This window comes from Stenotrophomonas sp. Steno-Z10-BAI (genome assembly GCF_056393115.1).
Genome location: NZ_JBWJOZ010000004.1, coordinates 221,318 through 275,760, shown reverse-complemented (window position 1 = coordinate 275,760; position 54,443 = coordinate 221,318). Strand labels below are relative to the sequence as shown.

Genomic DNA, 54,443 nt, shown 5'->3' with positions numbered 1-54,443 from the left:
GCTGGAAGAAGCCGAAGGCGCGGTCAACCAGCTGCAGTCCGGCCCGCGCGGCTGGCTGCGCTTCACCGTGCCCTACTCGATCGGCATCACCTGGATCGCGCCGCTGCTCGGCCAGTTCCATGCGCAGTACCCGGAAATCCAGCTGGACATGCATCTGGGCAACGAGAAGCTCGACCTGATTGCCGGTGAAGCGGATCTGGCGCTGCGCGTGGGCACCCTGCCCGACTCCAACCTGGTGGCGCGCAAGCTTGGCAGCCTGCGCACGCAGGTGTTTGCCAGCCCGGCCTACATCGAACGCTATGGCGAGCCGCTGCACCCGGATGAACTGCAGTTCCACCGCATCCTGGCGATGCGCAAGGCCCGCAACCTCAACAACAACCGCTTCTTCTGGCAGCTGGGCGAGAACGGTGGCGAGCTGCTCGATTTCCCGGTGAATCCGCTGCTGGTGGCCAATGATCCGTCCGCATTGAACGGCGCACTGGTGTGCGGCGAAGGGTTGCTGTTGACCGGTGACGTGATGGCCAAGCCGTTCGTCGAATCGGGGATGGTGCGCCGCGTGCTGGCCGGCTGGACCGGGCCGGAAGTGGACTTCAACGCGGTGTTCGCCGGCGGCCGGCTGGTCTCGCCGAAGGTGCGCGCGTTCGTCGATTTCCTGGTCGAGAAGATGAACTTCGACGCAAACTACATGCTGGCCCAGTGCCCGGCCGCGAAGCTGGCCAAGCAGCAGCAGACGCAGGTGGAAACCGAGCTGCAGGCGGCCGGGAAGCGGATTCTGGAGACGGTGACCGCGGGGTGATGCTGCTTCATCAGCGCAGTGCCGTATGAACGACAACGCCGCTCTTGGGCGGCGTTGTCGTTTGGGCGGTGCGGTCGTGTGGGTGTGCGAGCGGACGGAGTTGTTCCGGGCGTACCGGCCAGCGGCCGGTACCTACAGAAAATGCCGCCTGTAAGGGCGGCATTTTCGTGTTGCGAACCTGGGCTCGCAACACGCAATAACAGCGCGCTGGCGCGCTGTTATTGCTGCAAGGGAATCACACGGATCTCGACGCGGCGGTTCTGCGCGCGGCCGGCATCGGTGTTGTTGTCGGCAATCGGGTAGGCCTTGCCGGCACCGAGGGTTTCGATGCGGGCACGCTGCACACCCTGGCCGGCCAGATAGGCGGCGACCGAGTCGGCGCGTTCCTTGGAGAGGCGGTTGTTGACTGCGTCGCTGCCGATGCTGTCGGTGTGGCCGACCACTTCGATCATGGTCTGGTTGTACTCGGCCAGCGTGCTGGCCACGCCGTTGAGCGAGCTGTAGAACTGCGGCTTCAGCGTGGACTTGCCGAAATCGAAGGTGATGCCGTCCGGCAGGTTCAGGACCAGGTTGTCGCCATTACGGGAGACGTCGATACCGGTGTTGGCGGTACGTTCGCGCAGCGCGCGTTCCTGACGGTCCTGGTACTGGCCGACGGCCGCGCCGCTGAGTGCGCCGATACCGGCACCGATCATGGCGTGCTGGCGGCGCTCGGTGGCGCTGTTGCCGCTGAGCAGGCCGGCGGCGACGCCGACCGCGGTGCCGATCAACGCGTTGCGGCCGGTGCGGTTCTGCTGTTCAACGGGGTTGCCGTACTGGTCACTCTGCACGTAGGAGCCACCGGTGGCGCAGGCCGTCAGGGCGGCAGCAGTCATCAGGGCCAGGGCCACGTTGCGGGTTGCGGGTCGAATCATGAGGTTTCTCCTTGGTTACCGGACGGCGCCGGCGTGCGGGCCGTGAAGAGCATAAACAGCCCAACGCGATGCCGGCATGATGAATGGCACGCCCGGCAGCTCCCTGTTCAGGTAAACGGTTACGGCGAAAGCGACCTTTCCGGGACGCCGGTCACGCCCCGCCGGTATGCCGATACGCTGCCAACGCGGCATCCCGACCCTCGCTCAGATCCACCAGTGGCAATGCCGGGTAGCCCGGCGCGAGCTCGGCCAGCAGCTGCGGCGATTGCCACGGTGCGAAGCGGGCCTTCAACGGAAGCGCTTCCAGTTCCGGCACCCAACGAGTGATGTAACGTGCCTGCGGGTCGAACTTCTGCGACTGTGTGACCGGGTTGAAAATCCGGAAGTACGGCGCGGCATCCGCACCGGTGCCGGCGACCCATTGCCAGCCCATGGTGTTGTTGGCCAGGTCTGCATCGACCAGTGTGTCCCAGAACCAGCGCGCACCTGCGCGCCAATGCTGGCGCATGTGCTTGCACAGATAGCTGGCGACGATCATGCGCACGCGGTTGTGCATGTAACCGGTCGCCCACAGCTCACGCAGGCCGGCATCGACGATCGGGATGCCGGTGCGCCCCTGCTGCCACGCCTGCAATGCCGCCGGGTCCGGCGTGGCCCACTGGAACTGATCGAAGCGCGGGTTGAGGTTGTGGTCCGGGGTCTGCGGAAAGTGATGCAGCAGGTGGTAGGAGAACTCACGCCAACCCAGCTCGCGGATGTAGCCATCGATATCCGCATCGCGGCTGGCGCTGCGCTCGCCCTGCAGGCGACGCGCGATCTGCCACGGCGCGATCTCGCCGAAATGCAGGTGCGGCGACAACAGCGAGGTGCCGACCCGGTCCGGCAGATCACGCTGCTGGCGATAGCCGTTGAGGGCACCATCGATGAAAACGGTCAGCGCCTCGTGCGCGCCCGCCTCGCCGGGCTGCCAATGCGTCCAGAACTGCTGGTCCCACGCAATGGAGGGCGCAAGGTCGAGCGCGTCGAGACTCTCGCCGCTGGCGCTGTGCGCGGGCAGCCGCTCGGGCAAGCGAGTCGGGGCCGGCAACTGCAGACGGGTCAGCGCATTGCGCCAGAACGGGGTGAACACCTTGTACGGGCCGCCCTGCTGGGTCGCCACATCCCACGGCTCGAACATCAGGCTGCCGTTATGGCTTTCGGCCTCGATGCCCTGCTCGCGCAGTTCCCGTTTGATCTTCGCATCGCGCGGCTGCGTGGCCGGCTCGTACTTGCGGTTCCAGTACACCGCGCCCGCACCGGTCTGCTCGATCAGCTGCTGCAGCTGTGCCTGACTGTCGCCTTGGCGCAGCACCAGCGACGAGCCACGCGCACGCAGGTCCGCGTCGAGCGCGACCAACGAGCGGTGCAACCAGGTGTTCGACGCGCCACCGGGCGCCCAGTCGCCTTCTTCGTGTGGCGCATGGATGTAGACCGGTACCGGCACATGGCCGGCATCCAGAGCGGCCTGCAGGGCCGGGTTGTCCTGCAACCGCAGGTCACGGCGAAACCACACCAACGCTACCGACACGAGACTACCCCGGAAGATTCGACAGGCAATGATAGCCAGTGCAGGTGAAGGAGAGGCAGCGATCGCGCGTGGATGGCCCGCACTGTTCCACATCGCCGCGCTTGACCTCAATCACGCTTGAGGTTCTATCGTGGCATCCCCGTGCTGCGTGCCGGCACCGCCCCCACCTGCTCTTCCGGAGATATCCATGGCCTACACCCTCCCCGCCCTGCCCTACGCCTACGACGCACTCGAACCGCACTTCGATGCACGCACGATGGAAATCCATCATGCCAAGCACCACCAGACCTACATCACCAATCTCAATGCGGCACTCGCCGATGCCGGCATCGAAAGCACCGACATCGATGCACTGATCGCCGATATCGGGTCCCTGCCCGAGGGGGTGCGCAACGCCGTCCGCAACAACGGCGGCGGACATGCCAACCACAGCCTGTTCTGGACCGTCCTGACGCCGGACAGCGGCCAACCGGACAATGTGGTTGCCGCCGCCATCGAGCGTGACCTCGGCGGCCACGGCGCGTTCAAGGAGGCCTTCACCAAGGCCGCGCAGACCCGCTTCGGCAGTGGCTGGGCGTGGTTGACGTTGAACCGGGACGGCAAGCTTGCGGTGGAGAGCAGCCCGAACCAGGACAACCCGTTGATGGGCGAGTTCGCCGGCCTCTCCGGTGGCACGCCGATCCTGGGGCTGGATGTATGGGAACACGCGTACTACCTCAACTACCAGAACCGGCGCCCGGACTACATCGCCGCCTTCTTCGAGCTGATCGACTGGACTGAGGTCGCGCGCCGTTACCAGGCCGCCGGCGGGCGTTGATGGGCGCCGGTATTGCACGGTAGAGACATCGATGGATATCCCCGCACTGCAACGTCTGCTCGAACGTGGTCGCGACAGCGCCCTGCTCCGCTTCGGCCTGGGCAAGGCCCTGCTCGATGCGGGCGACACCGCGGAGGCGGTCATCCATCTGCAGCGCTGTGTCGCTCAGGACCCGCGCTACTCGGCGGGCTGGAAATGGTTGGGCAAGGCGCATCTGGCTGCCGGCGATACCGACGCGGCGGCACAGGCGTGGCAGGAAGGCAGTACTGTGGCCGGGACCAACGGCGACAAACAGGCGGTCAAGGAGATGGCCGTGTTCCTGCGGCGGCTGCACAAGGCGACTGCGGGCCGGGCGTGATCGCCCGGCATCGCACGTGGCTGATCAATCGCCCTTCGCGCGCCGCTGCTGCGCATCGAAGCGCTGCATGGAGGCACGAATCAGCGCCTTGGCCTCGGCGGCATTGCCCCAGCCATTGAGCTGGACCGGATTGCGGCCGGCCGGCAGGTCTTTGTAGACCCGGAAGAAAGCTTCGATGCGCTGCCGCTCGATCAGCGGCAGATCGTCCAGATCGCGGATGCTGGCGTAGGTCGGGTCGATCTTGTCGGTCGGCACGCCGATGACCTTTTCGTCCTGCTCGCCGTCATCGACCATCTTCAGGAAACCGATCGGACGGAACCGCACGATCACGCCGGGATGCAGCGGCTCACGGGTCAGCACCAGCGCATCCAGCGGGTCGTTGTCGCCCGCCAACGTGCGCGGCATCGAGCCGTAGTTGGCCGGGTACGCCACCGGCATCGACTGGAAGCGATCCACATGCACCAGACCGTCGTCCTTGATCTCGTACTTGGTGAAGCTGCCGGCCGGGATCTCCACGGCCAGATTCACCTCCTCCGGAGCATTCTTCGGCTGCGCGGCAAGGAACGGGTGCTGCACCGCGTTGCCGGCCACGCTGGCACCGGCGAGCAGCAGCAGCGAGGTGGCCAAGGCGGCCCGCGCGATGGAACGGCGATGGATCATCTCGATCTCCACGGAAGGCCGGGCACGCCGCAGCGGCCCGGCCGGTCGGTCATTCCCAGCAACGGTCGGCGCGGCCCTTCAGGGTCTGGGCGCGCGTGCAGTCACGGGGGGCGATGCGTCCCTGCGTCAGTTCGGCCTTCTGTTTGCGGCCATCGGCGCCACGTGTCAACTCGAAGCCGTCGTACAGGCGGCCGGTGACGGTGCGTGCCTCGTAGCGCAGGTGGCTCGGATCAATCTTCAAGACCTGGAACAGCTGCGTGTCCTCACCCACCGGCGCCATGGTGGCACGGGCTTCGTCCGAGAGCCGGTACTGCTTCGGCCCGGCCACGGTGACCACGAACTGCGGCGTCGCACCCTTCCCTTCGCCACGGCGGCCGTAGGTGTGGTCGTGGCCCTGCAGGACCAGATCGACCTGGTGGCGCCGCACCACGGGCAGCAGCACATCGCGCAGTTCGGCGTTCTCGCGGCCTTCGCGCGGGGAATAGAACGGCTGATGCAGCAGCACGATGCTCCACGGGTGCGGATTGTCGGCCAGCACCGTGTCCAGCCAGGCGGCCTGCGCCTTGGCGGTGCCCAGATCGAGCGCGGAGGTGCCGTCGAGTACGGCGATGCGCACGCCCTGGTAATCGAACCAGTAGGTACTGGTGTCGGCGGCGTCCACGCCGTTGCGTGGCAATGCGAACGTCACCGGCCAGTGACGGCCGAGCACGCGGCGCTCCTGCGGCGTGTCTTCGAATTCCTCGACGTACTCATGGTTGCCGATTGCCGGGGCGACCGCGGTTTCCTGCGGCAGCCAGCCGGCGGCGGCGAACCACTCGCCCCACTCGCTGTCATCCTGCCCGTCGCCACCGCTGACCAGATCACCGGCGAACAGGCTCAGGCGTGCATCCGGGGCGGCCTTGATGCCGGCCCGCATGACGCGCGAAACGTGGCTGAGGTTCTTGTTCTGGGTGTCACCGAAGTACAACAGCGTGAGCGGCTGGTCGGCACGGCCGGCAGTGCGCAGCTGGTTCCAGGCACTCCAGGTGTTCTGACCCTGCACGCGCCACAGGTACAGCGTGTCCGGCTGCAGGCCGGTGATGTCGGCACGGTGATGATGGGACGTGCCCAGTTCGGTGGTCAGCGCCTGCGTGCTGGCGGAGATGCGGGTGGGCGTCCCCACATCCGGCGAATCACCGGCCAGCACCCATTCCAGCACCGGCGCCTTGACCGAGGTATCGGTCCGCCACGCCACCGAGAAGCCGCGCGCCGCGTCCTGTGCCGGCGAGGCGACCAGGCGGTCGGGGAAGCCGGTCGCTGCGTAGTGCCGGTTGCCGGCCGGCACCTGGGTGTTGGGCTCGGCCCCGGTCTCGGCGTCCTTCTTTGCCACGGCGCTGCCACTGCACAGCAGCAGCGCCATCGTCAGCGCGGTCAAGGCGGCAGGAACGCGGCTCACGCGCCGCACTCCAGCGGCAGCGACACCTGCTTGGCGATGCTCGCCCAGTCGAAGGCCACCACGCCCTGATCATCGTGCACGGCATACAGCGCGCCATGCGGGAAGCGCGCGGACGGTGCCTGCATCGACCAGATGCCGTCGGTGTTGGCCACCGTATTACCCTGGAATGCACCGACATGTTTCAGGCTGTGCCGGTCGAACAGATGGAACACGCTGCGCTGCTTGCCCTGCTCGGTGGTGATCCACCAGCCGTCCTTGCCACAGGTGCGCAGCATCACGCCTTCGGCCTGGGCCTGGAAGGCATCGCGGCCGAACGTGGCGCCGCTGAAGCGGCCTTCCAGCGTGTAGACCTTGAACTCGCTGGCGTAGGTTTCGTCTTCTTCAGCGATCAGCAGGCGGTCGTTGGCCGGGTCGCCCCAGATCGATTCGACCACCCGCAGCGCGCCGGCCTCGGTGGTATCACCGATGCTGGCGGTGAGCGTGGCCTGCGCCTTGCCGCCCTCCAGGGTGAGCGCGTAACGACGCACGCGCTTGTCCAGTTCGGCCAGCGGCGGCAGCACGTCGTTGCCCTGCGCGTCTTCGCCCGCGTCGTAGGAATCGGTGACGTACACGTCGTAGCCGTTACCTTGCTTGTTCACCCACAGCCCGTACGGCTTGCGCAGATCGTCGGCGCCGAACACGCCCAGCGGGCTGAAGTCTGGCAGCTGCAGGACCTGCACGCGGTGATTGTCACGCTCCACGATCAGCACGAGGTCATCGACCACGGCGATGCCGTTGGGGCGGTCGAACTGGCCCGGGGCGGTGCCAAGGCTGCCAACGTCACGCAGCTTCGCGCCGGTCTGCCCGTCATAGACCACCAGCTTGTCGGTGGCCTTGGCGGTTGCGATCAACCAGACCTGGCCCTCGGGCGTGGTCCAGCTGGCCGGCGAGTCGATGTTGTCTTCGGGGGTCATCGGGGTCAGGAACGCCTCGGCGACCGTGGCGACATCGCGTGCGGAGGCGTCGGCGGCCGTCGGGGACGCAGCGGGTGCAGCAGCCTGCGGCGTAGCCGCCGGCCGGCAGGCAGTCAACAGCGCCAGTGCGAGCAGGCTCAGACCATGGGACGCGCGCATCACAGGGCCACCTTCAGGCCAAGGGCGTAGGTGCGGCCATATTCTTCGTTCTGCAGGGTGCGCGAGCGCACGCCCTGGTAGAGCTCCAGCGGCTTGTCGAGCAGGTTCTGGGCTTCGAAGTAAACGCTCACGTTCGAGGTGATCTTGTAGTCCATGCTGAAATCGAGCTGGGTGTTGGGCGCCACATAGATGTCATAGGCGCGGCTGTCGCCGAGTGAATCCAGATACTCGCTGCGGTAGACCGCGGCCACGCGGGTGCTGAAGCCGGCCTTTTCATAGCCGAGGTGCGCGCTGTACACGTGCTTGGAGGCACGCGGCAGCATGAAGTCGTCGCGCTCGCGGCCCACAACGCCTGGATCGAAATCGGTATCCAGCCAGGTGCCGCTGGCGCCGACCAGCAGACCATCCCAACCGGCCGGCAGGAAGGCGAGCTGCTGCTGCCAGTTGAACTCGGCACCCTTCACCGTGGCCTTGTTGCCGTTGATCACCCGGGTGACCTCGTAATCCGGGTACGCCGGATCGGTGTTGCTCACCGTGTTGACGATGTAGCCGTCGATCGACTTGTGGAACACGCCCAGCGAGACGATGCCGGTGCTGCCGAGGTATTTCTCGAGCGACAGGTCGATGTTCCTGGATTCGTAGGGATTCAGCTGCGGATTGCCGATCCGGACTTCCTCATCCCCCCGGCTCAGGCCGACGCGCGGTGCCACATCGCCGAACGACGGGCGCGAGACGGTCTTGTTGGCGGCCGCACGCAGCACCCAGTCATCGCCGGCGTCGTAGCGCAGGTGCAGGCCGGGCAGCACGTTGGTGTAGCTGCGGCTCACGCTCAACGGGGTGACCGTGAAGCTGCGGCCATTGGGTGCCACGTCCACGCTGTTGCCAGTGGCGCTGAACTGGGTGTTCTCCACGCGCACGCCACCGATGATGCGCAGCGCGCCGATATCCCAGGTGCCCATCGCATAGCTGGCGAAGATGTCTTCGCTGGCGGTGTAATCCTCTTCCAGCGAGGTCAGCGCATTGCCGCCGGTATCCTGCGGGCGGGCGCTGTACTGACCACCAGACTGCGCCCAGTAGCGGCGCATCGCATCCGAGCTCATGCCCTGGCCGAGGCTGCCGCCGCGGTGATCGGGGGTGGAGGTGGTCCAGTCCGACAACGCCACGTCCGGGCCGACGCGCAGTTCGCGCTCATCGACATTGACGTCGCGGTCGCGCCAGCGGCCGAGCAGGCCAAACTTGATGCTGGAGGATTCGCCATCGAAGCGCACGTTGATCTGCGCACTGCGTTCGCTGTCGTTGACCTGCTTGGGCGACACCACGAAACGATCGAAATCGTAGTTGCCGTTATCCATCCACTCCGCGCTGGTCAGGCTGTAGCGCGGGATGCCACTGTTCTGATCGACGCTGGCGCCGAGGTCGTCGCCGTTGTACTCGAAGCGCGCCTCCATCTCATCGTTGACGCGCTCTTCGGTACGCGTGTAACCGACCTTGTAATCGACCACCGCATTGGTCAGGCGGTTCTCGCCGCCGGCGCTGGTGGTGAAGGTGTTTTCTTTCTTGGTGCGATAGCGCATGCGCTTCTGGATCGCATCGGCCGGCAGGTCATCGACGCGGTACTGGTTGCTGCCCAGCGCGGTGACGTCGCCATCGCCGAAGTTGAAGAGGGTGCGCTGGCGGGTTTCGGCATCGTCGAACTGGCTGTACAGCGTGCGCAGGTAATAACGATTGTCTTCATCCGGGTGCCAATCCAGATTGAGGTTCGCACCGATGCGCTTGCGCTCGATCTCGTACTTGCGCTGCTGCAGGCTGGTGGCGAACAGGTCGTCCTCGGCGCCGCCGTCGAACTCGCCGTACTCCACTTCGGTGTTGTCCGATTCGAACTTGCGGTTCTGGTAGTTCACCCCCAGCGCCACGCCGAAGGTATCGGCGAACACTTCGCTGTAGTTGATTGCGGCCTTCGGGCTGGTGTTGCCGGAGAGCTGCTGATGGCTGGCTTCGATCTTGCCGCGCAGGTTGCGGCCTTCGCGGTCGAACGCCGAGGCGGACTCGACCAGGATCGCACCGCCGATGGCGTCACCCGGCATATCCGGGGTGGGCGACTTGACCACGCGCAGGCGCTCGGTCGAGTCGGAGGGAATCACGTCCAGCGGGGCCGCGCGGCTGGAGTCTTCCGGGGTACCAATCGCGATGCCATCCACGCTGACGCTGTTGAGATTGGCATCCAGGCCACGGATGACCACGAAGCGCCCCTCACCCTGGTCACGGGTAACGCTGACGCCGGGCAGGCGCTGCAGCGATTCGGCCACGTTTTTGTCGGGGTAGACGCCCATGGCATCGGAGGACACCGCATCTTCAATCGCATCGCTGCTGCGCTTGAGGTCGACCGCGCGGGTCTGCGACTCCAGCTGCGGGCGGACTTCGACCCGGTCCAGAACGATCGCGGCGGCACTGGCGGCGGCGCTGCCGGCCACCGTGCCGCCATCGGGCGTATCGGCGGCATGGGCCGACGGGGTGATCACCGCCAGCAACGAAAGGCTGATCGCCAGGCCCAACGGACGCTTCTTCTGCACTGCCTTCCCCAATCTGTGTAAAGAATGGGTCAGCACGGTATGTCCGGGAGGTTGCATGGGGATGACACCGGGGACATCGAACGGTCGGTGCCGGCGTCGGCTTTTGGCTTCGGTGGGGTGTTGCGGCACACTATCGGCCTCTCCTTTGCCAGTCATTCCCCCCATGAAAATCGTCGAAGTGCGCCATCCGCTGGTGCAGCACAAGATCGGCCTGATGCGCGATGCGTCCCTGAGCACGAAGGACTTCCGCGAGCTGGCCAATGAGCTCGGTGGGCTGCTTGCCTACGAGGCCACCGCCGATCTGGATACCGAAGCCCACACCATGGCCGGCTGGGCAGGCCCGGTGACGGTGCAGCGCATCGCCGGGGCCAAGATCACCGTGGTGCCGATCCTGCGCGCCGGCCTGGGCATGCTCAGTGGCGTGCTCTCGCTGATCCCCGCCGCGCGCGTGAGCGTGGTCGGCCTGCAGCGCGATGAGGAAACCCTGCAGCCGGTGCCCTACTTCGAGCGCCTGACCGGCCGCCTGGAAGAGCGCGATGCGCTGATCCTGGACCCGATGCTGGCCACCGGCGGCACCCTGATCGCCACGATCGACATGCTCAAGCGTGCCGGCGCACGCCGCATCAAGGGCATCTTCCTGGTGGCCGCGCCGGAAGGCATCGCCGCCGTGCAGGCCGTGCATCCGGACGTGGAGATCTATACCGCCGCCATCGATGCCCAGCTCAACGAGAGGGGCTACATCCTGCCGGGCCTGGGCGATGCCGGCGATCGGATTTTCGGGACCCGCGTGGTCGGTTGATTTCCTCGTTCCGACCGGCGGTCACCACCAGCCGCCGGTGCTTCACACGGCCTAGCCATGCCCGGGCAGAAGCTGCGCGCATCCTCAACCCGTGCGTGGAGCTGCGTCATGAAGACCTTGTCCCTGCTGGCCTGTCTGCTGCTTCTGGGTGGCCCGGCCGTTGTCAGTGCGGCGACGCCGCAGCAACAGCGCATGGCCGATTGCTCGGCCAAGAACAAAGGCAAGACCGGCGAGGACTACAAGACCGCGCAGAAGGCCTGCCTGAGCGCTCCGGCGCCGGCGGCGAGCACGCCGCAGGAGCGCATGAAGACCTGCAACGCCGATGCGGCTGCGAAGAAGCTGGCCGGCGATGCGCGCAAGACGTTCATGAGCGGCTGTTTAAAGGCGCATTGACGCATCGGGCCGGATTCATGCCCGGTGCCGTGAGGTGCCGTGCCGACCAACGGTCGGCATCTACCGGTGTGGTTGCCCAGGCGGGAGTGCCGGGCGGTGCGCGGCCGGGCCAAGCGTAGCGTTACGCCAGCGCGCGGGCCTTCAGTTCGCCCTGTTCGTGCACGGTGCCGAAGCGGCCCTTCTCATCGCGTGACACCTGCGCCAACGCGCACTGCGGGTCGTGGGTGAAGAACAGATGGACGTTGCGGGCCAGTTTGTCTTCCAGGAAGCTGCGCTTCTCGTCGATCAGCAGTTCGGCGTTGCGGTCGTAACCCATCGTGATCGGCACATGCACCCACGAGCGGCCCGGGATCAGGTCCGCGCAGAACACCACGCCGCCCCGCGCCTGCCCATCCACCGTCTCCGGCCCGATGATCTCGGCCAGCATCAGCCCCGGGGTATGCCCGTCGCTGAAGCTGAAACGTACGCTGTCGCCCAGGGCGGTGGAATACGGACCGTCGACGATTTCCAGGCGGCCACTGGCCTGCAGCAGACCGGGCAGTTCCGGGATGAAACTGGCCCGATCGCGCGGATGCGGATGCAGCGCGCGCGCCCAGTGCTCGGCCCCGACCAGGAAGGTCGCATTCGGGAACAGCAGTTCCGGCGCGCGACCTTCGCTCCACGGTGCCAGCAGGCCGCCGGCATGATCGAAGTGCAGATGGCTCAGCACCACCACGTCGATGTCTTCGTGCTCGAACCCGGCCTCGCGCAGGGATTCGATCAGCACATGGCTGGGTTCCTGCACACCGTAGCGGTCCCGCAGTTTCGGCTCGAAGAAAGCGCCGATGCCGGTTTCAAACAGCACCGTCTTGCCGGCCAGCGGGCTGGCGAGCAGTGCACGGCAGGCCAGTTCGATCCGGTTGAGATCGTCCGGCACTGCCCACTTTTCCCAGACCGCGCGCGGCGCATTGCCGAACATCGCGCCACCGTCGAGTTTCTGGGAGTTACCGCGGATGGACCATAGTTTCATTGGCAAATTATCGTCGTGGCCCCGTTAAATATTCGCTAGCCATCGCCCATGAAAAAACCCCGCCACTGGGACGGGGTTTCTCGTCTGTGCGGTCAATCAGTGTGCTTGGCTGACCGCGGCGCTGCCGACCGGATTGCGCGGGTCGCTGCCACCGCTGAGGACATTGCTGCGGCGGTCCCATTCCACGGTCTGCAGGTTGCCCCAGACGTGGCTGGAGCCGCGGCCACCCGCGGCGGTGTCGCCGGGCAGATCGATCTTGTGGCCCATTGCCTGCAGCTGTTTGATGGTGCCCGCATCGAAAGTGCCGCTCTCGGCCTCGATCAGATCCGGCAGCCACTGGTGGTGGTAGCGCGGCAACGCGGCGACCTGCTGGGCAGTCAGGCCATCGTCATAGCCGAGGATCCCCAGCAGCACCATGGTGATGATGCGGCTGCCACCGGGCGTGCCGAGCACCACGACCTTGTCGGCGGACTCCATGAAGGTCGGGGTCATCGAGCTGAGCATGCGCTTGCCCGGCTTGGGCGCATTGGCCGCGTAGCCCATCACGCCGAAGGCATTGGGCGTGCCCGGCTTGAGCGCGAAATCGTCCATTTCGTTGTTCAGCAGCACGCCGGTACCCGACGGAATCAGGCCCGAGCCGTACAGCAGGTTCACGGTCTGGGTTGCGCCGACGCGGTTGCCTTCGCGGTCGATGATCGAGAAATGCGTGGTCTCGTCATCTTCAAGCGGGGTCGGGTTGCCCGACAGCAGATCGCTCGGGGTCGCCTTCTCCGGGTGGATGGTGGCACGCAGGCCCTGCGCGTAGTCCTTGCTGGTCAGCACTTTCTGCGGGATGTCCACGAAATCCGGGTCGCCCAGGAAGAAGGTGCGGTCGCGGTAGGCGCGGCGCATGGCTTCCACCACCAGGTGGGTGCGATGGGCCTGGTCCAGCGATTTCAGGTCCCAGCCTTCCAGAATCTGCAGCATGGCCGCCAGCGCGATGCCGCCGGAAGACGGGGGCGAGGCGGTGGTGATGGTCCAGTCGCGGTACTTGAAGGCGATCGGCTCGCGCAGCTTGACCCGGTAGCCGGCCAATTCCTCCGCGGTCCACTGGCCGCCGGCCTGCTTCACGCCCTTGAGCAGCAGCTTGCCGGTCTCGCCCCGGTAGAAGCCATCGAAGCCCTGGTCGGCCAGACGCTCCATGGTCCTGGCCAGTTCCGGCTGGCGGAACACATCGCCCTCGGCGATCGGCTTGCCGTTGCGCTCATACACCTCGCGCGTGCCGGGATAGCGCTGCATCACCGCGCGCCGCGATTGGTAGCCCTTGGACATGCGCGCATACACCGGGAAGCCATCGCGCGCGATGCGCATGGCCGGTTCCAGCGAGGTCTTCAGCGGCAGCTTGCCGTGCTTGGAGGACAGTTCCACCAACGCTGCCGGCAGGCCCGGGATACCGGCCGACCAGGCACCGTTGACCGAACGGTCGCGGTCCAGATCGCCCTTCTTGTCGAGGAACGCTTCGGGGGTGGCGGACTGCGGCGCGGTTTCGCGCGCGTCCAGCATCACGTCCTTGCCGGTGGCCGCATCGTGCAGCAGGAAGAAGCCGCCGCCGCCAAGGCCGGAACTGATCGGCTCGACCACCGCCAGCGTGGCGGACACGGCCACGGCCGCATCGAATGCGTTGCCGCCCTTGGCCAGGATTTCCATGCCGGCTTCGGTGGCCAGGTGATGGCCACTGGCGACGGCGGCACCGTCAGGATGTTTGGCCAAGGCCGCCTGCGCGGGTTCCGCGGCCCAGGCACCCGGGGCCACCAGCAGGACAAGCAGCAACCAGCGACGCGACAGCGTTCTCATTTGGGCAGAAACTCCGTGACATACAATTCGGGATGATCGCGCTGCAGCCCGTGCAGCTTGGCCAGCAGGGCGTCCTGGGTTTCCGGAATGTCCGGATCGGGATCGATGCATTCGACCGGGCAGACGACCACGCACTGGGGTTCGTCGAAATGCCCCACGCACTCGGTGCAGCGGGCCGGATCGATCACGTAGATGGTTTCACCCATCGAAATGGCCTGATTGGGACAGGCCGGCTCACAGACGTCGCAATTGACGCAGAGCTCATTGATTTTCAGCGACATGGCGTTACTCCACGCCCGCGCCGGCGGATGAGAACCGGCCCACGCGGGCGCGCGGGCCGGTCATCGGTGACGCCCCTGCGGGCGCCACCCGGGCCGCGCACACGGCGCAGCCGCCACTGCACGGGTTACTTGGCTTCGACGAAGATGTACTCGGCGCCGGTCGGCTGGATGATCGACTGGACGCGGGCGTTGTCGGCGGCTTTGCCGATGAACACCACGCGCACACCCTTCATCGAATCCGGCGAGACGTCCTTGAACACGGCCTGGATCATGTCGGCCATCTTGGCCGAGGCCGAGGAACCGAAGGCCAGCATGTTGCCCGGCTGCACGCCACGGCCCAAGGCCTGGGTCGCGCTTTCGACCTGACGCTCATACTTGGCCGCGAATTCCGGGTCCGATTCCGGGGCGAGGTAATACAGGTACGGGCTGTTGCTGATGTTACCCATGTTCTGCACGGCCACAGCCTGCAGGTACTTCTTCCAGCCGGCATCGTCATCGGCAGCCGGGGCGACCAGCGCCTGCTGGGCTTCGACGACCGGCGCGGCCTCTTCCTTCTTGCAGGCGGTGAAGGCCAGCGCGAACGACGCGATCAACATGGCACGCATGGTGTTGTTCATGGAATTCCTCCCTTGGTGATTCTTGGTATGTATGGGTCTGACAGGTACTACGCTTGGGCCGACTTCGCTTCACGGACCTTGCGCAGCGCCTCAAGCACGGCGGACGGCACAAAGCCGGACACGTCGCCACCCAGACGGGCGATCTCGCGGACCAGCGAAGACGAAATGAAACTGTGTTGCTCGGCCGGGGTCAGGAACAGGGTCTCGACCTCCGGGATCAGATGGCGGTTCATGCTCGCCATCTGGAATTCGTATTCGAAATCGGACACCGCGCGCAGGCCGCGCAGCAGCACCCCGCCCTGCACCGAGCGCACGAAATGCGCCAGCAGGGTATCGAAACCACGCACTTCCACGTTGCGGTTGTGGCCCAGCGCATCGCGGGCCAGCTGCACGCGCTGCTCCAGCGGCAGGGTCGGCCCCTTGGACGGACTCTGCGCCACGCCCACCACCACCTTCTCGAACAGGGGTGCGGCGCGGTTCACCAGATCGATGTGACCGTTGGTGATCGGATCGAAGGTGCCCGGGTAGACAGCAATGCGGCGGTTGGCCACGGTCATACGTCAGCTACGCGTGTTGGTCTGGTGAAAGTGTAGCAGTGGCGCGCCGATACAGGGCAAAACGGACCTCCCGGGTGCCCCCCTCACGGTGCAGCAGCCACGGCGCGGGCATCTTCGGCGCCTGATCGGCCGGGGACTCCACGTACAGCCAGGCATCGGCGGCCAGATGCGAGGGCAGCCCGGCGATCACCGCCTCCCACAGCCCATCGGCGAACGGCGGATCGATGAACACGATATCCGCCAGCGCCCCGGCCGGCTGCCGCAGCCACTGCAGCGCATCGGCCTGTACCACCGCGATCTGCTCCTGCGCCCCCAGCTTGGCGACCGAGTCGCGCAGTTGCCGGGACAACGCCACATCGCGCTCCACCAGCGTCGCCTGCGCCGCCCCCCGCGACACCGCCTCCAGCCCCAGCGCCCCGCTGCCAGCGAACAGATCCAGCACCCGCGCCCCACCCAGCCGCGGCATCAGCCAATTGAACAGCGTCTCGCGCACTCGGTCACTGCTGGGCCGCAGCCCCGGTGACAGCGGCACCGGCAGCTTCGTATTGCGCCACTTGCCGCCGATGATCCGCACCTGGCCCACGGCGGCCACCGGCTGACGCGGCGTCATGCTTGGCTCCGGAGACAGCTGGCAGCGGGATGGGCGAACGGGCAGAAGAGAGTCATGGGCACGGATGGCAGGCGGTTCAGGACGACATTCTAGGTTGTAGCGGTAAGAGCCGCCTCGTCCTCGGACCAAATCATGTGCCGGGGCAACGACGTCCATGTACCGCACGGATCCAACCGCACCACACGCGCCCCCTGACAGGAGGGTGGCGGGTACGGGGGGCCGGGACCGTTGGGCAGCATGGATGCTGCCCACGAGGCCCCATGGAGGGGTTCACGCCGCGTCCCGGCACCCCGTACCCGCCGCCCTCCCCACGCAGACAGACAGGCGCCGTGCTGGAGGTGGCGGCCTTGAATTCGGGACAATCCACCCCTACCCCTTGAGCCAGCCGCCGCGCCGGGCGCGGCAATGCCCCAAGGAGCAACACGACCCATGACCGTGCAGACCCAAAAAGAAACCCTGGGCTTCCAGACCGAAGTCAAACAGCTGCTGCAGCTGATGATCCACTCGCTGTACTCCAACAAGGAAATCTTCCTTCGCGAGCTCATCTCCAACGCCGCCGACGCCTCGGACAAACTGCGCTTCGAAGCGCTGACCCAGCCGGCCCTGCTCGAGAACGACGGCGACCTGCGCATCCGCGTCAGCTTCGACGCCACCGCCAACACCCTGACCATCGACGACAACGGCATCGGCATGAGCCGGGATGAGGCGATCGCCCACCTGGGCACCATCGCCAAGTCGGGCACCGGCGACTTCCTGCGCCAGCTCTCCGGTGACCAGAAGAAGGATTCCCAGCTGATCGGCCAGTTCGGCGTCGGCTTCTACAGCGCCTTCATCGTCGCCGACCAGGTCGACGTCTACTCACGTCGCGCCGGCCTGCCCGCCAGCGAGGGCGTGCACTGGTCCTCGCGCGGCGAAGGCGAGTTCGACGTGGAAGGCATCGACAAGACCGAGCGCGGCACCCGCATCGTGCTGCACCTGAAGGACGACCAGCGCGACTTCGCCGACGGCTGGCGCCTGCGCGGCATCATCAAGAAGTACTCCGACCACATCGGCCTGCCGATCCAGATGGTCAAGGAACACCACGGCGAGGACGCCCCGGCCGAGATCGAGTGGGAAACCGTGAACCGTGCCAGCGCCCTGTGGACGCGCCCGCGCACCGAGATCAGCGACGCCGAGTACCAGGAGTTCTACAAGCACGCCGCGCACGACCACCAGGATCCGCTGGCGTGGAGCCACAACAAGGTCGAAGGCAAGCTCGAGTACACCTCGCTGCTATACGTGCCCGGCCATGCGCCGTTCGACCTGTACCACCGCGATGCGCCCAAGGGCCTGAAGCTCTACGTGCAGCGCGTGTTCGTGATGGACCAGGCCGAGCAGTTCCTGCCGCTGTACCTGCGTTTCATCAAGGGCGTGGTGGATTCCAATGATCTGTCGTTGAACGTCTCGCGCGAAATCCTGCAGTCCGGCCCGGTCATCGATTCGATGAAGTCGGCGCTGACCAAGCGTTCGCTGGACATGCTGGAGAAGCTGGCCAAGGACAAGCCGGACGTCTATGCCGGCTTCTGGAAGCAGTTCGGCCAGGTGCTCAAGGAAGGTCCGGCCGAAGACTATGGCAACCGCGAGAAGATCGCCGGCCTGCTGCGCTTCGCCTCCACCCATGACGACAGCGGCGAGCCGAGCGTGTCGCTGGCCGACTACGTGGGCCGCATGATCGAGGGCCAGGACAAGATCTACTTCCTGACCGGCGACAGCCACACCCAGGTCAAGGACAGCCCGCACCTGGAAGTCTTCCGCAAGAAAGGCGTGGAAGTGCTGCTGCTCACCGACCGCATCGACGAATGGCTGATGGGGTACCTGACCGAGTTCGACGGCAAGTCGTTCGTCGATGTCGCACGTGGCGATCTGGACCTGGGCGCGCTGGAAAGCGCCGAAGACAAGCAGGCGCAGGAAGCCGTCGCCAAGGACAAGCAGGCGCTGGTGGACCGCATCAAGACCGCACTGGGTGATGACGTCGCCGATGTGCGCGTCTCGCACCGCCTGACCGACTCCCCGGCGATCCTGGCGATCGGCGAGCAGGACCTGGGCCTGCAGATGCGCCAGATCCTGGAAGCGAGTGGGCAGAAGGTGCCGGACAGCAAGCCGGTGTTCGAGTTCAACCCGGCCCATCCGCTGATCGGCAAGCTGGACCAGGAAGGCGATGCCGCGCGCTTCGACGACCTGAGCCGCGTTCTGTTCGATCAGGCCGCGCTGGCCGCGGGCGACACGCTGAAGGACCCGGCCGCGTATGTGCGCCGGCTCAACAAGCTGTTGCTGGAGCTGTCGGCGTAAGTCGTGCTGCCGATGGGTGCCGGCCACGGGTCGGCGCCCGCTGCGGTTGATGGTGCATGGCGCCGCGCGGCAGTCAGCGCACGCGGGTCAGGCCCAGCGGTCCAGCAAGGTGCCCAGCATCTCGTCCTGACGCCGGATCACGGTTGCGTTGGCGGCAAACGCCAGCGCAGCCTGCTTGGCCGTGAGCAGATCCGCGATCGGCGCGTTGGCATCGTCGGGTGCGGCGACCACGGTGGCGGTGACACCGCCCCCTGCCGCTGTGGCCTGCGCGACACCCAGGCGCGTGGCATCAGCCACCGGCAATCGCGCCACGTTGGCGGCGGCCGCCTGTACGCCCAGCGAAGCGGCACGCATACCGGCGCTGGCAATGGACATCACACGCATCGTTCACCGTTTTGCTGTCCCGGCCGCGCCCGCATGGCGCAGCCCTTCACAACCGGTAACGGCCGCATCGGCCATTACTTGAGTCCCGCCCCACCGCACCTGCACGCCCATGGGCATTCGGGGCGCAGTGGTAGCATAGCCCTCTGATTTCAGCGTCTTTTGCCAATGCTCAGCTTCTTCCGTCGCAAAAAGCCCCAGGACGCCCCGCAAGAGGCGGCCAAGACCCAGCATTACTCCACCGAGGAGCTGGCTGCCGCGTTCCCGCAGACCACGCCCGAGCCTGCGGCAGCGCCTGCGCCTGCGCCGCTGCCGCCCGTGGTGGAAGCCGCGGCACCTGCTGCCGAGCCGGTCGAGCGCGAGACCGCGCCGACGCCGGTTGAGACTGCGCCTGTCCTTGCCACCCCGGTTGTGCCTGCGCCCGTTGTACCGGCGCCTGTGGTCGCACCGCCTGTTGCCCCGGCACCGGTCGCCCCCGCACCGGTGGTGACCGCACCGGTTATCCCGACTCCGACTCCGGCTGCGCCGGTGAGCACGCCTGCGCCGGCTGTCGTCGCGACGCCGGTCGCCGCTCCGGCAGCGCCCGCCCCGGTTACTCCGGCAACGCCCGTTACGCTGGTTGCTCCGGCTGCGCCGACCACCGTGGCCGAGCGCCCGTCCTCCCAGGACATCGCCCCCGCCGCCGCCGGCAAGAGCGGCTGGCGCGAGCGCCTGCGCAACAGCGTGATCGCCCGCAGCTTCGGCGGCCTGTTCTCGCGCAATCCCAAGCTCGATGACGACCTGCTCGACGAACTGGAAACCGCGCTGATCACCGCCGATGTCGGCGTCGGCGCGACCACGGCGCTGGTCGAAGGCCTGCGCAAGCGCATGAAGGCGCGCGAGTTCACCGATGCCAATGCACTGCTCACCGCGCTGCGCGCCGAGCTGATCGCGATCCTGCAGCCGGTGGCCAAGCCGCTGGTGATCGACCGCACCGCCAAGCCCTTCGTGGTGCTCACCGTCGGCGTCAACGGCGTCGGCAAGACCACCACCATCGGCAAGCTGGCCAAGCGCTTCAAGGACGACGGCCACAGCCTGATCCTGGCCGCCGGCGATACCTTCCGTGCCGCTGCCGTCGCGCAGCTGCAGGCCTGGGGCGATCGCAACGGCGTGGCCGTGGTCGCGCAGGGCCAGAACGCCGATGCGGCCTCGGTCGCCTTTGATGCTCTGCAGGCCGGCAAGGCACGCGGCACCGAGGTGCTGATCGCCGATACCGCCGGCCGCCTGCATACCCAGGCGGGCCTGATGAACGAGCTCGGCAAGATCCGCCGCGTGCTCGGCAAGATCGACGCCCATGCGCCGCATGAAGTGCTGATGGTCATCGATGGCACCACCGGCCAGAACGCGCTCTCGCAGCTGCGTCAGTTCCATGCCGCGGTCAACGTGACCGGCCTGGTGGTGACCAAGCTGGATGGCACCGCCAAGGGCGGCGTGGTGTTCGCGCTGGCGCGTGAGTTCGGCATTCCGATCCGCTTCTGCGGCATCGGCGAGCGTCCGGAAGACCTGCGCGTGTTCGATCCGGAAGCCTTCGTCGACGCATTGCTGCCGGAAGCGCTGGGCACCTGAGCCGATGCCGATGCAGCCACGCATGGCGTGGCTCCAGCCCTTCTCCGGAACCTGCATGACCCGCCAGCCTCCCGCCAGCGCCGTATTGCCTACCGACGATGTGTTCGTTTCCCGGCTGCTGCACTGGTTCGACGACCATGGCCGGCACGACCTGCCCTGGCAGCACCCGCGCTCGCCGTACCGGGTGTGGCTGTCGGAAATCATGCTGCAGCAGACCCAGGTCAGCACGGTCATTCCGTACTTCCTGAAGTTCCTCGAGGCGTTCCCGACCCTGCCCGACCTCGCCGCGGCGAGCAATGATGCGGTGATGGCGCAGTGGGCAGGCCTTGGCTATTACGCCCGTGCCCGCAACCTGCATGCCGCCGCGCAGCGCTGCGTCGAGCTGCACGGCGGCGAGCTGCCGCGTGATTTCGATGCCTTGCATGCGCTGCCGGGCATCGGCCGCAGCACCGCGGGCGCGATTCTCAGCCAGGCCTGGAATGATCGCTTCGCGATCCTGGATGGCAACGTCAAACGCGTGTTGACCCGCTATCACAGCATCGAGGGCTTTCCCGGACTGCCGGCGATCGAAAAGCAGCTCTGGGCGGTCGCCGAGGCGCACGCAGCGCAGGTACCCGGAACGCGCATGGTCGATTACACCCAGGCGCAGATGGACCTCGGCGCCAGTGTCTGCAGCCGCAGCAAGCCGGCCTGCGTGATCTGTCCGCTGCAGACCACCTGCGTCGCCCGTCGCGAGGGGCGTACCGATCAGCTGCCGACGCCCAAGCCCGGCAAGACCCTGCCCGAGCGCGAGGCGGTGGCGCTGCTGCTGCGCGATGCACGCGGCCGGGTGCTGCTGCAGAAGCGGCCGGACACCGGCATCTGGGCGCAGCTGTGGACCCTGCCCCAGGCCGACAGCGGGATCGCGTTGCAGGACTGGTTCGACGCGCACATCGACGGCTCGCTGGACGATGCCGAGCCGTTGCCGGTGCTGGAGCACACCTTCAGCCACTACCGGCTGCATCTGCAGGTACTGGTGGCAACGGTACAGGGCTCGCGCGGTAAGGATGCCGGCGTGCGCTGGGTCGCTGCCGAGGAGCTGGCCACGCTGGGCCTGCCCGCCCCGATCCGCAAGCTGCTCCAGACCGGTGCACCGCCCGCTCAGCCCAAGCGCCGTACAATGCGGCGCGCAGCAACATCCCAAGACATCGAGTAACGCTATGCCCCGCACCGTTTTCTGCCAGTACGAACAACGCGACGCCGAAGGCCTGGACTTCGTGCCCTACCCCGGCGAGCTGGGCCAGCGCATCTTCACCCACATCGGCAAGCCGGCGTGGTCCGCGTGGCTGGCGCACCAGACCATGCTGATCAACGAAAACCGGCTGTCGCCGCGGGATCCCAAGCACCGTGCGTTCCTCGAAGAGGAACTGGTGAAGTACCTCTTCAGCGGTGGCGCCGAGAAGCCGGCCGGGTTCGTACCGGAGGCCTGATCGGCTCTGATACCGACCAACGGTCGGTATGGTCGGGATCCGGTTGCCGGCCAGCGGCCGGCACTACCGGGTTGGCGCCTGCTGGCCTTCTTCGCGCTCCTGCACCTGTGCCTGGCGCAGCTCCTGCTCGGACGCGCGCAACGCCTTGGTATCCAGCTTGCGGATGCTGCTGATGAAGCACGGCAGATTGACCGGGCCGGCCGTCGGATCGCGCACCAGCACCTTGTCAAAGCGTGACGAAACGCGGCCGATCCTGCTGGTCAGACCGATCGCCGAGGCATAGTCCAACCCTTGGCACGGCCCGGTCAGATCCAGCAGATAGCCCTCGCTCGGGCGCGTCCAGACCGCCAGCGCACTGTCGCCGAGAGCCGTCCAGCCCGACAGCGAGCCGTACAGCGGCATGTCCTGCTGCGGCGGCCCGGCGTGGGCGCGGTAGAGATCGAGCTTCTGCGCGGTGGACAGGCGGCCGGTACTGGCGCACGCGGCCAGCCCAAGGCACAGGGCCGCGATGGCAAGGGTCAGCTTCATGACGCCTCCTGCTGGGGAATGTGCGCCGATCATGCGCCGCCCGGCGTGCTCCCGGCGAGAGGAACCCGCCGGGTGTTCAGCGCTCAGGCAGGCACGGTTGCCTGCTCAGACCTCGCTGTGGGCCAGGCTGTGCAGCCGCCCTTCGCGCAGCTCCAGCACGCGGTCCAGCTTGCGTGCCAGGGAGCGGTCGTGGGTCACCAGGACCAGGCTGGTGTGGTGCGCGCGGTTGAGCTCGAGCATCAGCTCGAACACGGTCGCGGCGGTCTTGTCGTCGAGGTTGCCGGTCGGCTCATCGCCCAGCACGCAGGCCGGACGGTTGACCAAGGCGCGGGCTACGGCCGCACGCTGACGCTCGCCGCCGGAGAGCTCGCCCGGCTTGTGGTCCAGGCGATGGCCCAGGCCGACCGATTCCAGCAGCGCCTGCGCACGGGTGCGCGCGTCGACCACTTCTTCGCCACCGAGCAGCACCGGCATCATCACGTTTTCCAGCGCGGTGAATTCGGGCAGCAGGTGATGGAACTGGTACACGAAGCCGAGCGCGCGGTTGCGCAGCTGCCCGCGCTGGCTGTCGGACAGGCCGGACATGCGCTGGCCGGCCACGTAGACCTCGCCCGCCGTCGGCGTATCCAGCCCCCCCAGCAGATGCAGCAGGGTGCTCTTGCCGGCGCCGGAAGCACCGATGATGGCCACGGTCTCGCCGGCCGCTACGCGCAGGTCCAGCCCGTTGAACACGGGGGTCTGCATGCGGCCTTCGGCATAGGTCTTGGCCAGCGCTTCGGCGCGGATGACTTCCTGGCCCAGGGTGAGTGCTTCATTCATAACGCAGGGCCTCCGCCGGCTGGGTGCGTGCCGCGCGCCAGGCGGGATACAGGGTGGCAAGGAAGCTCATGACCAGTGCCACGGCGGTGATCACGATGATGTCCGGGGTCTGCATGTCGGTCGGCAGGCCGGTGATGTAGTACACGTCCTCCGGCAGCAGCTTGACGTTGAACAGGGTCTCGATCGCGCCGAGGATGCGCTCCAGGTTCAAGGTCAGGGTGATGCCACCGATCACGCCGAGCACCGTGCCGAAGATGCCGATCAGCGAGCCCTGCACCATGAACACCTGCATGACGCCGCCCGGGGTCAGGCCCAGGGTGCGCAGGATCGCGATGTCGGCCTGCTTGTCGGTGACCAGCATCACCTGCGAGGAGACCAGGTTGAACGCGCCCATGGCGATGATCAGCGAGAGCAGGATGCCCATCACCACCTTCTCCATCCGCAGCGAGTGGTAGAGGTTGGCGTTCTGCTGGGTCCAGTCGCTGACCCGGTAGGCACCGGTCAGGTTGTGGGCCAGATCGACGCCGACATCCAGCGCCTTGTCCATGTCATGCAGCTTCAGGCGCACGCCGGTGACGCCATCGATGCGCAGTACTTTTTCCAGATCGGCCATGTTGGCGTAGGCCACGCCGCGGTCGACCTCGTTGTAACCGGCTTCGAAGATGCCGCTCACGGTGAAGCGTTTCATGCGCGGGATCGCACCGATCGGCGTGCCCTGCACTTCGGCCAACGTGACCAGCACGGTATCGCCCACGCCGACACCGAGGTAGATCGCCAGCTCCTGGCCGACCAGCAGGTTGTAGCTGCCTGCGGTCAGGCTGTCGAAGCTGCCTTTCTTGACCTTCTGGTTGATCACCGAGACGTTGGGCTCCAGCGCCGGATCGATGCCCTGCACGATGGCGCCCTGCACCCGCGGCCCGCTGAGCATGGCCTGGATTTCGATGTACGGCGCCGCGCCGGCAACCCGCGGATCCTTCTTGGCCACCTCCACCGCATGCGCCCAATCGGCCATGGGGGCACCGTCGGTGGTGATGGTGGTATGCGCGGTCATCTGCAGCAGCCGATCGCGGATTTCCTTCTGGAAACCGCTCATGACCGCCAGCGTGGTGATCAGCACGGTCACGCCCAGGGCAATGCCGAGGATCGAGGCCATGGAGATGAAGGAGATGAAGCCGTTGCGGCGTTTGGCGCGCAGGTAGCGCAGGCCAATCGAGACAGGTATGGGTTTGAACATGCAGGTACGCCGGACAATTCAGGCTATGGTGCCACTGCAGGGGGTGAACGGGAAATGCAGTGTGCCCGGACGGCTAGTCGCAGTTCACGTGCCTGCCCCTGCGGAAGCGTATCTGGCCAGAACAAACGCCAGTGGCGGCGCCCGTCGTGCCGCCAGGCCAGCTGCACCAGCGGGCCGCGGCGCCGCATCTGCAGCGCCTCGACCGGCTCGCCATCCACCTGCGCCGGGTCTTCGTCCGCCGGAATCACGAAGACGCAGCCCCGGCGGCGCGCATATCGCCACGCCTCCCACCAGGTGCCGGCCATCGCCACCATGCCCAGCGCCAGGCCCCACGGCGCGGGCAGATCGGTCGCCCACAACGCCCAGGGCATCACCGCGCCCATGGCGATCAGCGCGCGGCACTGCCAGCGCGAGGGATGCCACTCACGCTGGAAGGGCGCGGATCCGGGCGATGAGGGCGGCGGGCGCGGCATGCGGGCACTCCTCGTAACCCATGAACCAGCGCCACAACTTATCGTCCTCGCTCTCGAGCAGGAACAGGAAAACCTCCCGCTCGTCTGTCGGTGCCTGCAGCCAGCAACGGTCCAGGTATCGGCCGAACAGCTGGTCCAGCTCGCGCATGCCGCGGCGGCAACGCCAGCGCAGCTTTTTCAGTTCAGTGGCTTCGTCCATTTTCTGCGTTCCAGATAAGGCAAAGCCACGCATGGCGTGGCTCGACCGTTTCGATCATTTTCTGCGAAGCCACGCATGGCGTGGCGCTACAGGACACACCTGGATCAGGCGCGACGCGCCATCATCAGCTTCTTGATCTCGGCAATGGCCAGCGCCGGGTTCAGGCCCTTCGGGCAGGTCCGCGAGCAGTTCATGATGGTGTGGCAGCGGTACAGCTTGAAGGGGTCTTCCAGCTCGTCCAGGCGCGCACCGGTGTCTTCATCGCGCGAGTCGATGATCCAGCGGTAGGCCTGCAGCAGGATGGCCGGGCCCAGGTAACGCTCGCCGTTCCACCAGTAGCTCGGGCAGCTGGTCGAGCAGCAGGCGCACAGGATGCATTCGTACAGGCCATCGAGCTTCTTGCGGTCTTCCGGCGACTGCAGGCGCTCACGATCCGGCGGCGGCGGGGTCTGGGTACGGATCCACGGCTTGATCGAGGCGTACTGCGCGTAAAAATGGGTCAGGTCCGGCACCAGATCCTTGACCACGCTCATGTGCGGCAGCGGGTAGATCGGCACTTCGGCCTTGCCGCAATCGGCGATCGCGCGGGTGCAGGCCAGCGTGTTGGTGCCGTCGATGTTCATCGCGCACGAACCGCAGATGCCCTCGCGGCACGAACGGCGGAAGGTCAGGGTCGGATCGATCTCGTTCTTGATCTTGATCAGCGCGTCCAGGACCATCGGGCCGCAGGCGTCCAGATCGATCTCATACGTATCGGTGCGCGGATTGCTGTCGTCGTCGGGACTCCAGCGGTAGATCTTGAAGGTGCGGGTGTTCTTCGCACCGGTCTGGGCGGGGAAGTGCTTGCCCTTTCCGATCTTGGAATTCTTGGGGAGGGAAAACTCGGCCATGGCTGTTCTCGTTGGCTCAGGCGGCTCGCGCTGCAGAGCAGGCGCGGGTAGCACGGAAGATGAGGAAGTCGACACCACCGGCCCGCGGCGCACGCACCACCTCACCCGTGCGGGAGGTGGCGGTGGCGAGCGCTGCGTGGACGGAGGTCATGCCGCAGGTCTCTTAGTAAACGCGCGGCTTGGGCGGGACGACGTCCACGTCCTTGCTCAGCGTGTACATGTGGACCGGACGGTAGTCGAACTCGCACTTGCCGTTCTCGTCGACGTTGACCAGCGTGTGCTTCTGCCAGTTGACGTCGTCGCGGTCCGGGAAGTCCTCATGCGCATGCGCGCCGCGGCTTTCCTTGCGCTGTTCGGCCGAGTTGATCGTCGCCACCGCGTTGAGCAGCAGGTTGTTCAGCTCGTAGGTTTCGATCAGGTCCGAGTTCCACACCAGCGAACGGTCGGAGACCTTGACGTCCTGGAAGGAGTCGAAGATCTCGGCCATCTTGGTGCAGCCCTCTTCCAGCGTCTTGCTGGTACGGAACACCGCCGCGTCGTTCTGCATGGTGCGCTGCATGCGATCACGGATGACCGAGGTCGGGGTGTCGCCGTTGGCGTAACGCAGCTTGTCGAGCAGGCCCAGGGCCTTGTCGCAGGCATCGGACGGCAGGGTCTTGTGCGGTGCGCCGGACTTGATGGTGTCGGCGCAGCGGTTGGCCACCGCACGGCCGAATACGACCAGATCCAGCAGCGAGTTCGAGCCCAGGCGGTTGGCGCCGTGCACGGACACGCAGGCCGCTTCGCCGATGGCGTACAGGCCCGGCACGACCGCATCGGGGTTGTCGCCGACCTTGCGCACGACTTCGCCGTGGTAGTTGGTCGGGATGCCGCCCATGTTGTAGTGCACGGTCGGGATGACCGGGATCGGCTGCTTGTGCACGTCCACGCCGGCGAAGATGCGCGCGCTTTCGGCGATACCCGGCAGCTTGTCGTCGATGACGCCCGGGCCGAGGTGGGTCAGATCGAGCAGGATGTGATCCTTGTGCTCGCCGACGCCGCGGCCTTCGCGGATCTCGATGGTCATCGAACGCGACACCACGTCGCGCGAGGCCAGATCCTTGTAGTGCGGTGCATAGCGCTCCATGAAGCGCTCGCCGTTGCTGTTGCGCAGGATGCCGCCTTCGCCACGCACGCCTTCGGTGATCAGGCAGCCCGCGCCGTAGATACCGGTCGGATGGAACTGCACGAACTCCATGTCCTGCATCGGCAGGCCGGCACGCATGACCAGACCGCCGCCGTCGCCGGTGCAGGTGTGGGCCGAGGTGGCGCTGAAGTAGGCGCGGCCGTAGCCGCCGGTGGCCAGCACCACGCCATGGGCGCGGAACAGGTGCAGCGAGCCGTCGGCCATGTCCAGCGCGAGCACGCCGCGGCAGACGCCTTCATCATCGAAGATCAGGTCGAGGGCGAAGTACTCGATCATGAAGCGTGCGTTGTGCGCCAGCGACTGCTGGTACAGCGTGTGCAGCATGGCGTGGCCGGTACGGTCGGCGGCGGCGCAGGTGCGCTGCGCGGACGGGCCTTCGCCGTACTTGGTGGTCATGCCACCGAACGGGCGCTGGTAGATCTTGCCTTCTTCGGTACGGCTGAACGGCACACCGTAGTGTTCCAGTTCGATGATGGCCGGGATCGCTTCGCGGCACATGTACTCGATGGCGTCCTGGTCACCCAGCCAATCCGAGCCCTTGATGGTGTCGAAGAAATGGTAGCGCCAGTCGTCTTCACCCATGTTGCCCAGCGCGGCGGAAATACCGCCCTGCGCGGCCACGGTGTGCGAACGGGTCGGGAAGACCTTGGTCAGGCAGACCGTCTGCAGGCCCTTGGCGGCAAGACCGAACGTGGCGCGCAGGCCAGCACCGCCGGCGCCGACCACGACCATGTCGTACTTGTGTTCCGTAATCTTGTAAGCGGACATCTAATCTGGATTCCTGTCTTGGTGCCTGGACTCAGGCGACGCCGAGCGTAATGCGGGCGACCGCGAAAACACTGACGATCCCGCCGAGCACGGCGATGAACTTCACCGTGGTCTGCAGCGCCAGGGCCAGCAGCGAATTGTGGATGTAGTCTTCCAGCACGACCTGCAGGCCGAGCTGGGCATGCCAGAACATCGCGACCAGGAAGCCGACCAGCAGCACCGCGTTCCACGGCTTGGACACCGCGTCGGTGGCGGTCACGTAATCGGCGCCGATCAGGCTCAGTACGAACACCAGGAACCAGATGGTCAGGCCGACCAGCGCGGTGGCGGTCAGGCGCTGCATCACGAAGTGCTCGGTGCCGGTCTTGGCAGCGCCCAGGCCACGCACGTTCTTCAGCGGGGTACGGTACTTGTTCATGCGGCCGCTCCCATGAAGACATAGGCCCAGATCAGGGCGGTGATCACCAGGCTGGCGAAGACCGAGACCCAGCTGCTGCGCACGAAGGCGGGAATGGAGAAGCCGATCGCGAAGTCCTGCACGATATGGCGGATGCCATTGCACAGGTGGTAGGCGAAGGACCAGGTCCAGGCGAACAGGAAGAGCTTGCCGTACCAGCTACCGGCGTGGCCGGTGAAGCAGTTCCAGGATTCAGGACCCATCATCAGGGCGAGCAGGCCGCCGGCAATGATCAGGGCTCCAACAGACAGAAAGATGCCGGTCGCTCGATGCAGGATCGAGGTGGCCATCTGAATCTGCCAGCGATACACCTGAAGGTGCGGGGAAAGGGGACGTTCTCTGGCGGCCATTCGCTGGGCTCGTTATCTCGGCTGGGCGGCGCAATGCCGCGTTGGCTCAATGCTGATCAAAAATCGATGCAGCGTCCGTTTTTTTCCCAATCTCCGTACCGCACCGGATCAAGTCCGCCGCGGCCGCCGATTTCCAAAGGCACTGCCGGCGTCGCGGGGAGCGGTTGCTCCTCCGGTACCAGCGTGCCTTCAGCTTCAGAATCTGGAGTGGGGGTTGTTTGGCCTATCATGGGTGTTCTCGCAACGCACAAATTTTAGACCCCGTTCACGTGCCTGACAACCTGCCCTCCGATTTCGCCGGCTTTTCGCGCCTCCCCGGTCACCAGCTGCTCAGTCTCAGCGGTGCCGATGCGGCCGCCTTCGCCCATGCCCAATTCTCCAGCGACGTCACCGCCCTGCCCCTGCGGCATTGGCAGTGGAGCGCCTGGCTGACGGCCAAGGGCCGCACCATTGCTGTGTTCCAGCTGTTGCGGCTGGACGAGGAGCGCATCGTGCTGCTGCTCGCCGACGGCGATGCCGATGCGATTGCGTCGCAGTTGCAGCGTTTTGTATTCCGCCGCAAGGTGCGGATCGAGCTGCGAAACGATCTGGCGGTGGTGGCGAGCTTCACCGCGCCCGAAGCGGCCTCCGGGGCCGCGATTGCGCAACTTGCCGGCGAAAACCTCGAACTGGACCTCGGCAGCGACGCACTTCCGCGCAGCCTGCGGATCGGTGCGGCCGATGCCGTGGCCGCTGCGGCCGACAGTGCGGATATCGCGCTGGCCTGGCGCCAGTCCGACCTGCGCTATGGGCTGCCGCGGCTGGATGCCGATCAGCGTGAACAGTGGACGCCACAGCAGCTCGGGCTGGACCGCCTGAACGGGTACAGCGTCAAGAAGGGCTGCTACCCGGGCCAGGAAATCGTGGCCCGCACCCATTTCCTCGGCAAGGCCAAGCGCGCCCTGCAGCTGCTGCGGGTCGTGGAGGGCACGACCAGCGGCACGCAGGTGCACCAGAACGCGGCGGCAATCGGCACGGTGGCCTCGGTGGCCGGTGACCTGGCCCTGGCCGTGCTGCCGCTGGAGATCGCGCCGGAGCCGCTGTCGGTCGGCGGGGTTGAAGCCGCCCACCTGCCGTTGCTGGACGGTCTGGCGCGGTAATAGACATCGACCGGTGGTCGATGCGTCCGCCCCCCCGCCCCGGCCGCGGTCACGACCAACGCGTGTGACCTGCCGCGCGGTAATGCCGGCCGCTGGCCGGCAACCCGTAGCCCGGTAACCCGTCCGCGCCTTACGCGTCGTTCAAGCGCTCGCCGGTCTCTGCATCAAAGAAGTGCAGGCCCTGCGGCTGGATCGCCACCCGGATCGGCTCACCGACGGACGGCAACGCCTGCGGCGCCACGCGCATCACCAACGGCTGGCCGCCACTGGTCATGTTGACGAAGATCTCGTTGCCGACCGGCTCGATGCCATCGATCATCGCCTCGAAGGCCGTTGCCTCACCGGCGGCGGCCGGCTGCAGATGCTCCGGGCGCACGCCCACGGCGATCGCCTTGCCGACCCACGCCTGATCGACCCGGGCCTGGCCCAGCGGTGCGGTCAGCCCGGTGTCCTGCACGGCAAAGCCACTGTCGGTGCGCTGCAGAGTGCCGCGCAGCACGTTCATCGCCGGGCTGCCGAGGAAGCCGGCCACGAACAGGTTGGCCGGCCGGTCGTACAGCGCCATCGGGGTATCGATCTGCTGGATCACGCCATCCTTGAGCACCACGATGCGCTGGCCCAGGGTCATCGCTTCCACCTGATCGTGAGTCACGTAGATCATGGTGGTGCCCAGCTTGCGGTGCAGCTGCGCGATTTCCGTGCGCACGCTGTGGCGCAGCTTGGCGTCCAGGTTGGAGAGCGGTTCATCCAGCAGGAACACTGCCGGCTCGCGCACCAGCGCACGGCCCAGCGCGACGCGCTGACGCTGGCCACCGGACATCGCCTTGGGCAGCTTGTCGAGCATGTCGGTCAGGCCGAGCGTTTCGGCCGCCTCGCTGACCCGCTTGCTGATCGTCGCCTTGTCGTGGCCGCGCAGCTTCAGGCCGAAGGCCAGGTTCTCGGCCACGGTCATGTGCGGGTACAGCGCGTAGCTCTGGAACACCATCGCGATGTCGCGATCCTTGGGCGCCACGTCGTTGACCACGCGGTCGCCGATCGTCAGCGTGCCGCCGCTGATCTCTTCCAGCCCGGCCACCATGCGCAGCAGTGTGGACTTGCCACACCCGGACGGCCCCACCAGCACCATCAATTCACCATCGGCCACTTCGAAGGTCGCGCCCTGCACGGCCACCTGACCGTTGTCGTAGACCTTGCGAACGCCCTGCAACTGCACTTTTGCCATATCACCATTCCAGTCCGCCCGGTCTCCGGGCTGTTATGCGGAACTGCCTTCGGCCCTCCCGATGGCAGGTCGATGGCGTGGTGCCGCATGACGGCGACCACTGCAATCGAATACAGTCTGCGCATTCTGCCATGTAAACGTTTTCACGTGGCACTATCCGATGGTCGGCCGTGATCGGGATGCCGGGGAGGATGCGATATCTCCCACGACACCCGGTCGGCAGGCCATCATGCCGGGCGGAATCCATGGGGCGTGCTGCACCCGCAACAAGCAGACAACGGACCCCGCCCGACCCCCGAGAACATAGACGAGAAGCGATTGACAACGATGTCACCCGGATCTGAAACTCGAGCGATGCACGACACCCTCTTCCTGTTTGGCGCCACAGGTGACCTGGCCCAGCGCTATCTGTTCCCCTCGCTGCTGCGATTGCTGGGCGACGGCCTGCTCCCCGAAGACTTCAAGGTCCGTGCGCTGGCGCTGTCGCCGCACGATACCGAGGCCTTCCGCGAGATCCTGCGCCCACGCCTGCAGCAGGCCATGCCCATGGCCAGCCAGGACGACATCCACTCGCTGCTGCAGCGCATCGACTACCGTTCGGTGGATCTGCGCAATCCCGAGTCGGTGGCCGAATCGGTCCATGACCTGGTCGACCGCCACTGCGTGAGCTACCTGGCGATCCCGCCGGGCCTGTACATCTCCACCTGCGAAGGCCTGGCCAAGGGCGGCGCACTGGCCGCACCGCACCGGCTGATGCTGGAAAAGCCGATCGGCAGCGACAGCGCCAGCGCCGAGGAGATCATCTCCACCATCGGCCAGTGGATCGACGAAGACCGCGTGTTCCGCCTGGATCACTACCTGGGCAAGGCCGCGGTGCAGAACCTGATCGCGCTGCGCTTCGGCAACACGCTGCTCGAGGCCGTCTGGAACCGCAACTACATCGAATCGGTGCACATCCTGGTCGCCGAGAGCGAGGGCGTGGACGGCCGCGATGCGTATTACGCCCGCTCCGGTGCGCTGCGCGACATGGTCCAGAGCCACATCCTGCAGCTGCTGTGCCTGGTCGCGATGGAGCCGCCGGCCTCGCTGGAGGCCGATCGCATCCGCGATGAGAAGGTCAAAGTGCTGCGCGCCCTGCGCCCGCTCGATGCCAAGCACGCCGCGCGTGACAGCGTGCGTGGCCGCTACACGGCCGGCACCATCAACGGCCAGCCCGCGCAGGCCTACCAGCCGCCGGAAGGCAGCGATGTGGAAACCTTCGCCGGCGTCACCGCGCATATCGACAACTGGCGCTGGTCCGGCGTGCCGTTCCATCTGGTCACCGGCAAGCGCCTGGCCGAGCGGACCACCCGCGTGGTGGTCACGCTCAAGCCGGTCACGCATTGGCTGTTCGAGCGACCGCACCGCGGTAACGCCACCCCGAACCGGATCACCTTCCAGTTGCAGCCGCAGGAAAACATCGAGCTGGGCCTGATGAGCTCGCTGGCCGGCCCGGAATGGGGGGCGCTGGAACTGCACCCGCTGGAACTGGAGCTGTCCGTACCCACCGGCCTGCACCGCCGCATCGCCTACGAGCGCCTGTTCCTGGATGCCTTCAACGGCAACCACGCGCTGTTCGTGCGTGATGACGAAGTGCGCGCGGCCTGGGCCTGGATCGACAGCGTCAGCGACGCATGGAAGGAAGCCAAGCTGCCGCTGCAGCCCTACCCGGCCGGCGAATGGGGTCCGGAACAAGCTGCCGGCTTCCTGCCCGCCGATGCCGACGCCGACGCTGCCCGTGGTGGCCAGGCATGACGGTGTTGTCCCAGCCGGTCCTCGTCGCGGATATCGGCGGTACCAACGCTCGCTTCGCGCTCGCCGACACCTCGCTGGCCGCGCCGCTGCAGCAGGACAGCATCCGCGAATTCGCCGTCGCTGATTTCCCTTCGCTGGGCGAAGCGGCACGGCACTATCTCGAGCAGATCGGCGCAGAAGCCAAGCGCGGCGTGTTCGCCGTGGCCGGCCGCGTGGACGGTGACGAAGCGCGCATCACCAACCACCCGTGGGTGATCTCGCGCATGCGCACCGCGCACATGCTCGGCTTCGATGAGTTGCACCTGATCAACGACTTCGCCGCCCAGGCGATGGCCATCTCGCTGCTGCAGCCGCAGGATGTGATTCAGGTCGGCGGCGCGGCGTGGGTGCCGGGCAAGCCGGGCCAGCCGCGCAACTATGCGGTGATCGGCCCCGGCACCGGGCTGGGCGTAGGCGGCTTGATCCTGCGCCACGGCCGCTGCTATCCGCTGGAAACCGAGGGTGGCCACGTCAGCTTCCCGCCCGGGACGCCGGAAGAGATCCGCATCCTGGAGATCCTCTCCGAGCAGTTCGGCCGTGTCTCCAACGAACGCCTGATCTGCGGCCCGGGTCTGGTCAACATCCATCGCGCCGTGTGCGAGATGGCCGACATCGACCCGGGCCAACTGCAGCCGGTGGACGTCACCGCGCGTGCGCTGCATGGCGATCCGCAGGCGATGCGGACCGTGGATGTGTTCTGCGCGGTGTTCGGCGCGATCGCCGGTGACCTGGTGCTGATGCAGGGCGCCTGGGATGGCGTGTTCCTGACCGGCGGCCTGGTGCCGAAGATGCTCGATTCGCTGCAGCATTCCGGCTTCCGCCAGCGCTTTGAACACAAGGGCCGCTTCTCTTCGATCATGTCCAAGGTGCCGTCGCTGGCCGTGATGCACCCCAGCCCGGGCCTGCTCGGCGCGGCCGCGTATGCGGCGGATGTGGAACGCGATCTGCCGGGAGGCACCGCATGAATACCCTGGATACGTCCGACCGTTTCACCCTGATCCGCCATGGCGATGCCGATGGCTGGATCGAGGCCGTGGCCGCTGAAATGGCCGCCGAACTCAACCGCGACATCGCCGAATTCGGCCGGGCGCGCATGCTGCTCTCCGGCGGCACCACGCCGGCGCCGATCTACCAGGCACTGGCCGAGCTGGACGTTCAATGGGACCGGGTGGAAGTGAGCCTGGTCGATGAGCGCTGGCTGTCGCCGCAGGATCGCGACAGCAATGCCTGGCTGGTGCGGGAGAGTTTCCTCACCCGTGCCGAAGGCGCGCATTTCGATCCGCTGGTGCGGGTCGGCAAGCCGCTGCCCGAATGCGTCTACAGCGCCAACCTGCAGGCCCGGCACAGCCAGCGGCCGTGCCTGAGCGTGATCGGCATGGGCAACGACGGCCACACTGCCTCGCTGTTCCCGGGCTCGAAGGATCTGACCCGCGCCCTGGAAAGCACCCTGCCCTACGCGGCGCTGGATGCCACCGGCTGCCCCGGTGCCAATCAGTGGCCGCTGCGCATCACCCTCACCCCGCATGGCTTGAAGCAGAGCCGCCAGCGCCTGTTGCTGCTGCGTGGCAAGCAGAAGCTGGAAGTGCTCAAGCACGCGCTGGAAAGCAACAATCCGCAGCTGTATCCCATCCTCAACGCGATCGATCTCGACGGCGCGAAACTGCGCGTCCACTGGTGTGACTGAGTTGCCCCGGTGTTGTTCCGTTCGCCTTCTCATAGCCGGTAGCCAATGAGCCTGCATCCCAAACTCCATGCCATCACCGAGCGCATCGTCCAGCGCAGCGTCGCCTCCCGCGCCGCCTACCTGGCCGGTGTCGACGCGGCGCTGCGCGACGGTCCGTTCCGTTCGCGCCTGAGCTGCGGCAACCTCGCCCACGGGTTCGCCGCGTGCGGCCCGACCGACAAGTCGCGCCTGCGCGGCGGGGTAACGCCCAACCTGGGCATCATCACCGCGTACAACGACATGCTTTCGGCGCATCAGCCGTTCGAGCATTACCCGGAGATCCTGCGCGAGACCGCGCGCGAACTCGGTGCGACCGCACAGGTTGCCGGTGGCGTGCCGGCGATGTGCGACGGTGTCACCCAGGGCCGCGGCGGCATGGAACTGTCGCTGTTCTCGCGCGATGTGATCGCCCAGTCGACCGCGATCGGCCTGAGCCATGACATGTTCGACGCCAGCGTTTACCTCGGCGTCTGCGACAAGATCGTGCCCGGCCTGCTGATCGGCGCGCTGGCCTTCGGCCATCTGCCGGCGATCTTCCTGCCGGCCGGCCCGATGACCCCGGGCATCCCGAACAAGCAGAAGGCCGAAGTGCGCGAGCGCTACGCGGCCGGCCAGGCGACCCGCGAGGAACTGCTGGAAGCCGAAGCCGCTTCGTACCATGGCGCCGGCACCTGCACCTTCTACGGCACCGCCAATTCCAACCAGACCCTGCTCGAAGCGATGGGCGTGCAGATGCCGGGCGCCTCGTTCGTCAATCCGGATACACCCCTGCGCGACGCACTGACCCGCCACGCGGCGGTGCGCGCACTGGAAATCAGCGCCCTGGGCGACGACTTCCGGCCGCTCGGCCGCTTGATCGACGAACGCGCGATCGTCAACGCGGTGGTCACCCTGATGGCCACCGGCGGCTCGACCAACCACACCATCCACTGGATCGCCGTGGCGCGTGCGGCCGGCATCGTGCTGACCTGGGACGACATGGACCAGCTCTCGCAGCTGATTCCGTTGCTGGCCCGCGTCTATCCGAACGGCGAAGCCGACGTGAACCGCTTCGCCGCGGCCGGCGGCACCGCGTTCGTGTTCCGCGAGCTGATGGAGGCCGGCCTGATGCATGCCGACCTGCAGACCGTGGCCGAAGGCGGCATGCACCAGTACGGCCAGGAGCCGGCGCTGCGCGACGGCAAGCTGACCTACATCGATGGCGTGCGCGAGAGCGCCGATCCGGATGTGGTGCGTGGCGTGGCCAATCCGTTCGAGTCGCAGGGCGGCCTGCGCCTGCTGCGCGGCAACCTCGGCCGTTCGCTGATCAAGCTGTCGGCGGTGAAGCCGGAGTTCCGCACGATCGAAGCACCGGCGGTGGTGGTCGATGCGCCGCAGGTGCTGAACAAGCTGCACGCGGCCGGTGTGCTGCCGCACGATTTCGTGGCGGTGGTCCGTTACCAGGGCCCGCGCTCCAATGGCATGCCGGAGCTGCATTCGCTGGCGCCGCTGCTGGGCCTGCTGCAGAACCAGGGCCGTCGCGTGGCGCTGGTCACCGATGGTCGTCTGTCCGGTGCCTCGGGCAAGTTCCCGGCGGCGATCCACATGACGCCGGAAGCCTCGCGTGGCGGTCCGCTGGCACGGGTGCGCGAGGGCGACATCATCCGTCTGGATGGTGAAGCCGGCACGCTGGAGCTGTTGGTGGATGCGGCGGAATTCGCGGCACGTGAGCCGGCGCCGAACACCGCACCGGCGGCGCATGATCTGGGCCGCAATCTGTTCGCGATGAGCCGCCGTCTGGTGGGCCCGGCCGATCAGGGCGCGATGTCGATTTCGTGTGGCCCGGCGGCCGATGACGGCAGCATCTGGAATTACGATGCGGAATATGAGCTTGGGCACGATGCGGCGGCTGCGGAAGCGCCGCATGAGGCGAAAGACGCCTGAGCTGACGCAGCGGTGGGGTTCCTTGGCCAGGGCAGCGGATAGCCCTGGCCGGGACGCGCCGTAAACCCATCCATGGGGGCTCGTGAGCGGCATCCATGCCGCACAACGGTCCCGGCCAGGGCTATCCGCTGCCCTTGGACACATTTCGGCGCGTCAGTGGCGTCGTACTTTTTGATAGAAGGATTGAAAACGCATGAGCATCGCCGAACATCAGAAGCGCGCTGAAACCCTGTTGAAGGCTGCCGGCATTCTGCCGGTCGTGACCGTGCATACGCTGGATCAGGCCCGTGCGGTCAGTGCGGCGTTGTTGGAGGGCGGGCTGCCGGCGATCGAGCTGACGCTGCGTACGCCGGTGGCGATGGACGCACTCGCCATGCTCAAGCGCGAGCTGCCGGATGTGGTGGTGGGCGCGGGCACGGTGTTGACCGTGGAGCAGATGCAGCAGTCGATCGATGCCGGTGCCGATTTCCTGGTCACGCCGGGTACGCCGGCGCATATGGCCGATGCGTTGGCGCAGGCGCCGTTGCCGGTGGTGCCGGGTGCGGCGTCGCCGACGGAAATGCTGGCGCTGTATGCGCGCGGCTTCCGGGTGTGCAAGTTGTTCCCGGCCTCGGCCGTGGGCGGGCTGGCGATGATCAAGGGCCTGGCCGGTCCGATTCCGGATCTGAAGCTGTGCCCGACCGGTGGCATCACCGAAGACACGGCGGCCGAGTACCTGGAGCAGAAGAACGTGGTCTGCATCGGCGGTTCGTGGATGGTGCCGGGCGGTTGGATCGAGCGCGGCGAGTGGGACAAGGTGCGCGAGAGTGCGGCCCAGGCCGCGAAGATCGTGGCGCGGGTCCGCGCGCACTGAACGAAAACGCCCGGGCATGCCCGGGCGTTTTTTCATCCGCTACCAGAACGCGGATTACATCGGGCGTGCCGGATCCACCAGGCCGTACTGGCTGGCCATGCGCGCGAGCGCGATGTTGTCGTTGATGCCCATCTTCTCGAACAGGCGCGCCTTGTGCGTGTTGACGGTCTTCGCGCTCAGGCTCAGGCGCTTGGCGATGTCTTCCTGGCGCAGGCCCTGGGTGAGCAGCAGCGCCACTTCCAGTTCGCGCGGGGACAGGGTGTCGAACGGCGAATGGTTGCCTTCCACGTTCGACAGCGCCAGGTTCTGCGCGATGCTGTTGCCCAGGTAGCGGCGGCCGAGTGCGGCATCACGCACCGCGCGCAGCAGTTCCTGTGCATCGCAGGCCTTGCCGATGTAGCCGGAGGCACCCGCTTCGAGCAGGCGCTTGGGCATCGGGCCATCTTCAAGGACGGAGACGATCACCACGCGGGTGCCGTGATCGCCACGGACCACGCGCTCGGTGACCTCCATGCCGCTCACGCCCGGCAGGTGCAGATCGCACAGCACGACGTCGGGCCGCAGGCGGCGGATATCCGGCAGCGCATCTTCACCGCTCTCCGCCTCACCGACCACCTCGATGTCGGTCTCGTTGGAGAGGATCATCTTCATGCCCGTACGCACCAGAGCATGATCGTCCACCAGATACACTCGAATTGTCATCCGCCAACCTCGTCAAACACTGTGAACGGGGGCAAGCCTAGCTGCGCTATGTGGCGATCACAAGGAACCGGATTCCCCATCATCGCGTTCTGGTCCGCGCATCACAGACGTGCTGTCCTGCCCCTCCCCCTACGCCTCTCATCCTAGCCTGTTCCAAAGGGACAGCCTATCGATGCGGCCGGCCTTCATGCCGTTTTCGGCCAGTTTACCGCCGTAATGCCCTCAGTGGCGGTGCCGCCACGGATGCCGGCGGCGGAACATGACCAGGAAGCAGCCGACCACCCACACCAGGGCGGCACACCAGCCGGCCAGGATGTCGGAGGGGTAATGCACCCCCAGGTACATGCGCGAGATGCTCACCAGGACCGCAAATGTAAGTGCGGCAAGGGCCACCGGCCAGCGCCAGCGGGTGTTCCAGGCCAGCAGCACCAGCGTGACGGCCAAGGTCATCGAGCCCATGGCGTGGCCGCTGGGGAAGCTGAAGGTGCTCTCCGGGGCAATGGACTCCCACAGGCTGGGCCGGTCGCGCTGGAAAAAGCGCTTGCTGCCCAGGTTCAACAGCGCCGAGCCGGCGAAGCAGATCGCGACAAAACTGGCCTCGCGCCAGCGTTTGCGCCACGCCAGCAGGCCCACGATCAGCACGTCGGCCGGAATCAGGAACCACTCGTAGCCCAGCTTGGACAGCAGCACGAAGAAGCGGTCCAGGCCCGGCGAATGCAGGGCGTGCAGCTTCCACAACAGCAGGTCGTCGAAGTAGATCGCCTCCAGGGCGTGCACTTCATCGGCCAGGGCCACGAAGCCCGCCAACGGCAGCAGCACGCCCACGAACAGCAGCACGAAGCGCCAGGCGTTGCGGCTCATCCAGTGGCGGACGCCGGCGGCCGGCTCCGGCGCGGCCAGCACCGCCGGCTTATCCAACGCGTCGGACATAGGTGCGTTCGACGTACTCATCGATCAGCGTGACGAAGTCCTGGGCGATGTTCTCGCCGCGCAGGGTGACCGTCTTTTCGCCATCCACGAACACCGGCGCGGCCGGCGTTTCACCCGTGCCCGGCAGCGAGATGCCGATGTTGGCGTGGCGCGATTCGCCCGGGCCGTTCACGATGCAGCCCATGACCGCCAGGGTCATGCTCTCCGCACCCGGGTGGCTCACTTTCCAGATCGGCATTTTCTCGCGCACATGGTTCTGCACGACCTTGGCCAGTTCCTGGAAGAATTCCGAGGTGGTCCGGCCGCAGCCGGGGCAGGCCGTGACCAGCGGGGTGAAGGCGCGCTGCCCGGTGGTCTGCAGCAGTTCCTGCGCCACGATCACTTCGGCCGTGCGCGACTGGCCCGGTTCGGGGGTCAGCGAGATACGGATGGTGTCGCCGATGCCTTCCTGCAGCAGCACCGCCAGCGCCGCCGAAGAGGCGACGATGCCCTTGCTGCCGATGCCGGCTTCGGTCAGGCCCAGGTGCAGGGCGAAGTCCGAGCGCTGGGCCAGGTCGCGGTACACCGCAATCAGTTCCTGCACGCCGCTGACCTTGGCCGACAGCACGATGCGATCGCGTGGCAGGCCCAGTTCCACGGCGGTCTGCGCCGAATCCAGCGCCGAGCGGATCAGCGCTTCGCGCAGTACCCGACCGGCATCCCAGGGCTGCGCGCGCTGGCTGTTCTCGTCCATCAGGCGCGCGGCCAGGGACTGGTCCAGCGAGCCCCAGTTGGCACCGATGCGGACCGGCTTGTCGTAGCGGATCGCAAACTCGATCAGCTGCGCGAACTGGGTGTCTTTCTTCTTGCCGAAACCCACGTTGCCCGGATTGATCCGGTACTTGGCCAGCGCTTCGGCGCAGGCCGGCTCCTGGGTCAGCAGCTGATGGCCGTTGTAATGGAAGTCGCCGATGAGCGGGACATCGATCCCCATCATCTGCAGCTTCTCCACGATCCGCGGGATGGCCGCGGCCGACTCGGGATTGTTGACGGTCAACCGCACCATCTCCGAGCCCGCGCGCCACAGTTCGGCCACCTGCTTCACGCTGGAGGCGACATCAGCGGTGTCGGTATTGGTCATCGACTGCACCACCACGGGATGGCCCCCGCCCACGACCACGCCGCCGATATGAACGGGATTGGTCTGGCGGCGGGCCCACACGGCGGAGTCGGCGGGTTGGGTCGGTCGGGTCACGGCGTCATGCATCCGCCTATTTTAGCGCGCCCAGCGCACAGGTAGGTGCCCAGCGTTGGTTGGCACTCATGTTCAGCGCCCGTCGTGCGCCGCCTACCCCGGATGCGGCCTATTGTCGCAGGCAGCTCCTGGCCGGAGCGCATACGATGTGCGCACATGACCGGTCCCGACGCCCCCTTCCTCCGCACCCTGTGCAGCCTGCGCTGGCTGGCCGTGGCCGGCCAGGCCGCCACGATCCTGGTCGCTACCTGGGTACTGGGCCTGGAACTGCCGCAGCTGCCACTGTGGGCCGGGGTTGCTGCGCTGACCCTGTTCAATCTGTATGCGCAACTGCGCGTACACGATGCCGACACGGCACCGCTGACCGCGTTCTGCCACATCCTGGTGGATGTCACCGTGTTGACCTGGATGGTGGGCTGGAGCGGCGGCATCGCCAATCCCTTCGGCTCGCTGTTCCTGATCCTGATCGCGCTGGCTGCGCTCGCCCTGCCCCTGCGCTGGACCCTCGCCGTGGCCGCCGCCTGCCTGATCGGCTATGCGGCGAGCGGCGTGTTGGGGCTGCCGCTGCCGAGCGGCTATTTCACTGGTGCGCAGATGCAGCAGTGGGGCGTGGTCTGCAACTTCCTGCTGTCGGCCACGGTGGTGCTGGTGTTCGCGACCCGGCTGGCGATCGCCCTGCGCCAGCGCGAACACGAGCTGGCCATGCTGCGCGAACGCTTCGTGCGCAACGAGGGCATCGTCGCGCTGGCCACCCACGCCGCCTCGGTCGCGCATGAGCTCAATACCCCGCTGGCGACCATGACCCTGCTCGCCGACGATATCGCCGACCAGACCGAAAGCAGCGAGGTCCGCGATGACGTGGAAACCCTGCGCGAGTTGCTGGTGCAGTGTCGCGAACGCGTGCTGGCGCTGGCCCGCCCGGCCGCCGGCGATGCGCCCGGCCGCGATGCGGTGACGTTGCCGCAGGTGCTGGAACAGTGGCGGCTGGTGCGCCCGACCATCGCGCTGAAGCGCAACGAGGATGCCCCGCTCACCCTGCCGCTGGACCCGGGTATCGGGCACCTGCTGATGGTGCTGCTCAACAATGCCGCCGACGCGGGTGAGAAGGCCGACCGACCGCAGGTGGATCTGTCGCTGCGCATCGAGGGCGATGACCTGATCGGCGAAGTACGCGACTATGGCCATGGCTTCGATGCCCGCCAGGCCGTGCTGCCCGGCACCTTGTTCAACAGCGGCAAGACCGACGGCATGGGCGTCGGCCTGGCCCTGTCCCACGCCACCATCGAACGCCTGGATGGCGAGCTGTGGATGCGCCCGGCCAACGGTGCCGGCACGCGCGTCGGCTTCCGCCTGCCCTTGTCCCCACGGGAGACTTCCGCATGACCGCTTTCACCCCCGCGCCCGGCCAGGCCAGCCATGGCCTGCTGGTCGACGACGACGAACTCTATCTGCGCACGCTGCAGCGCAGCCTGGCCCGTAAAGGGCTGGACACCGTCACCGCCAGCGACACCGCCTCGGCCCTGCTGCTGGCGCGGCAACAACCGCCCGCCTATGCGCTGATCGACCTCAAGCTCGGCACCGAATCCGGCCTGGCGCTGATCCAGCCGCTGCGCGCCCTGCGCGAAGACATGCGGATCCTGCTGGTCACCGGCTATGCCAGCATCGCCACCGCGGTGGAAGCGATCAAGCTCGGCGCGGACGACTACCTGCCCAAGCCGGCCACGGTGCCGATGATCCTGCGCGCACTCGGCGAGGAAGACGATGGTCCGGCCGACGATGGCGACATGGAACCGCCGGATGCGATGACCCCGATCAGCCGGCTGCAGTGGGAGCACATCCAGCAGGCGATGCATGAGACCGGCGGCAACGTGTCTGCCGCGGCGCGCCTGCTGGGCATGCACCGGCGCTCGCTGCAACGCAAGTTGGCCAAGCGGCCGAGCCCGGAGCGCGACCCAAGCCGGTAATGCCGACCGTGGGTCGCCCGCGCAAGAATCGGTAGCGCCGACCAGCGGCCGGCTCTACGTGGCGGTCAGGCGGTCAAGCGCCCCAGCAGCTCCAGCGTCACCGGGTCGGTGATCGCATGCGCCTGGCCCTGCAGCGCGGGCAGCAACTGGCTGGCCAGCTGCTTGCCCAGCTCCACGCCGAACTGGTCGAACGCGTTGATGTTCCAGATCAGCGACTGCACGTACACGGCGTGTTCGTACATGGCGATCAGGGCACCCAGCGACTGCGGGGTCAACGCATCGAGCAGGATCAGGGTGCTCGGACGGCCACCGGGGTACTCGCGGTGCGGATCCTCGCTGCCCTGGCCATTGGCCAGCGCCTCGGTCTGCGCCAGCAGGTTGGCCATCAGCGCCTGGTGGTTGACCACGTAGGGATCATCGTTGTGCACGCAGCCGATGAAATCGGCCGGGATCACGCTGGTGCCCTGGTGCAGCGCCTGGAAGAAGCTGTGCTGCACATCGGTGCCGGCCCCGCCCCACCACACCGGTACGGTGTCGCTGGCGACCGGGCTGCCATCGAGCTGCACCCGCTTGCCCAGGCTCTCCATCACCAGCTGCTGCAGGTAGGCCGGCAGCAGCGCCAGGCGCTGGTCGTAGGTCATCACCGCATGCGTGGCATGGCCGAGCAGGTTGCGGTTCCAGATATCGGTCAGCGCATGCAGCACCGGCAGGTTCTGCGCCAGCGGAGCGGTCAGTGCGTGTTCGTCCATCTGCGCCGCGCCCTCGAGCAACTGCTCGAAACGCGCAAAGCCGATGGCCAGTGCGATCGGGAAACCGACCGCCGACCACAGCGAATAGCGCCCGCCCACCCAATCCCACATCGGCAGCACGCGGCCGGCGGCGATCGAGAAGGCCTTGGCGGCACGCTCCGGATTGGCGCTGACCGCATACAGCCGCTCGCTGCCGCCCAGCCAGTCATGCAGGATCTGCCCGTTGAGCAGGGTTTCCTGGGTGCCGAAGGTCTTGGAAATCAGGATGCCGGCCGTGGTGGCCGGATCCAGCGTGGCGAGCGTGCGCTGCATCGCGGCGCCGTCCACGTTCGACACGAAATGCACGCGGAAACGTGCGCCGGTGACCGGGCGCAGCGCATCGGCCACCAGCCGTGGCCCAAGGTCCGAGCCGCCGATGCCGACGCTGACGATATCAGTGATGTTGGTCGCTTCCAGTGCGGCGATCAGCTCGCCCATCTGCTGGCGCACTTGGGCCGCCGTGGCGAAGGCCTCACCGGCCACCGGCGCGCCGCTGGCATCACCACGCAGCGCGGTATGCAGCGCGGCGCGGCCTTCGGTGACATTGACCGTTTCACCGCGGAACAGGCGCTGGAAGCCGCCGGCGACATCGCGCTCGGCAGCCAGCTGCAGCAGTGCGTCCAACGCCGCGCGGTCGTACTTCTGCCGCGCGAAATTGACGTACAACGGACCGACCCGCAACCCCAGCGATTGTGCGCGGCCCGGTTCGGCGGCGATCAACGAAGGGATGCTCGCGCCTCGCAGGCGCTGGGCATGGGAATGAAGCGGGTCGAATCCGTTGTGCTGTGTCATGCGGCCTGTGTCGGGATCGTGTCGTTGGTGTGGGAGATCTGGTTCTTGCCGTCCACATATACCAACTTCGGCTTGAAGCTGTCAGCTTCTTCTTCGCTCATGCTGGCGAAGGCGGCGATGATGATGATGTCGCCCACCTGCACGTGGCGCGCGGCGCCACCGTTGAGCGACACCACGCCGCTGCCGGCTTCGGCGCGGATGGCATAGGTGGAGAAACGCGCACCGTTGGTCACATCCCAGATGTGCACCTGCTCGAACTCACGGATGCCGGTCGCAGCCAGCAGGTTGTCATCGATGGCGATGGAACCTTCGTAGTTCAGCTCGGAGTGAGTGACGGTGGCGCGGTGGATCTTGGTCTTCAGCAGGGACAGATGCATGGCAACGGGGAAACGGTAAAGGAAAGGGAAATTCTAGCACCCGGGGGCCCGGCGGCAGGGGGTAGCCCGACCCCGACCCTCAGGCGCTGCCGGCCGTTCAGGCAGGCGGCCGGAAGGCTCTGGCCTGCGCAAACGCACAGGGCCACCCGAAGGTGGCCCTGTGGCGGCACCGCGTTGGCCGGCTCAGAACTCCAGGTTGTCGATCAACCGGGTATTGCCGATCCGCGCGGCGATCAGGGCCACGCGGGTGCCGTCATTGGCATCGGCCGGCTCGGACAGGTCCGGCAGGCGGACCACGGCGTAGTCGACCTGGAACCCGGCCGCCTGCAGCGCTGCCGCGGCTTCGGCCTCGATCAGGCTGCGGCTCTTGCCGGCGATGAAGCCTTCGCGCATGCCCAGCAGCACGTGGTGGATGGTGGTCGAGACCGGGCGTTGCTCGGCGTTGAGGTACTGGTTGCGCGAGCTCATCGCCAGGCCGTCGTCTTCGCGCACGATGTCGCCCCCGACGATCTGGATCGGGAAGGCCAGGTCTTCCACCATCTGGCGGATCACCGCCAGCTGCTGGTAGTCCTTCTTGCCGAAGCCTGCCACATCCGGCTGCACCTGGTTGAACAGGCGCGAGACCACGGTGCAGACGCCATCGAAATGGCCCGGGCGATGCGCGCCTTCGAGCAGCCCACTGATGCCGGGCACATTGACGCTGGCCGCCAGTTCCACACCGAACGGGTACATCGACTCAACCGTGGGCAGCCACAGCACATCGCACCCGGCCTGCTCCAGGCCGGTGGTGTCGGCTTCGGGCGTGCGCGGGTAGCGGGTGAAGTCCTCGTTCGGGCCGAACTGGGTCGGATTGACGAAGACGCTGGAGACCACGCGATCGGCGTACTGCCGGGCCAGCGTGACCAGTGAATAATGCCCTGCGTGCAGGTTGCCCATGGTCGGGACCAGCGCGACGCGCAGGCCCTCGCGCTTCCAGCCGTTGACGACGGCGCGCAGGCGGGACAGTTCGGTGACGGTTTCGATCATGAGGCGTAGGCGTGTTCTGCGTCGGGGAAGGAGCCGTCGCGCACGGCGTCGGCGTAGGCACGGACCGCACCGGCAACCGACCCGCCTTCGGCAAGGAAATCCTTGACGAACTTGGGACGGCGATGGCCGCTGTCCAGACCGAGGAAATCATGCAGCACCAGCACCTGGCCATCGCACTGCGGGCCGGCACCGATGCCGATGGTGGGCACGCTGATGTCCGCGGTGACCTGGGCAGCCACCGGCGTGGGCACGCATTCGAGCACGACCAGGCTGGCGCCGGCGGCTACCGCGGCCTTGGCGTCATCGCGCAGCTGCTGGGCGGCATCGCCACGGCCCTGCACGCGATAGCCGCCCAGCCGCAGCACCGACTGCGGGGTCAGGCCCAGGTGCGAACAGACCGGAATCTCGCGCTCGACCAGGTAACGGATGATATCCAGCTTGAAGCCGGCACCTTCGATCTTGACCATCTCCGCACCGGCCTGCAGCAGGCGCAGCGAGGCATCCAGCGCGCGCTCGGGGGTGGCGTCGGCGCCGAACGGCAGATCCGCCACCAGCAGCGCGCGTTGCAGTACGCGGGCCACGGCGCGGGTGTGATAGACCATGTCGTCGGTGGTCACCGGCAGGGTCGAGTCATGCCCCTGCACCACCATGCCCAGCGAGTCGCCGATCAGGATCAGGTCCACGCCGTTGGCGTCGAAGCTGCGGGCGAACCCGGCATCGTAGGCGGTCAACATCACCAGCTTCTGTCCGTTGCGCTTGGCCTCGGCCAACGCGGGCACGGTCCAGGGCTTGCTGTCTGCGTGGGTACTCATGAGCTGATAACCGGTGGCGATAAGCCCCGCATTATCCTCCTATTGAAGCGATCCCGCAGGCCTGGACCCGCATCACAGCATCCCGCACGCGGCCGTGCCCGGCAATGATGGCGTCCGGCGCGATCTCGGCCAGCGGCAGCAGCGCGAACGCGCGCTCATGCAGATAGGGGTGCGGTACCTGCAGCTGCGGCAGATCGATGATCTGTTCGCCGTACAGCAGCACGTCCAGATCCAGTGCACGCGGCCCCCAGTGCACGGCAGGATCACGGACGCGGCCGAAGCGGCGCTCGATCTCCAGCAGGGCAGCCAGCAGATCCGGTGCGGGCAACGTGGTCTCCAGCACGGCGGCGGCATTGACGAACGCCGGCTGGTCTTGGTTGCCCCAGGCCGGCGTGCTGTACAGCTGCGAGCGCGCGCGCAGTGTGGTCTGCGGCAGGGCCGCCAGCGCCGGGAACGCATCGCGCAGGGTCTGCGCGGCGTCCCCGAGATTGGCGCCCAATCCGATACAGGCCAGGGTCACGGCTTACTCGCCTGCCACTCCACCGGGCCGACGGCGGCGGCGACGACGCTTGCGCGGCGCACCGTCTTCGCCCTCGCCGTCGGCCTGGGCGGCATCCAGTGCCGAATCCAGCTCGGTGCCGGACTGCAGCTGGGCTTCGCGCCAGAACGCCACATCGGCTTCGTGCTCGCTGGAGGCGACCTGGCGCAGGACCAGGAAGTCGTAGGCGGCGCGGAAGCGCGGATGGGTCAGGGTTCGGATCACGCGCTTGCGCTGACGCGAGCCGAAGCGGCCCTGCAGCAGCCAGATTTCCTGCATCGGCAGCGAGAAGCGGCGCGGCAGGGCAATCGTGGTCAGCTGGTGCAGGGTCACGCGGTCCGCCGCACGGCGCTGCGCTTCTTCCAGCGCGACGCCCTGCTTCTGCAGGCTGGCCAGGGCGCGGCAGAACGCCGGCCACAGCAGCAGCGCGAACAGGAACGACGGCGACACCGGCTCATCATTGGCCACACGCAGATCGGTGTTGTGCAGACCTTCGATGACCATCCGGCGCAGCGCGCCACTGCGGTTGCTGCGCAGCGCAGCGGCGCTTTCCGGGAACATGACGTCAAGCAGACCGTACCGCTCCAGGCCTTCGAAGCTGGCCACGCCGTGCCCGGACAGGAACAGCTTGAGTACTTCCTCGAACAGGCGTGCCGGGGCGGCCTCGGCCAACAGGTTGGCCAGGCGCGGCAGCGGTTCGGCGGTGGCCTCTTCGATCTGGAAGCCCAGCTTGGCGGCCAGGCGCACCGCGCGCAGCATGCGCACCGGGTCTTCCTGGTAGCGCTGCTCGGGATCGCCGATCAGCTTCATCAGGCGGGCCTGCACGTCTTCAAAGCCGCCGGTGTAATCGCGGACCGAGAAATCCTCGATCGCGTAGTACAGGGCGTTGCAGGTGAAGTCGCGGCGGATCGCGTCGTCTTCGATGCTGCCGTACACGTTGTCGCGCACGAGCATGCCGTTTTCCATCTCACGGTCGCCGCTGCCATCGTCGATGTTGGCGCGGAAGGTGGCGACCTCGATGATCTCGCGGCCGAACACCACGTGCGCCAGGCGGAAGCGGCGGCCGATCAGCCGGCAGTTGCGGAACAACTGCTTGACCTGCTCGGGCGTCGCGTCGGTGGCGACGTCGAAATCCTTGGGGTGGCCGTTCACCAGCAGATCGCGGACGGCGCCGCCGACCAGGTAACCGGCAAACCCGGAATCACGCAGCCGGTACAGAACGCGCAGGGCGTTGGGGCTGATGTCCTTGCGGGAGATGTTGTGCTGATCGCGCGGGATCACGCGCAGGCTGAACGGTGATGTAGCAGAGGAATTGATGTTGGCGCTTCCGGTTGAGTTTTCGGGATTGCCCAATGGCATCTAGGTCCATATACTAGCGCGCTGCGCAGTTCGCGACAAAGTCTGCTCCCTTCGTCTAATGGTTAGGACGTGGCCCTCTCAAGGCTAAAACAGGGGTTCGAGTCCCCTAGGGAGCACCAGTCGCGGTGCAGAAAGCCAAAAACCCCGCCACGGCGGGGTTTTTTGCGTTCAGGGCCCAAGGCCTGCGGCGCCTGCCCTGCCAGGCCCGGACCGGGGAGCGCACTCCCCGACCCGGCCCCTACCCTGCGCGCAGGGCCGTCGGGAGCGGCTCAGCCCTCCATCTGCTCCAGTTCCTTGCCCTTGGTCTCCTTGACGAAGCGCAGCACGAAGAACACCGAGATCACCGCCGCCACCGTATAGATGCCGTAGGCACCGGCCAGGCCGATGCTGCCCAGCAGGATCGGGAAGGACACGGTGATGGCGAAGTTGGAGGTCCACTGCGCCGCGCCGGCCACCGCCAGCCCCGAACCGCGGATCTGGTTGGGGAACATCTCGCCCAGCATCACCCACATCACCGGGCCCCAGGACATGTTGAAGAAGATCACGTAGACGTTGGCCGCCACCAGCGCCAGCACGCCCATGTTGTCCGTGAGCTGGAGCTTCCCGGCGGTATCCAGCGAGCCACTGGCGAAGGCAATGGTGACCAGCGCCAGCGAGATCGCCATGCCGACCGAGCCGATCCACAGCAGCGGCTTGCGGCCGATGCGGTCGATCAGGACCACGGTGATCAGGCAGGCACCGATGCTCAGCGCACCCGAGAGCACGTTGATCAGCAGCGCGTCGTTCTCCGAGAAGCCCACCGCCTGCCACAGCACCGCGCCGTAATAGAAGACGACGTTGATGCCGACCAGTTGCTGGAACACCGCCAGGCCGATGCCGATCCAGACGATCGGGCGCAGTTTGCCGGTGGTCTTGCTGATCAGATCCGAGAAGGTCGGGCGGTGCTGGTCCTGGGACAGCGAGCCTTCGATCTCGGTGATCTTGGCCTGCGCCTCGACCGGGCCGTACAGCCGGGTCAGCACCGCCAGGGCCTGGTCACGGCGCCCTTTGACCACCAGGAAGCGCGGGCTCTCCGGGATCACCAGCAGCAGGCACAGGAACAGCAGCGAGGGAATGGCCTGCATCCAGAACATCCAGCGCCATGCCGCCTGCCCCAGCCACAGCGCTTGGGTGGAGGCACCGGCCGCCTTGGCCAATAGATAGTTGCTGAGGAAGGCGCAGAACAGGCCGCTGATGATCGCGATCTGCTGCACCGTCGCCAGCCGGCCGCGGTAGCGGGCCGAGGCCACCTCGGCGATGTAGGCCGGCGACATCACGCTGGCCGCACCCACCGCGAAGCCACCGATCACCCGGGCGATGATGAACACCGTGGAGCTGTGTGCCGCCCCTGCCCCCAAGGCGGAGAACAGGAACATCACCGCGGCGATGATCAGTACGCCGCGGCGGCCGAGCCGGTCGCCGAGGCGGCCGGCGAAGAATGCACCAATCGCGCAGCCGAGCAGCATCGAGGCGACCTCGAAGCCGATCCCGGCCGAACTGGACTGGAAGGTGTCCTTCAGGCCATCGACGGTGCCGTTGATCACACCGCTGTCAAACCCGAACAGGAAGCCACCGATGGTGGCCACGCAGCTGATCAGGACGATGAAACCGGTGTTCTCGCCGCTACCGGCGCGGGTACTGCTGAGCGAAGCACTGGACATGGGAACCCCTGGTTGAAGGGACACTGGATGCTGCGGATCAGCACAGCAGATGGTGGTTGATCAGAACCGTCGTCTGCCGTACCCCCGCGCCTGACTGTCTACCGGTAGTCACCTCCATCTTGGACCGGGGATCGGCGGCTCTGCAATCGTGCACTGCGGCATTGTCTCGGCAGTGAGGCGCAGCGCACACGGGATGGATCGACCCGGTGGCAGAATGCAACGCCCGCTGATGTTGTGAGCCTGCCGAATGCGCGACGCCGCCGCCCCGTCTTCCGCTGTCGCCGATGTTCCACTGCTGGTCGACAGCCGCTGCACCCATGGCGAAGGCGCCCTGTGGTCGGCCCGCCGGCAATGCCTTTTCTGGGTGGATATCAGTGAGCGCCGCTTGTGGCAGTACCGCAGTGCCGACGGCAGTCACCGGAGCTGGTTGCTGCCGGACCGGCCCGGCTGCCTCGCCGAAGGGGACGACGGCCGCCTGCTGATCGCGCTGGCCGGCTCATTGCAGCGGCTGGATATCGACCGCGACGGCGATGCCCCGGCGCCCGCGCTGGAATGGCTGGCCGATGTGCAGCCCGATGTCGCGGACACGCGCAGCAATGACGGCCGTACCGATCGCGCCGGCAATCTGGTGTTCGGCACCATGAGCGAGGATCCTGCGCGTGCACCGCTCGGCCGTTACTACCAGTTTTCGATGCGCCATGGCCTGCGCGAACTGAACCTGCCGGACGTCGTCATTCCCAATGCGATCTGTTTCAGTGCGGACGGCGCCACGATGTACTTCTGCGATTCGGTACGGCCGGCGCTGTGGTGCTGCGATTACGACGCCGAGCGCGCGCACTGCGGGGCGCCGCGCCTGTTCGCTGCGCTGCCCGATCCGGACTGGGAACCCGATGGGGCCATTGTGGATGCCGATGGCGGCGTCTGGAACGCGCAGTGGCGCGCCTCCCGCGTGGTGCGTTATCGCCCTGACGGACAGGTTGACCGGGTGGTCCTGCTGCCGGTGCGCAACCCGACCTGCGTCGCGCTCGGCGGGCCCTCGCTGCGGCACCTGATGATCACCAGTTCCCGGCTGGACCACACCGACCAGCAACTGGCGGCCAGCCCGCGCGCCGGCGGCGTATTTGCGCTGGAGACCGGCATCCCCGGCCTGCCCGAGAGTCCCTTCCGCTGGGGCTGAGCCTTGCGCCAGCGGCATTTCGGGGTTTCAGGCACGATCCGATCCCGCGCCACGGACCAACCTGTTCTAGAATTGTGCGGCTCACTGTCGGATTCAGATCCAGCCATGCCTTTTGTCGTCACCGAAAACTGCATCAAGTGCAAACACACCGATTGCGTGGAAGTGTGCCCCGTGGATTGCTTCCACGAAGGCCCCAACTTCCTGGTGATCGACCCGGATGAGTGCATCGATTGCACCCTGTGCGAACCGGAGTGCCCGGTCAACGCGATCTTCCCCGAAGACGACGTGCCCGCCGGGCAGGAAGCATTCGTCGCCCTGAACGCCGAGCTGGCCAAGGCCTGGCCGGTGCTGACCGTGCGCAAGGACCCGCCCGCCGATGCCGGCGAATGGGATGGCAAGCCGGACAAGCTGACGCTTCTGGAACGCTGAGCCGTCGGGCGCTGGCGGCAACGAAAAAGGGCGCCGACGGCGCCCTTTTCGTTTCTCTGACCGGTTCCGGTTACGGAGCCAGCTTCGCCTTCAGCTCGCCCAGCAGCTTGGTCGGGGCCGCCGCGGTGGCCGGCAGGCCACGCGGGTCGACGGCCGACACATAAGCACCGGCATCGACGGCGACCACGCGGACCAGGAAGTCGCTGCCTTCGAAGGCCACGTCGTAGGAACCCAGCAGCTGGGCCTTGCTGGCGATCTTCACGCCTTCAACGGCCTCCAGCGCGGTGCCGACCTTGGCGAACACCTCTTCCTTGGTGCCCGGCACGGTAAAGCCGGCGTTGTTGGCGGCCGCCGGGTTCGCGGCCGGGGCCGGACGCGCCGCCTGCGAGGCCAGCGAGGAGCTGGTCGCAGCGGTAGCGGCGGCCTGGCCGGCCGGCACGTTCAGATCCGGCGGCACTTCCAGCGGGCGCACTTCCGGGGCCAGGGCGTAGTCGCCCTTGGCGCCGCGCTTGAAGCAACCGGTGGTGCCGACGAGGGTGGCGGTAGCCAGGATCGCGAAGGACAGCACGCGGAAGGCGGAAACGGATTGACGCATGGGAATCTCCTGGGTGACCACTGACATCAGTGGTTGGATAGTGCTTCCAGCGCACCGATATCGGTGGCCAGGTGTTCGGCAGCGGCGTGATGGGCCGCGGACAAGGGCAGCAGCGGCAGGCGCAGGCCGTCACCAATGCCGATTCGGCGCAGCAGGTCCTTCACCGGGATCGGGTTGGACTCCACGCCGCAGAATTCATGGAACGGCTCGAGACGGGCATCCCACGACTCGGTCGCCTCGCGTTCCCCGGCCGCCGCCAGGTCGCACATCCGGCGGTAGGCGCCCGGCAGGGCGTTGGAGCCCACCGAGATCAAGCCATCCACGCCGGACAGGATCGAACGCGCGGCCGTACCGTCGTCACCGCTGAGGATGGCGAAGTCCGGCGTACGCAGGGCCAGCAGGGCATTGACGCGGCCCACATCGCCCACCGCTTCCTTGATGCCGACGATGTTCGGGTGGCGGGCCAGCTCGGCGACGGTCTCGGGCAGCATGTCGCAGCCGGTGCGGCCGGGCACGTTGTACAGGATGACCGGCAGGCCGCCCTGGTCGGCCACCGCGCGGTAATGCGCGATCAGGCCGGCCTGGGTCGGGCGCACGTACGGCGGGGTCACCACCAGCGCATGGGTCGCGCCGTTGGCGGCCGCACGACGGGTCTGCTCGATCGTTTTGGCCGTCCCCGACAGGCCGGTCCCGGCCAGTACCGGGATGCGCCCGGCGACGGTTTTGACCGCACTGCGCAGCAGCTGGTCGTATTCGTCGTCGGACAGGGCAGCGGCTTCACCGGTCGAACCGGCCACCACCACCCCGTGAACACCACCCTCCAGTTGCAGGTGCAGCAGGCGCTGCCAACCGTCGGGATCCAATGCGCCGTTCGCCTGGAAGGGCGTCGCCAGCGCGGTGATGAGACCGGAAAGGGACAAGGACATCGTGCTCGGAAGAAAGGGGGCACCTTGCCTGCGTAAACGCCGGCCAGATGTACGTTGCATGTTACTTGCGGGTCGAAAGCGCGGGCAAGTATGCTGGACTCCGGCGAACGTGCCGTCGCCGGCCGTTCAGACTCACCTTGTATCACCCGGAACCATCTTGACCGACACCACGCCGCGGCCTGCGCCGACCGAAAACCACCTCCTGATCAACGCCTATACGACGCATCCGGAGTCCCCCCTGCTGCCTGTGACCCGGCGTATCGCCGACAGTGGCTGCAATCTGGTCGATGCCCGCCTGGCCACGGTCGGGCGCGACGTGTCCGTGACCGCCCTGGCCACCGGCTCGTGGGACTCGGTGGCCAAGCTGGAGGCGATGCTGACCCGGCTGGAGCGTGAGGAAGGCCTGAAGCTGGTCTGGTACCGCACCGGTGCCAAGCAGGCGCAGTCCAACCTGCTGCCCTACATCGTGGAAGTGATCGCCGCCGACAAGCCAGGGATCCTGTTCCAGCTGGCCGATTTCTTCGACCGCCAGGGCATCACCATCGAAAACCTGCAGAGCACGCGTTACCGCGCAATGCAGACCGGTGCGGAAATGTTCTCCGCGCAGGTGACGATCGGGGTGCCGGCGAACATGCACATTGCCGCGCTGCGCGATGATTTCCTCGAGTTCTGCGATCACCTCAACCTCGATGCGATCATGGACCCGATGAAGTTCTGATGCTTCGCGCGTTCGTCACGGGCGCGCGGGGTTTCATGCAGTTGTAGTAGATCTACCCCAGGATCCGGAAAGGAACCCATGAACGACGGCGACACCCTGGACAGCACCACCCTCGCACTGCCGCTGGCGTTGTCCGGCGGCGAGACCACCACCCTCGGCGATCTGGCCGGCCAGTGGCTGGTGCTGTACTTCTACCCCAAGGACAGCACCCCGGGCTGCACCACCGAGGGCATCGATTTCAACGCACTGCTCCCGCAGTTCACGAAGGCCGGCGCTCGCGTCTTCGGCGTCTCCCGCGATTCGGTCAAATCCCACGACAATTTCTGCGCCAAGCAGGGCTTCGCCTTTCCGCTGATCAGCGATGGCGATGAAGCGCTGTGCACGGCGTTCGACGTGATCAAGCTGAAGAACATGTACGGCAAGCAGGTGCGTGGCATCGAGCGCAGCACCTTCCTCATTTCGCCGGACAGTCGTATCGTGCAGGTGTGGCGCAAGGTCAAAGTGGCCGGCCACGCAGACACCGTCCTTGAAGCCCTGAAGGCCGCGAAAACCCAGTGATCAACCCGGCACCCCCAATGGCCATCACCCTGCCCCGCAGGTCGTGATGGCTTGTCCCTGTTCTGCCACCAGGAATTGACGATGACCCGAGGCAAGCGCATCTACGTACT

The 54,443-nt window shown here is 66.8% G+C and carries 59 protein-coding genes and 1 tRNA gene (2 of these 60 running past the window's edge); 23 read left to right on the top strand and 37 right to left on the bottom strand.

What is annotated here, in order from left to right:
- Positions 1-796 carry the 3' portion of a LysR family transcriptional regulator gene (locus AC06E9_RS12560; protein ID WP_121041912.1) on the top strand. The gene continues 227 nt to the left of window position 1, outside the view, so only the last 796 of its 1,023 coding nucleotides appear in the window; its start codon lies off the left edge, out of view; it ends in the stop codon at positions 794-796.
- Positions 797-1,014: 218 nt separating this feature from the next.
- Here the strand turns inward: AC06E9_RS12560 and AC06E9_RS12555 are convergent, their stop codons facing one another.
- Both AC06E9_RS12555 and AC06E9_RS12550 read right to left on the bottom strand, forming a co-directional pair.
- Positions 1,015-1,710: a YiaD family glycine zipper/OmpA-like lipoprotein gene (locus tag AC06E9_RS12555; RefSeq protein ID WP_088432184.1), complete on the bottom strand. Its 696-nt coding sequence runs from the start codon at positions 1,708-1,710 to the stop codon at positions 1,015-1,017.
- Positions 1,711-1,861: 151 nt separating this feature from the next.
- The gene (locus AC06E9_RS12550; protein WP_478056158.1) at positions 1,862-3,277 is read right to left on the bottom strand and encodes a cryptochrome/photolyase family protein; all 1,416 of its coding nucleotides are present in this window, start codon (positions 3,275-3,277) and stop codon (positions 1,862-1,864) included.
- A gap of 187 nt (positions 3,278-3,464) precedes the next feature.
- Between AC06E9_RS12550 and AC06E9_RS12545 the strand changes: the two genes are divergently transcribed.
- Positions 3,465-4,094 carry a superoxide dismutase gene (locus tag AC06E9_RS12545; protein WP_152151586.1) on the top strand — a complete coding sequence of 210 codons (630 nt, stop codon included), beginning with the start codon at positions 3,465-3,467 and terminating at the stop codon, positions 4,092-4,094.
- 31 nt (positions 4,095-4,125) lie between these two features.
- Positions 4,126-4,452 carry a tetratricopeptide repeat protein gene (locus AC06E9_RS12540; RefSeq protein WP_121041906.1) on the top strand — a complete coding sequence of 109 codons (327 nt, stop codon included), beginning with the start codon at positions 4,126-4,128 and terminating at the stop codon, positions 4,450-4,452.
- Positions 4,453-4,476: 24 nt separating this feature from the next.
- Here the strand turns inward: AC06E9_RS12540 and AC06E9_RS12535 are convergent, their stop codons facing one another.
- The 4 genes from AC06E9_RS12535 to AC06E9_RS12520 are packed head-to-tail and all read right to left on the bottom strand — an operon-like array spanning position 4,477 to position 10,229.
- The gene (locus AC06E9_RS12535; protein ID WP_121041904.1) at positions 4,477-5,112 is read right to left on the bottom strand and encodes an inorganic diphosphatase; all 636 of its coding nucleotides are present in this window, start codon (positions 5,110-5,112) and stop codon (positions 4,477-4,479) included.
- Positions 5,113-5,161: 49 nt separating this feature from the next.
- On the bottom strand, positions 5,162-6,511 hold the full coding sequence (locus AC06E9_RS12530) for a purple acid phosphatase family protein (protein WP_183073789.1): 1,350 nt from the start codon (positions 6,509-6,511) through the stop codon (positions 5,162-5,164).
- 32 nt (positions 6,512-6,543) lie between these two features.
- Entirely contained in the window at positions 6,544-7,659 is a 1,116-nt protein-coding gene (locus AC06E9_RS12525; RefSeq protein ID WP_152151580.1) for an NHL repeat-containing protein, read from the bottom strand.
- Positions 7,659-10,229, bottom strand: coding sequence for a TonB-dependent receptor (locus tag AC06E9_RS12520; protein ID WP_478056157.1), 2,571 nt, complete (start codon positions 10,227-10,229; stop codon positions 7,659-7,661). The genes AC06E9_RS12525 and AC06E9_RS12520 overlap by 1 nt, the downstream gene beginning before the upstream one ends.
- 163 nt (positions 10,230-10,392) lie before the next feature.
- Between AC06E9_RS12520 and upp the strand changes: the two genes are divergently transcribed.
- Together upp and AC06E9_RS12510 are read left to right on the top strand one after the other, a co-directional pair.
- Positions 10,393-11,028: a uracil phosphoribosyltransferase gene (gene upp, locus AC06E9_RS12515; protein ID WP_478056156.1), complete on the top strand. Its 636-nt coding sequence runs from the start codon at positions 10,393-10,395 to the stop codon at positions 11,026-11,028.
- A gap of 108 nt (positions 11,029-11,136) precedes the next feature.
- A complete protein-coding gene (locus AC06E9_RS12510; RefSeq protein ID WP_121041894.1) occupies positions 11,137-11,421 on the top strand; it encodes a PsiF family protein in 285 nt (94 codons plus the stop codon).
- Positions 11,422-11,542: 121 nt separating this feature from the next.
- Here AC06E9_RS12510 and AC06E9_RS12505 read toward each other — a convergent pair whose 3' ends face one another.
- The 6 genes from AC06E9_RS12505 to rsmD all read right to left on the bottom strand — a co-directional run bounded on the left by AC06E9_RS12505 (position 11,543) and on the right by rsmD (position 16,328).
- Positions 11,543-12,430 (bottom strand): MBL fold metallo-hydrolase, encoded by an 888-nt coding sequence (locus tag AC06E9_RS12505; RefSeq protein ID WP_121041892.1) that lies wholly within the window; start codon positions 12,428-12,430, stop codon positions 11,543-11,545.
- Between the two features lie 96 nt (positions 12,431-12,526).
- Positions 12,527-14,263 carry a gamma-glutamyltransferase gene (gene ggt, locus AC06E9_RS12500; protein WP_478056155.1) on the bottom strand — a complete coding sequence of 579 codons (1,737 nt, stop codon included), beginning with the start codon at positions 14,261-14,263 and terminating at the stop codon, positions 12,527-12,529.
- Entirely contained in the window at positions 14,260-14,544 is a 285-nt protein-coding gene (locus AC06E9_RS12495; protein ID WP_070427136.1) for a YfhL family 4Fe-4S dicluster ferredoxin, read from the bottom strand. The genes ggt and AC06E9_RS12495 overlap by 4 nt, the downstream gene beginning before the upstream one ends.
- A gap of 125 nt (positions 14,545-14,669) precedes the next feature.
- Positions 14,670-15,161, bottom strand: a complete 492-nt coding sequence (locus tag AC06E9_RS12490) for a hypothetical protein (protein ID WP_478056154.1) — start codon at positions 15,159-15,161, stop codon at positions 14,670-14,672.
- 47 nt (positions 15,162-15,208) lie between these two features.
- Positions 15,209-15,718 (bottom strand): pantetheine-phosphate adenylyltransferase, encoded by a 510-nt coding sequence (gene coaD, locus AC06E9_RS12485; protein WP_121041888.1) that lies wholly within the window; start codon positions 15,716-15,718, stop codon positions 15,209-15,211.
- A gap of 7 nt (positions 15,719-15,725) precedes the next feature.
- Positions 15,726-16,328 (bottom strand): 16S rRNA (guanine(966)-N(2))-methyltransferase RsmD, encoded by a 603-nt coding sequence (gene rsmD / locus AC06E9_RS12480; RefSeq protein ID WP_282259526.1) that lies wholly within the window; start codon positions 16,326-16,328, stop codon positions 15,726-15,728.
- A 429-nt stretch (positions 16,329-16,757) separates the two neighbouring features.
- Between rsmD and htpG the strand changes: the two genes are divergently transcribed.
- Positions 16,758-18,656 carry a molecular chaperone HtpG gene (gene htpG / locus AC06E9_RS12475; RefSeq protein WP_478056153.1) on the top strand — a complete coding sequence of 633 codons (1,899 nt, stop codon included), beginning with the start codon at positions 16,758-16,760 and terminating at the stop codon, positions 18,654-18,656.
- Between the two features lie 87 nt (positions 18,657-18,743).
- Here the strand turns inward: htpG and AC06E9_RS12470 are convergent, their stop codons facing one another.
- Positions 18,744-19,040, bottom strand: a complete 297-nt coding sequence (locus AC06E9_RS12470; RefSeq protein ID WP_121041882.1) for a hypothetical protein — start codon at positions 19,038-19,040, stop codon at positions 18,744-18,746.
- 165 nt (positions 19,041-19,205) lie between these two features.
- Here AC06E9_RS12470 and ftsY point away from each other — a divergent pair, with 165 nt between their 5' ends.
- From ftsY to AC06E9_RS12455, 3 genes are read left to right on the top strand one after another with little or no spacing between them, the layout of a single operon-like run.
- Positions 19,206-20,642 carry a signal recognition particle-docking protein FtsY gene (gene ftsY, locus AC06E9_RS12465; RefSeq protein WP_478056152.1) on the top strand — a complete coding sequence of 479 codons (1,437 nt, stop codon included), beginning with the start codon at positions 19,206-19,208 and terminating at the stop codon, positions 20,640-20,642.
- A gap of 55 nt (positions 20,643-20,697) precedes the next feature.
- Positions 20,698-21,837, top strand: a complete 1,140-nt coding sequence (gene mutY, locus AC06E9_RS12460) for an A/G-specific adenine glycosylase (RefSeq protein ID WP_478056151.1) — start codon at positions 20,698-20,700, stop codon at positions 21,835-21,837.
- 4 nt (positions 21,838-21,841) lie between these two features.
- A complete protein-coding gene (locus AC06E9_RS12455; protein WP_282262901.1) occupies positions 21,842-22,111 on the top strand; it encodes an oxidative damage protection protein in 270 nt (89 codons plus the stop codon).
- 63 nt (positions 22,112-22,174) lie between these two features.
- On the opposite strand, the gene AC06E9_RS12450 is transcribed toward AC06E9_RS12455, so the two are convergent.
- The 11 genes from AC06E9_RS12450 to AC06E9_RS12400 form a co-directional block, all read right to left on the bottom strand.
- A complete protein-coding gene (locus tag AC06E9_RS12450) occupies positions 22,175-22,639 on the bottom strand; it encodes a DUF6491 family protein (protein WP_282262903.1) in 465 nt (154 codons plus the stop codon).
- A gap of 105 nt (positions 22,640-22,744) precedes the next feature.
- Positions 22,745-23,458, bottom strand: a complete 714-nt coding sequence (gene lolD, locus AC06E9_RS12445; RefSeq protein ID WP_121041874.1) for a lipoprotein-releasing ABC transporter ATP-binding protein LolD — start codon at positions 23,456-23,458, stop codon at positions 22,745-22,747.
- Entirely contained in the window at positions 23,451-24,692 is a 1,242-nt protein-coding gene (locus AC06E9_RS12440) for a lipoprotein-releasing ABC transporter permease subunit (RefSeq protein ID WP_088432207.1), read from the bottom strand. The genes lolD and AC06E9_RS12440 overlap by 8 nt, the downstream gene beginning before the upstream one ends.
- A 23-nt stretch (positions 24,693-24,715) precedes the next feature.
- Positions 24,716-25,165, bottom strand: a complete 450-nt coding sequence (locus AC06E9_RS12435) for a hypothetical protein (protein WP_121041872.1) — start codon at positions 25,163-25,165, stop codon at positions 24,716-24,718.
- A complete protein-coding gene (locus AC06E9_RS12430) occupies positions 25,116-25,364 on the bottom strand; it encodes an FAD assembly factor SdhE (protein ID WP_019183252.1) in 249 nt (82 codons plus the stop codon). The genes AC06E9_RS12435 and AC06E9_RS12430 overlap by 50 nt, the downstream gene beginning before the upstream one ends.
- Before the next feature lie 104 nt (positions 25,365-25,468).
- On the bottom strand, positions 25,469-26,254 hold the full coding sequence (locus tag AC06E9_RS12425; protein WP_088432210.1) for a succinate dehydrogenase iron-sulfur subunit: 786 nt from the start codon (positions 26,252-26,254) through the stop codon (positions 25,469-25,471).
- A gap of 16 nt (positions 26,255-26,270) precedes the next feature.
- Positions 26,271-26,405: a hypothetical protein gene (locus tag AC06E9_RS12420; RefSeq protein ID WP_259462174.1), complete on the bottom strand. Its 135-nt coding sequence runs from the start codon at positions 26,403-26,405 to the stop codon at positions 26,271-26,273.
- Positions 26,406-26,417: 12 nt separating this feature from the next.
- Positions 26,418-28,208 (bottom strand): succinate dehydrogenase flavoprotein subunit, encoded by a 1,791-nt coding sequence (sdhA, locus tag AC06E9_RS12415; RefSeq protein WP_121041870.1) that lies wholly within the window; start codon positions 28,206-28,208, stop codon positions 26,418-26,420.
- Positions 28,209-28,239: 31 nt separating this feature from the next.
- Entirely contained in the window at positions 28,240-28,626 is a 387-nt protein-coding gene (gene sdhD, locus AC06E9_RS12410; protein WP_121041868.1) for a succinate dehydrogenase, hydrophobic membrane anchor protein, read from the bottom strand.
- Complete coding sequence (sdhC, locus tag AC06E9_RS12405; RefSeq protein ID WP_046273608.1) at positions 28,623-29,015, bottom strand: succinate dehydrogenase, cytochrome b556 subunit; 393 nt, start codon at positions 29,013-29,015, stop codon at positions 28,623-28,625. The genes sdhD and sdhC overlap by 4 nt, the downstream gene beginning before the upstream one ends.
- Before the next feature lie 56 nt (positions 29,016-29,071).
- Complete coding sequence (locus AC06E9_RS12400) at positions 29,072-29,245, bottom strand: DUF1674 domain-containing protein (protein WP_102788321.1); 174 nt, start codon at positions 29,243-29,245, stop codon at positions 29,072-29,074.
- Between the two features lie 39 nt (positions 29,246-29,284).
- Between AC06E9_RS12400 and ygfZ the strand changes: the two genes are divergently transcribed.
- A complete protein-coding gene (gene ygfZ, locus AC06E9_RS12395) occupies positions 29,285-30,154 on the top strand; it encodes a CAF17-like 4Fe-4S cluster assembly/insertion protein YgfZ (protein ID WP_478056150.1) in 870 nt (289 codons plus the stop codon).
- A gap of 130 nt (positions 30,155-30,284) precedes the next feature.
- Here the strand turns inward: ygfZ and AC06E9_RS12390 are convergent, their stop codons facing one another.
- A complete protein-coding gene (locus AC06E9_RS12390) occupies positions 30,285-31,376 on the bottom strand; it encodes an ABC transporter ATP-binding protein (protein ID WP_121041864.1) in 1,092 nt (363 codons plus the stop codon).
- 354 nt (positions 31,377-31,730) lie between these two features.
- Between AC06E9_RS12390 and zwf the strand changes: the two genes are divergently transcribed.
- The 5 genes from zwf (at position 31,731) to AC06E9_RS12365 (ending at position 37,708) form a co-directional block, all read left to right on the top strand.
- Positions 31,731-33,170: a glucose-6-phosphate dehydrogenase gene (zwf, locus tag AC06E9_RS12385; protein ID WP_121041862.1), complete on the top strand. Its 1,440-nt coding sequence runs from the start codon at positions 31,731-31,733 to the stop codon at positions 33,168-33,170.
- Positions 33,167-34,174: a glucokinase gene (glk, locus tag AC06E9_RS12380; RefSeq protein WP_121041860.1), complete on the top strand. Its 1,008-nt coding sequence runs from the start codon at positions 33,167-33,169 to the stop codon at positions 34,172-34,174. Before zwf ends, glk begins: the two co-directional genes overlap by 4 nt.
- Positions 34,171-34,893, top strand: a complete 723-nt coding sequence (gene pgl, locus AC06E9_RS12375; RefSeq protein ID WP_478056149.1) for a 6-phosphogluconolactonase — start codon at positions 34,171-34,173, stop codon at positions 34,891-34,893. The genes glk and pgl overlap by 4 nt, the downstream gene beginning before the upstream one ends.
- 45 nt (positions 34,894-34,938) lie before the next feature.
- Entirely contained in the window at positions 34,939-36,855 is a 1,917-nt protein-coding gene (gene edd, locus AC06E9_RS12370; protein WP_478056148.1) for a phosphogluconate dehydratase, read from the top strand.
- A gap of 193 nt (positions 36,856-37,048) precedes the next feature.
- Complete coding sequence (locus tag AC06E9_RS12365; RefSeq protein ID WP_121041854.1) at positions 37,049-37,708, top strand: bifunctional 4-hydroxy-2-oxoglutarate aldolase/2-dehydro-3-deoxy-phosphogluconate aldolase; 660 nt, start codon at positions 37,049-37,051, stop codon at positions 37,706-37,708.
- A 54-nt stretch (positions 37,709-37,762) separates the two neighbouring features.
- Here AC06E9_RS12365 and AC06E9_RS12360 read toward each other — a convergent pair whose 3' ends face one another.
- The 3 genes from AC06E9_RS12360 to ispG all read right to left on the bottom strand — a co-directional run bounded on the left by AC06E9_RS12360 (position 37,763) and on the right by ispG (position 40,586).
- Positions 37,763-38,410, bottom strand: a complete 648-nt coding sequence (locus AC06E9_RS12360; protein WP_019183265.1) for a response regulator — start codon at positions 38,408-38,410, stop codon at positions 37,763-37,765.
- A 222-nt stretch (positions 38,411-38,632) separates the two neighbouring features.
- The gene (locus tag AC06E9_RS12355) at positions 38,633-39,340 is read right to left on the bottom strand and encodes a phosphatase PAP2 family protein (protein ID WP_121041851.1); all 708 of its coding nucleotides are present in this window, start codon (positions 39,338-39,340) and stop codon (positions 38,633-38,635) included.
- A complete protein-coding gene (ispG, locus tag AC06E9_RS12350; RefSeq protein WP_478056147.1) occupies positions 39,321-40,586 on the bottom strand; it encodes a flavodoxin-dependent (E)-4-hydroxy-3-methylbut-2-enyl-diphosphate synthase in 1,266 nt (421 codons plus the stop codon). Before ispG ends, AC06E9_RS12355 begins: the two co-directional genes overlap by 20 nt.
- 144 nt (positions 40,587-40,730) lie before the next feature.
- Here ispG and AC06E9_RS12345 point away from each other — a divergent pair, with 144 nt between their 5' ends.
- Positions 40,731-41,957: an ATP-binding protein gene (locus tag AC06E9_RS12345; RefSeq protein WP_478056146.1), complete on the top strand. Its 1,227-nt coding sequence runs from the start codon at positions 40,731-40,733 to the stop codon at positions 41,955-41,957.
- Positions 41,954-42,538, top strand: coding sequence for a response regulator transcription factor (locus tag AC06E9_RS12340; RefSeq protein WP_121041845.1), 585 nt, complete (start codon positions 41,954-41,956; stop codon positions 42,536-42,538). Before AC06E9_RS12345 ends, AC06E9_RS12340 begins: the two co-directional genes overlap by 4 nt.
- Before the next feature lie 65 nt (positions 42,539-42,603).
- Here the strand turns inward: AC06E9_RS12340 and pgi are convergent, their stop codons facing one another.
- The 6 genes from pgi to pcnB all read right to left on the bottom strand — a co-directional run bounded on the left by pgi (position 42,604) and on the right by pcnB (position 48,224).
- A complete protein-coding gene (gene pgi / locus AC06E9_RS12335) occupies positions 42,604-44,118 on the bottom strand; it encodes a glucose-6-phosphate isomerase (RefSeq protein ID WP_478056145.1) in 1,515 nt (504 codons plus the stop codon).
- Entirely contained in the window at positions 44,115-44,495 is a 381-nt protein-coding gene (gene panD, locus AC06E9_RS12330; protein ID WP_019183273.1) for an aspartate 1-decarboxylase, read from the bottom strand. Before panD ends, pgi begins: the two co-directional genes overlap by 4 nt.
- A gap of 183 nt (positions 44,496-44,678) precedes the next feature.
- On the bottom strand, positions 44,679-45,521 hold the full coding sequence (gene panC / locus AC06E9_RS12325) for a pantoate--beta-alanine ligase (protein ID WP_478056144.1): 843 nt from the start codon (positions 45,519-45,521) through the stop codon (positions 44,679-44,681).
- Positions 45,518-46,333 carry a 3-methyl-2-oxobutanoate hydroxymethyltransferase gene (panB, locus tag AC06E9_RS12320; protein ID WP_121041839.1) on the bottom strand — a complete coding sequence of 272 codons (816 nt, stop codon included), beginning with the start codon at positions 46,331-46,333 and terminating at the stop codon, positions 45,518-45,520. Before panB ends, panC begins: the two co-directional genes overlap by 4 nt.
- A gap of 31 nt (positions 46,334-46,364) precedes the next feature.
- Positions 46,365-46,853, bottom strand: coding sequence for a 2-amino-4-hydroxy-6-hydroxymethyldihydropteridine diphosphokinase (gene folK / locus AC06E9_RS12315; protein ID WP_121041837.1), 489 nt, complete (start codon positions 46,851-46,853; stop codon positions 46,365-46,367).
- 3 nt (positions 46,854-46,856) lie between these two features.
- Positions 46,857-48,224 (bottom strand): polynucleotide adenylyltransferase PcnB, encoded by a 1,368-nt coding sequence (pcnB, locus tag AC06E9_RS12310; protein ID WP_152151658.1) that lies wholly within the window; start codon positions 48,222-48,224, stop codon positions 46,857-46,859.
- A gap of 50 nt (positions 48,225-48,274) precedes the next feature.
- Here pcnB and AC06E9_RS12305 point away from each other — a divergent pair.
- A tRNA-Glu gene (locus AC06E9_RS12305) sits at positions 48,275-48,349 on the top strand.
- 150 nt (positions 48,350-48,499) lie between these two features.
- On the opposite strand, the gene AC06E9_RS12300 is transcribed toward AC06E9_RS12305, so the two are convergent.
- On the bottom strand, positions 48,500-49,930 hold the full coding sequence (locus AC06E9_RS12300) for a sugar porter family MFS transporter (protein WP_478049788.1): 1,431 nt from the start codon (positions 49,928-49,930) through the stop codon (positions 48,500-48,502).
- 247 nt (positions 49,931-50,177) lie between these two features.
- Between AC06E9_RS12300 and AC06E9_RS12295 the strand changes: the two genes are divergently transcribed.
- Positions 50,178-51,107, top strand: a complete 930-nt coding sequence (locus AC06E9_RS12295; protein WP_478056143.1) for an SMP-30/gluconolactonase/LRE family protein — start codon at positions 50,178-50,180, stop codon at positions 51,105-51,107.
- A gap of 105 nt (positions 51,108-51,212) precedes the next feature.
- On the top strand, positions 51,213-51,536 hold the full coding sequence (gene fdxA / locus AC06E9_RS12290; protein WP_121041829.1) for a ferredoxin FdxA: 324 nt from the start codon (positions 51,213-51,215) through the stop codon (positions 51,534-51,536).
- A 70-nt stretch (positions 51,537-51,606) separates the two neighbouring features.
- Here fdxA and AC06E9_RS12285 read toward each other — a convergent pair whose 3' ends face one another.
- Positions 51,607-52,131, bottom strand: coding sequence for a hypothetical protein (locus AC06E9_RS12285; RefSeq protein WP_152151542.1), 525 nt, complete (start codon positions 52,129-52,131; stop codon positions 51,607-51,609).
- A 26-nt stretch (positions 52,132-52,157) separates the two neighbouring features.
- Entirely contained in the window at positions 52,158-53,051 is an 894-nt protein-coding gene (dapA, locus tag AC06E9_RS12280) for a 4-hydroxy-tetrahydrodipicolinate synthase (RefSeq protein WP_282262771.1), read from the bottom strand.
- A gap of 163 nt (positions 53,052-53,214) precedes the next feature.
- On the opposite strand from dapA, the gene AC06E9_RS12275 reads away from it, so the two are divergent.
- From AC06E9_RS12275 to AC06E9_RS12265, 3 genes are all read left to right on the top strand, one after another.
- Entirely contained in the window at positions 53,215-53,775 is a 561-nt protein-coding gene (locus AC06E9_RS12275; RefSeq protein WP_019183297.1) for a glycine cleavage system transcriptional repressor, read from the top strand.
- Positions 53,776-53,853: 78 nt separating this feature from the next.
- Positions 53,854-54,333, top strand: coding sequence for a peroxiredoxin (locus tag AC06E9_RS12270; RefSeq protein ID WP_176989669.1), 480 nt, complete (start codon positions 53,854-53,856; stop codon positions 54,331-54,333).
- 81 nt (positions 54,334-54,414) lie between these two features.
- Positions 54,415-54,443: the 5' end (the start) of a PhoH family protein gene (locus tag AC06E9_RS12265; protein WP_478056142.1), read on the top strand. Its footprint extends 1,369 nt past the window's final position; the window shows 29 of its 1,398 coding nt (coding positions 1-29); it begins with the start codon at positions 54,415-54,417; its stop codon lies off the right edge, out of view.

Excerpts from the sequence above, each read along its gene's own strand:
- AC06E9_RS12355 (WP_121041851.1), bottom strand. The coding sequence starts at position 39,340 with ATGTCCGACGCGTTGGATAAGCCGGCGGTGCTGGCCGCGCCGGAGCCG.
- upp (WP_478056156.1), top strand. The coding sequence starts at position 10,393 with ATGAAAATCGTCGAAGTGCGCCATCCGCTGGTGCAGCACAAGATCGGC.
- AC06E9_RS12530 (WP_183073789.1), bottom strand. The coding sequence starts at position 6,511 with ATGGCGCTGCTGCTGTGCAGTGGCAGCGCCGTGGCAAAGAAGGACGCC.
- zwf (WP_121041862.1), top strand. The coding sequence starts at position 31,731 with ATGCACGACACCCTCTTCCTGTTTGGCGCCACAGGTGACCTGGCCCAG.
- AC06E9_RS12285 (WP_152151542.1), bottom strand. The coding sequence starts at position 52,131 with ATGCGTCAATCCGTTTCCGCCTTCCGCGTGCTGTCCTTCGCGATCCTG.
- AC06E9_RS12440 (WP_088432207.1), bottom strand. The coding sequence starts at position 24,692 with ATGTTCAAACCCATACCTGTCTCGATTGGCCTGCGCTACCTGCGCGCC.
- AC06E9_RS12545 (WP_152151586.1), top strand. The coding sequence starts at position 3,465 with ATGGCCTACACCCTCCCCGCCCTGCCCTACGCCTACGACGCACTCGAA.
- AC06E9_RS12510 (WP_121041894.1), top strand. The coding sequence starts at position 11,137 with ATGAAGACCTTGTCCCTGCTGGCCTGTCTGCTGCTTCTGGGTGGCCCG.
- AC06E9_RS12555 (WP_088432184.1), bottom strand. The coding sequence starts at position 1,710 with ATGATTCGACCCGCAACCCGCAACGTGGCCCTGGCCCTGATGACTGCT.
- lolD (WP_121041874.1), bottom strand. The coding sequence starts at position 23,458 with ATGAATGAAGCACTCACCCTGGGCCAGGAAGTCATCCGCGCCGAAGCG.
- panD (WP_019183273.1), bottom strand. The coding sequence starts at position 44,495 with ATGCATCTGTCCCTGCTGAAGACCAAGATCCACCGCGCCACCGTCACT.
- AC06E9_RS12535 (WP_121041904.1), bottom strand. The coding sequence starts at position 5,112 with ATGATCCATCGCCGTTCCATCGCGCGGGCCGCCTTGGCCACCTCGCTG.
- AC06E9_RS12360 (WP_019183265.1), bottom strand. The coding sequence starts at position 38,410 with ATGACAATTCGAGTGTATCTGGTGGACGATCATGCTCTGGTGCGTACG.
- AC06E9_RS12495 (WP_070427136.1), bottom strand. The coding sequence starts at position 14,544 with ATGTCGCTGAAAATCAATGAGCTCTGCGTCAATTGCGACGTCTGTGAG.
- AC06E9_RS12340 (WP_121041845.1), top strand. The coding sequence starts at position 41,954 with ATGACCGCTTTCACCCCCGCGCCCGGCCAGGCCAGCCATGGCCTGCTG.
- ggt (WP_478056155.1), bottom strand. The coding sequence starts at position 14,263 with ATGAGAACGCTGTCGCGTCGCTGGTTGCTGCTTGTCCTGCTGGTGGCC.
- AC06E9_RS12430 (WP_019183252.1), bottom strand. The coding sequence starts at position 25,364 with ATGGACGAAGCCACTGAACTGAAAAAGCTGCGCTGGCGTTGCCGCCGC.
- AC06E9_RS12490 (WP_478056154.1), bottom strand. The coding sequence starts at position 15,161 with ATGAACAACACCATGCGTGCCATGTTGATCGCGTCGTTCGCGCTGGCC.
- ispG (WP_478056147.1), bottom strand. The coding sequence starts at position 40,586 with ATGCATGACGCCGTGACCCGACCGACCCAACCCGCCGACTCCGCCGTG.
- AC06E9_RS12425 (WP_088432210.1), bottom strand. The coding sequence starts at position 26,254 with ATGGCCGAGTTTTCCCTCCCCAAGAATTCCAAGATCGGAAAGGGCAAG.
- sdhD (WP_121041868.1), bottom strand. The coding sequence starts at position 28,626 with ATGAACAAGTACCGTACCCCGCTGAAGAACGTGCGTGGCCTGGGCGCT.
- AC06E9_RS12365 (WP_121041854.1), top strand. The coding sequence starts at position 37,049 with ATGAGCATCGCCGAACATCAGAAGCGCGCTGAAACCCTGTTGAAGGCT.
- mutY (WP_478056151.1), top strand. The coding sequence starts at position 20,698 with ATGACCCGCCAGCCTCCCGCCAGCGCCGTATTGCCTACCGACGATGTG.
- AC06E9_RS12300 (WP_478049788.1), bottom strand. The coding sequence starts at position 49,930 with ATGTCCAGTGCTTCGCTCAGCAGTACCCGCGCCGGTAGCGGCGAGAAC.
- htpG (WP_478056153.1), top strand. The coding sequence starts at position 16,758 with ATGACCGTGCAGACCCAAAAAGAAACCCTGGGCTTCCAGACCGAAGTC.
- pgl (WP_478056149.1), top strand. The coding sequence starts at position 34,171 with ATGAATACCCTGGATACGTCCGACCGTTTCACCCTGATCCGCCATGGC.
- AC06E9_RS12345 (WP_478056146.1), top strand. The coding sequence starts at position 40,731 with ATGACCGGTCCCGACGCCCCCTTCCTCCGCACCCTGTGCAGCCTGCGC.
- sdhC (WP_046273608.1), bottom strand. The coding sequence starts at position 29,015 with ATGGCCGCCAGAGAACGTCCCCTTTCCCCGCACCTTCAGGTGTATCGC.
- AC06E9_RS12450 (WP_282262903.1), bottom strand. The coding sequence starts at position 22,639 with ATGAAGCTGACCCTTGCCATCGCGGCCCTGTGCCTTGGGCTGGCCGCG.
- AC06E9_RS12435 (WP_121041872.1), bottom strand. The coding sequence starts at position 25,165 with ATGCCGCGCCCGCCGCCCTCATCGCCCGGATCCGCGCCCTTCCAGCGT.
- rsmD (WP_282259526.1), bottom strand. The coding sequence starts at position 16,328 with ATGACGCCGCGTCAGCCGGTGGCCGCCGTGGGCCAGGTGCGGATCATC.
- AC06E9_RS12420 (WP_259462174.1), bottom strand. The coding sequence starts at position 26,405 with ATGACCTCCGTCCACGCAGCGCTCGCCACCGCCACCTCCCGCACGGGT.
- panB (WP_121041839.1), bottom strand. The coding sequence starts at position 46,333 with ATGAGTACCCACGCAGACAGCAAGCCCTGGACCGTGCCCGCGTTGGCC.
- AC06E9_RS12505 (WP_121041892.1), bottom strand. The coding sequence starts at position 12,430 with ATGAAACTATGGTCCATCCGCGGTAACTCCCAGAAACTCGACGGTGGC.
- AC06E9_RS12270 (WP_176989669.1), top strand. The coding sequence starts at position 53,854 with ATGAACGACGGCGACACCCTGGACAGCACCACCCTCGCACTGCCGCTG.
- AC06E9_RS12390 (WP_121041864.1), bottom strand. The coding sequence starts at position 31,376 with ATGGCAAAAGTGCAGTTGCAGGGCGTTCGCAAGGTCTACGACAACGGT.
- AC06E9_RS12540 (WP_121041906.1), top strand. The coding sequence starts at position 4,126 with ATGGATATCCCCGCACTGCAACGTCTGCTCGAACGTGGTCGCGACAGC.
- AC06E9_RS12400 (WP_102788321.1), bottom strand. The coding sequence starts at position 29,245 with ATGATAGGCCAAACAACCCCCACTCCAGATTCTGAAGCTGAAGGCACG.
- ftsY (WP_478056152.1), top strand. The coding sequence starts at position 19,206 with ATGCTCAGCTTCTTCCGTCGCAAAAAGCCCCAGGACGCCCCGCAAGAG.
- glk (WP_121041860.1), top strand. The coding sequence starts at position 33,167 with ATGACGGTGTTGTCCCAGCCGGTCCTCGTCGCGGATATCGGCGGTACC.
- coaD (WP_121041888.1), bottom strand. The coding sequence starts at position 15,718 with ATGACCGTGGCCAACCGCCGCATTGCTGTCTACCCGGGCACCTTCGAT.
- AC06E9_RS12470 (WP_121041882.1), bottom strand. The coding sequence starts at position 19,040 with ATGCGTGTGATGTCCATTGCCAGCGCCGGTATGCGTGCCGCTTCGCTG.
- AC06E9_RS12525 (WP_152151580.1), bottom strand. The coding sequence starts at position 7,659 with ATGCGCGCGTCCCATGGTCTGAGCCTGCTCGCACTGGCGCTGTTGACT.
- fdxA (WP_121041829.1), top strand. The coding sequence starts at position 51,213 with ATGCCTTTTGTCGTCACCGAAAACTGCATCAAGTGCAAACACACCGAT.
- AC06E9_RS12455 (WP_282262901.1), top strand. The coding sequence starts at position 21,842 with ATGCCCCGCACCGTTTTCTGCCAGTACGAACAACGCGACGCCGAAGGC.
- sdhA (WP_121041870.1), bottom strand. The coding sequence starts at position 28,208 with ATGTCCGCTTACAAGATTACGGAACACAAGTACGACATGGTCGTGGTC.
- edd (WP_478056148.1), top strand. The coding sequence starts at position 34,939 with ATGAGCCTGCATCCCAAACTCCATGCCATCACCGAGCGCATCGTCCAG.
- AC06E9_RS12295 (WP_478056143.1), top strand. The coding sequence starts at position 50,178 with ATGCGCGACGCCGCCGCCCCGTCTTCCGCTGTCGCCGATGTTCCACTG.
- pgi (WP_478056145.1), bottom strand. The coding sequence starts at position 44,118 with ATGACACAGCACAACGGATTCGACCCGCTTCATTCCCATGCCCAGCGC.
- panC (WP_478056144.1), bottom strand. The coding sequence starts at position 45,521 with ATGATCGAAACCGTCACCGAACTGTCCCGCCTGCGCGCCGTCGTCAAC.